Source organism: Kluyvera chengduensis, assembly GCF_044197065.1.
GTDB lineage: Bacteria > Pseudomonadota > Gammaproteobacteria > Enterobacterales > Enterobacteriaceae > Kluyvera > Kluyvera ascorbata_C.
Genome location: NZ_JBIQOI010000002.1, coordinates 963,710 through 1,020,993, shown reverse-complemented (window position 1 = coordinate 1,020,993; position 57,284 = coordinate 963,710). Strand labels below are relative to the sequence as shown.

The following is a 57,284-nucleotide window of genomic DNA, read 5'->3' as shown; positions in this document are numbered from 1 at the left end:
AAAAGGCGCAAGCATTGCAATAAATATGGGGATGGCAGCAGGAAATACAAGGCCCGTCAGGAGAGACGGGCCAGGGAGATTAAGGCTGGTAAATCCCGACGCCCGCGTCGCTCTCTTTGCGCGTACGCGCAATCACCGACTCTGGTGATTCAACGATGCGCAGGCCCATTTCGTCCTCGGTGCGCACCAGTTTGCCGCGCAGTGAGTTGGTGTAGACATCCACGATCTCGACATCGACGAATTTGCCGACCATATCCGGCGTACCTTCGAAGTTGACCACGCGGTTGTTCTCGGTGCGCCCGGTCAGCTCCATAATGCTCTTACGGGAAGTGCCTTCCACCAGGATACGCTGCACGGTACCCAGCATACGGCGGCTCCAGGCCATCGCCTGCTGGTTGATGCGCTCTTGCAGAATATAGAGGCGCTGTTTTTTCACCTCTTCCGGTACGTCGTCGATCATATCGGCCGCTGGCGTACCCGGACGCGCGGAGAAGATAAAGCTAAAGCTGACATCAAAGTTTACGTCGCCAATCAGCTTCATGGTCTGCTCGAAGTCCTGGTCGGTTTCGCCAGGGAAGCCGACGATAAAGTCGGAGCTAATCTGAATATCCGGGCGCGCTTCGCGCAGCTTACGGATGGTGGATTTGTACTCCAGCGCCGTATGGGTACGCCCCATCATGTTCAGTACGCGGTCAGCGCCGCTCTGAATCGGCAGATGCAGGAAGCTCACCAGCTCCGGCGTATCGCGATACACGTCGATAATATCATCGGTAAATTCGATAGGGTGGCTGGTGGTGAAACGGATACGGTCGATGCCATCAATCGCCGCCACCAGACGCAGCAGGTCGGCAAAGCTGCCGGTAGTGCCGTCGTAGTTTTCACCGCGCCAGGCGTTGACGTTCTGCCCCAGCAGGTTGACTTCACGTACGCCCTGAGCGGCCAGTTGGGCAATCTCAAACAGAATATCGTCGCACGGACGGCTGACTTCTTCACCGCGGGTATATGGCACCACGCAGTAGGTGCAGTATTTGTTGCAGCCTTCCATGATAGAGACAAACGCGGTCGGGCCGTCGGCGCGCGGTTCTGGCAGACGGTCAAATTTCTCGATTTCCGGGAAACTGACGTCAACTACCGGGCGGCGGTTATTACGGACGGCATCGATCATTTCTGGCAGACGGTGCAGTGTCTGTGGGCCAAAAACGATATCCACGTAGTGCGCGCGCTGGCGGATAAGTTTGCCTTCCTGTGAGGCGACGCAGCCGCCGACACCAATAATCAGCTTAGGATTTTTTGCTTTAAGTAATTTCCAGCGGCCTAAAAGGTGGAAGACTTTCTCCTGGGCTTTCTCACGGATTGAGCAGGTATTCAGCAGCAGGACGTCGGCTTCTGCTGCGTTTTCAGTCAATTGATACCCATGAGTGGCATCCAGCAGATCGGCCATCTTTGATGAATCGTATTCGTTCATCTGACAGCCCCAGGTTTTAATATGGAGTTTTTTTGTCATCGACTTGCTCTTGCTCAATTATGAATAGCCCACATTGCAGGGCGCGTATTGTAATGCTTTGGTGCGGTTGTGACCAGCTTGACGGTTATTGGCCTCAGAGGGCGAAAGTCCGGTAAACTGAAGGTAATCGGCTTTAAGGATAATAAATGATGACAATTCTACACAAAGACGTTGCGGTGGTTGGCGGCGGGATGGTCGGTGGTGCGCTGGCGTTAGGGTTGGCGCAGCAGGGGTTCTCCGTCGCGGTGCTGGAAAAGAGTCCGCCAGCGGACTTTGATCCGACCTCGCAGCCTGATGTCCGGATTTCAGCCATCAGCGCCTCGTCGGTGCAGCTTTTGCGTGACCTGGGCGTCTGGGATACCGTACTGGCGATGCGAGCGCACCCCTGGCGTCGTCTGGAAACCTGGGAATGGCAAACGGCACACGTTGTTTTTGATGCCAGCGAGCTGAAGCTGCCTAATCTTGGCTATATGGTGGAGAACAATGTTCTGCAACTGGCGCTCTGGCAGGCGCTTGAGGCGCATCCGCAGGTCGTGCTATTGCACGGTACCTCGCTGCAGGACATGCAGGACATGCAGGTCGAAGGCGATAGCCATGTTTTACATCTGGACGACGATCGCAAGATAGCCGCTCGACTGGTGGTGGGTGCCGACGGCGCGTTCTCACAGGTGCGTCAGCAGGCGGGAATTGGCACAAACGGTTGGCAGTATCCGCAGTCCTGCATGTTAATAACCGTCCAGTGCGACAATGAACCCGGCGACAGCACCTGGCAGCAGTTTTCGCCAACCGGGCCGCGCGCTTTCCTGCCGCTGTTTGGTCACTGGGCCTCGCTGGTGTGGTATGACACGCCGGCGCGGATTCGCCAATTGCAATCGCTACCGATGCCGCAGCTACAGCGAGAAATCGCAAGTCATTTTCCGGAGCGTTTGGGAACCGTTACGCCAGTGGCGGCCGGGGCGTTTCCGTTAACCCGCCGTCATGCCCAGCAGTATGTACAGCCTGGGCTGGCGCTGATTGGCGATGCTGCGCACACGATTCATCCGCTGGCGGGGCAGGGGGTTAACCTTGGCTATCGCGACGTTGACGCGCTGCTGGATGTGCTGGCGAATGCGCGCAGCATTGGCGAAAACTGGGCCAGTCTGTCGGTGTTACAGCGTTATCAGGCGCGCCGTCGGGTAGACAACCTGCTGATGCAGAGTGGGATGGATCTGTTCTACGCTGGGTTCAGTAACGATCTCGGCCCGCTGCGCGTGTTACGCAATGTGGGATTAATGGCGGCGCAGCGCGCGGGCGTGTTGAAACGTCAGGCGCTGAAGTACGCGCTGGGGCTGTAATTCTGATGTAGGCCGGATAAGGCAGCACCGCCATCCGGCATTTTGTATCGCTGTGCCTGATGGCGCTTCGCTTATCAGGCCTACGATATTCAGAAAGGGACAAAAACAAAAAAAGCTCGCCGAAGCGAGCTTTTTGAAAATGGCTGGGGTACGAGGATTCGAACCTCGGAATGCTGGTATCAGAAACCAGAGCCTTACCGCTTGGCGATACCCCAACGGGTGCGTCCACAAAAGTGAACGACTTTTTGAAAATGGCTGGGGTACGAGGATTCGAACCTCGGAATGCTGGTATCAGAAACCAGAGCCTTACCGCTTGGCGATACCCCAACAATTTTTTTTCGAATTTATCGATAACTCGATAGATTCTGAATTTGGTGGCTACGACGGGATTCGAACCTGTGACCCCATCATTATGAGTGATGTGCTCTAACCAACTGAGCTACGTAGCCGATACTAACATATTCTTCGATGGCTGGGGTACCTGGATTCGAACCAGGGAATGCCGGTATCAAAAACCGGTGCCTTACCGCTTGGCGATACCCCAATACCGTCGCGGCTATCCGCAAATATCGAAGAAAATATGGCTGGGGTACCTGGATTCGAACCAGGGAATGCCGGTATCAAAAACCGGTGCCTTACCGCTTGGCGATACCCCATCCGTGCAACGCTTATTGGTGAATGGTGCGGGAGGCGAGACTTGAACTCGCACACCTTGCGGCGCCAGAACCTAAATCTGGTGCGTCTACCAATTTCGCCACTCCCGCAAAAAAAGATGGTGGCTACGACGGGATTCGAACCTGTGACCCCATCATTATGAGTGATGTGCTCTAACCAACTGAGCTACGTAGCCATCTTTTTTTTCGCGTTACCTTATCGGCGTTGCGGGGCGCATTATGCGTATTGAGCCCAATACCGTCAACACCTTTTTCAATGAAATTCACCGGAATGTGACTGTTTGGTTGGGTTGTGAACAGCCTGGCGCATTATTCGGCAATTATTGGTTATTTCGCGTTAAATCATGCGCTCAATACATCCGGATTCATTGCAAGGTTATCGCGTTAATACGCTAACAAGTGAAACCACCGGGCCACCCACAGTACGCTTAAGCGCGCCGAAAGCCAGCGTTTTTAATAAATGACTGGCACCCACGCGCAGGGTGTTCTCGATGTAGCTTTTATCTTTCTGGCTGCTAAGCCATTGCGCCTGTTCCAGCTCATTGAGCAGAGTTGAGGCAGAAATACGCGCGGGATCGAAGCTTACTGCCACGGAACCGGCATATAAACGGTGGATCACCTCTTTAATACCGTCGCGGGCGCGCAGTTGCTCAATAAGCTTTTCAACTTCGTGCGGATGGCGCTGGATCCAGCTTGAGCGGATACGGATGCGATTGGGAGTCTGGTGCAGGTAAGGAGTCATAGCCGCCTCATTTTTACTTATATAGTGGTAATGAGAGTAATTTATATTTGCATTCCACCCATGTCCAGCCTTCACCGCACGCAGCGCAAAAAAGAATCGCACGCTCCCTTTTGACGCATCGCAAGAGAAGGGCGATTAGTGCTATCTGGCGTTTTCTATCTGTGATTTCATTTATACCACCTATAAATATCAGGGTATTAAATGATATGCCTGCCGAATCCTTGGGCGACTTACTGACTTTGCGCCGCTTTGTTGAAGTGGCACACCATATCCCCGGGCGCTTACGCCTGCGGTTTTCCAACAAGCTTGTAGCCAGCCTTAGCCAGGGGAAGCTAAAACAGCTTGATGCTTATTGCTCTCCTGATGGGTACCTCCGGCGTTATCAGATCAATAGTGATACCGGCTCTATCGTCCTTGAGTACGATGCCGCCGCGATTCGCCCGCACATCCTCAATCAGCTGTTTGGTCAGGATGGTGAGCAGGCCCAGCAGGCGCTGGAGCAGCTGGCCGCCATTCTTAGCCCCTCTCACTAAATGAAAAAGGACCGTCATCATGAGCACCAATGACAACAACGCACAGCAAGTTCCACCGGCCGGTTACTATCCGCCATACGGCTATCCTTGGTATCCGTACCCGCCAATGCCGCAGGGAATGGCGTGGCCGCAGAATGGGCAGGTTCCTCCTCAGCCACAAATGCCTCCTCAGCCGCAAATGCAGATGCCACCGCAAATGGCGATGGGTTTCCCGCCTATGGGCTTCCCGCCAGCACCTCAGGGCGCGGTACCACCGCAGTTTGCTCACCCGCATCATCACCATCATCACGCTGCGGCACCCCAGGGTGTGGACTGGAGCCAGTATGCGCAGCACGTGGTTGATGGCGCGATGGGTGACCAGGCCGGCCTGCTGAAAAATATTATCAGCACCGTTGGCATGGACGACAAAGAGTTCTGGAAAGGGGCGATGGTTGGTGCGGCGGTGACGCTGCTGCTGACCAACGATTCCGTGCGCGGCATGCTGATGCAAACGTTGGCGGGCGCAGGCGACATGCTCAAAGCCGGTTCCAGCAAAGTCAAAGACGGCGTGAAGAATGGCTCTGAGGCCATCAAAGATACGGCAACCTCCAGCGCGGCTATCTTTCGCGACACCATGAAAGCGGGTAAAGAGGGCTTTCAGGAGTCCGTAGAGCGCCATCGCCAACCGGGTGCAATGCCGTTTGATGATGAGGGCGTAGCGGATGAACAACAGCCGTGACAGACAAAACCGAGTAGGCCGCGCCGCCATTGCCGGCGCGCTTGTCGGGGGAAGCGCCGCCTGCGCACGTGAGTGGCAGCGCTATCAGCAAAATGAACAAACGCTGAATGAAGCGGCTTGTACGGTGATGAAGGCGACGGCGAAGGCCAGCCTTATCAGCGGAACGGTGATGGCGATAGCGGATGCCAATAAGACCCGTCCGCTCCAGTCCGTGCTGACCCTTATTGGGGTGGGCGCCGCTTCTCTTTATCTTATGGATGCGATAGCTAAGCGAGGAAACGATGAATCAGCCTGAATATTTGTACAACCCGTGGACCGGCGCGTGGGAGCGTAATCCGGCAGCAATGCCGGTGCAGGTGCCAACGGCAAGCAACAGCCGTACCCACCTGTTAACCGGGCTGGTGGCTGGTGCAGCAATTACCTACCTTCTGACCAACCGAAACGTACAGCAGGGGATCACCAATACGGCGAGTAAAGCCTGGGGTACCGTGCGCGGCGAAATGGAAGAGATGAAAGAGCGCATTGCCGACCTGCAGGCGGAACTGGACTACTATCGTAGCCAGAATAAGGATGAGATCGAGTGAGTGCGGTAGGCGAACGGGTTACCGTCGTTCACCAGATCCCCGGACGTGTGCGCCTGCGTATCGCGGCGCTCGGTGACTATCCGAATGCCGCCGGATGGCTAAAACAGCAGGTCCTGACGCTTCCCGGCGTAAGCGGCGTGCGCATTCGTCCTTCGGCGCGCAGCGCGGTGATCCAATGGGATCGCACCCGAACTTCACTTGCCGCCATTATGGCAGCGGTAGACGCGCTGGACTGGCAAACGGCAGAAGACAGCGAATTTGAAACCGAATACTGCGGCGGCGATAACCTCCTCAACCTCGCAGGGTTGGCGCTAACGCAGGTGCTGCCGCCTCGTTGGGCGCGTCTGCCGGCGGCGCTATTGACGGCTCCGACTATCCTGGAAGGGGCGCATACCCTCAGCCAGGGGCAGTTGAAGGTCGAAGTGCTGGATGCGCTGGCGCTGAGTCTGTCGATGCTGCGCGGAGATAGCCGTACCGCCATGCTGACGCAGTCGCTGCTGACGCTCGGTGAATATATGGAGCAGGAGACCAGTCGTCACTCCGATGCGCTGTTGGCCGATCTGATGCAGCCGCGTGAGCACCCGGTATGGATTGAGCGCGACGGCGAAAGCGTGGAGATCAACAGCGGCGAGCTGGTGGCGGGTGACGTGATGCTGCTCGGTCCGGGGGATAATATCCCTGCCGATGGCACGGTGCTGCGCGGCATTGCTCAGGTCAACCAGGCGTCGATGACCGGGGAAAGCGTGCCGGTGCGTCGTGAACCGGGCTCCTGGGTTTATGCGGGCACGCAGATCCAGGACGGCAACGTGGCGATTACCGCTGAGCAGGTTGGGGAGTCTTCCTCGACGGCGCATATTCGCCGCTTTATCCGTGACTCGCTGACCCAGCGCAGTGAAACCCAGCAGGTCACTCAGGCCATGGCCGACCGTCGTGTTGGCATCACGCTTGGGGTGGGCGCGGCGGTGTTTGCCATGACCCGTAGCTGGCAGCGTCTGGCCTCTGTCTTCCTTGTCGACTACTCCTGCGCGCTGAAGCTCAGTACGCCAATCGCCTTTAAATCGATTATGTACCGGGCGGCGCAGAACGGCCTGCTACTAAAAGGCGGGCGAGCGATTGAGAAGCTGGCGGACGTCGATACGGTGGTGTTCGATAAAACCGGCACCCTGACTCACGACGAGATGCAGGTGACGGATGTCATCAGTTTCAATGATCAACTGGTACAGGCCAAACGTCTGCTGGCGATTGCGGCTTCGGTGGAAGAGCACAGTAACCACCCGCTGGCCCATGCGGTCGTGGCGGCGGCAGAACACCACGAGCTACCGCATATTGCCCACGGCGAGGTGGAGTATGTCATCGCTCACGGTCTGCTTTGCGCGCTGGAAGAGCATCAACTGGTGATTGGCAGCCGCCACTTCCTGGATTGTCACTACGACATCGATTTCACGCCGTATGAAGCGGAGATTAATGAACTGGCGGCGCAGGGACGGCATCTGCTGTTTATCGGCTTTGATAATCAACTGGTGGGGATGATAGGCCTACAGGATCATCTGCGCGATGAAGCGTCTGAGGTGATTGAGCAGCTTAAAGCATCCGGCATTCGTCAGGTGGTCTTGCTGACCGGCGATCGCGCTGAGAAAGCGTGCCAGCTTGCGGAGCGCGTAGGCATTGACCGCTACGTTGCCGAAGCCACGCCGGAGAGTAAAGTCGAGGTGGTGAAAGCGTTGCAGGAGGCGGGGCATAAGGTGATGTTCGTGGGTGATGGTATCAACGATGCGCCGGTGCTGACGCAGGCGGACGTTGGCCTCGCCATGAACCAGAGTACCGAACTGGCGCAGCAGGCGGCGGATGCCGTGCTGTTGCAGGACAGCTTGTATGGCGTTATCACTGCGCGTCAACTCTCGCTGGAGGCGATGAAGCTGGTGAACAGCAATATCAAGCTGACCGAGTGGGTGAACAGCGCCATTATGCTGGCGGCGGCGCTGGGGTGGTTGACGCCGGGGGCGAGTGCCATGTTGCATAATGGGACGACGCTGGGCGTGCTGCTGCGATCGCTGGCGGCGAAGAAGGGGCGTGGGGAGTAGTTTTCCCCTCACCCTAACCCTCTCCCAGAGGGAGAGGGGACCGCTGGTTTTCTCCCTCGCCCCTTTGGGGAGAGGGCCGGGGTGAGGGGAACCATCCGCACCGAGCCAAAACAAAAAGCCCCCGATGTCACTATCAGGGGCTTTTTTCTATCTCACGACCACACTTACTTGTAAGCAGACTGGTGCACGCCTACTGCACGGCCAGACGGGTCGTCCATGGTTTTGAACGCTTCATCCCACTCAATCGCTTTCGCGGAAGAGCATGCAACGGACGGGCCGCCAGGGACGCATTCCGCAGCGCTTGGCACCGGGAACAGCTCTTCAAAGATTTCACGGTACAGATAGCCTTCTTTAGACGTTGGCGTGTTGTACGGGAAGCGGAAGTGCGCGGTTTCCAGTTGCTGACTGGTCACCTGTTTTGCCGCCACTTCTTTCAGCGTATCAATCCAGCTATAGCCTACGCCGTCGGAGAACTGCTCTTTCTGGCGCCATGCTACGCTTGCTGGCAGGTAAGATTCGAAGCACTCACGCAGCACGTGTTTTTCCATCTTGCCGTTGCCGCACATTTTGTCCTGCGGGTTGATGCGCATCGCCACGTCGAGGAATTTTTTATCCAGGAACGGTACACGCGCTTCCACGCCCCAGGCGGACATCGCTTTGTTGGCACGGGCGCAGTCGTACATGTGCAGCGCCTGCAGTTTACGCACGGTCTCTTCGTGCAGCTCTTTGGCGTTTGGCGCTTTGTGGAAGTACAGGTAGCCGCCAAACACTTCATCAGAACCTTCACCGGATAAGACCATTTTGATGCCCATCGCTTTGATTTTACGCGACATCAGGTACATCGGCGTAGAGGCGCGAATGGTGGTCACATCGTAGGTTTCGATGTGATAAATCACGTCGCGAATCGCATCCAGACCTTCCTGCACGGTGAAGTGAATTTCATGGTGCACGGTACCCAGGTGGTTTGCTACTTCCTGCGCGGCTTTCAGGTCAGGAGAACCTTCCAGGCCAACGGCGAAGGAGTGCAGCTGTGGCCACCAGGCTTCTGAGCGTTCCTGATCTTCAACGCGGCGTGCGGCGAATTTCTTGGTGATAGCTGAGATAACCGACGAATCCAGACCGCCGGAGAGCAGCACGCCGTAAGGTACGTCAGACATCAGGTGGCTTTTTACCGACTCTTCCAGGGCCTGGCGCAGTTCGTTCTTGTCGGTCACGTTGTCTTTAACCGCATCATAGTCGAACCAATCACGCTGATAGTACTGGCGGATTTCACCGTCTTTGCTCCACAGGTAGCTCCCGGCTGGGAATTCCTGAATGGTGCGGCAAACCGGGGTCAGCGCCTTCATTTCGGAGGCAACGTAGAAGTTGCCGAATTCGTCATGGCCCATGTACAGCGGGATAATACCGATATGGTCACGGCCAATCAGGTAGGCGTCTTTTTCGCTGTCGTACAGCGCGAAGGCGAACATGCCCTGCAGGTCGTCGAGGAATTCAGGACCTTTTTCCTGATACAGCGCGAGGATAACTTCGCAGTCAGAACCGGTCTGGAATTGGTAGCGGTCGCCGTATTCTGCGCGCAGCGCCTGATGGTTATAGATTTCACCGTTGACGGCCAGAGCGTGCGTTTTCTTTTCGTTATACAGCGGCTGAGCACCGGCGTTGACGTCAACAATCGACAAGCGTTCATGCGCGAGAATCGCTTTATCGCTGGCGTAGATCCCAGACCAGTCTGGGCCACGGTGGCGCATCAGGCGGGAGAGCTCAAGCGCCTTTTTACGCAGCTCGACCGCATCAGTTTTAATATCCAGTACACCGAAAATAGAACACATAGACTTCTCCGTTAACCCTGTTGTGCTGTGAAATAGTGCGGCGCTGTGCTGTCGCAGCGTCTTTGCATGACTAAAAAAATGCCGCAAAGGGCGAGCGGGCGCAAGGCTTTTTCAGCCTCTGAAAGAAATAATGCAACAGGAGTTAGTGAATACTAAAAAATACGTATGTGTATTCTTCTATTATTGATGAATCGTCATTTTTAAGCGTTATTTTTTGAAGATTCTATTTTATAACTGGCCGGGTGATGTTGCATCTGCGCAGATCGCCCGGCGAGGTTAGCGGTCAGGCAACGCCAAACGGCCAGATGTCCTGTACCGTTTTGTAGAGAATTTGCTGGTGGTCCTGTGGCGATAGCCACGTCATATGGTCGCGGTACAGCGCCACCGCCTCGGCATAGCTCAGTTTATCCAGACAGATAGGCCAGTCGGTCCCCCACATCAGCCGCTGCGGGCCAAAGGCATCGAACACCTGTTTCACCTGCTGCGCGGCGTCTGGATACGGGTACGCCTGCTGAGAAAGCGACCACATGTGTGAAATTTTCACGTACACGTGCGGATAACGCGCCAGCGCCAGCAGTTTATTCAGTTCTTCCGGCTGATGAAGCGGCGAGTCGGCCATATGATCGATAACGACGATAAGATCGGGGTTCTGCTCGATCCACGGGATCAGATCCGGCATGCGGCTGGGCGGTGCCAGAATGGTCATCGGAACCTTAAGGTCAGCCGCCTGACGCCACAATGGCTTCATCAACGGCCCGCGAATCCAGTCGCCGTCGCCTTTCCCCGAGGGACTCAAACGCACCCCGCGAAAGCCGTCTTCGTGCGTTAAACGGGCCAGATGCTCCGGCGCCGCCGGGTCTTCCGGATTAACCCGGCAGATACCCTGGAATTTATCTGGATACTGCCGTAGAACGTCGGCCAGATAGCGGTTATCCCAACGGTAGTGAATGACCTGTACGATCACCGTACGAGCGACGCCGTTCGCGGCCATCAGCGAGAGCAACATTTCGGCGGTGAAATCTTGAGGCGGCGCTTTACGGTCTTTCGCGTAAGGGTAGCGCGGGTCGGTTTTCCAGACGTGCACGTGGGAGTCGATCATGTACGGTGAGGGCAGAGCGGCAAACGCCGGGCGCAGCGCGCAGGCAAGCGGTAGCGCGGCGCTGGCGGTAAGAAATTGACGACGGCTAAGCATGGGTTCTCCTTGCATCAGCCGTTGGTAGCCCTGAGAGCGTCAGAGAAGGTTGTGATAAAGGGTGAACGGACGGATGCGTGAACTGACGAGATACTATAAAACGCGCATCGGCAGGGCGACTCAGGCTAATGCCCAGGAAAGGTTGTGCGATATTGGTGCTGCGAACAAGGTACTGTGATCTCTCCCGGCAAAATGCATTTCGTATTTGTTTCGAGAAGGGGTATTACATAATGATGCTTCCGGCGGGCAGCATTATTGCCGGAAGCATGTCTCTCTCTCTTTAGAAGTGGTAATACACGCCGACACGCACTCGATTCTCGTCATCGCCGTTACTGGCTTTATCGAGATACGCGACATCAATATAAGGCGTGAAATGGTCGTCAATTTTATAGCTCAGCGCGACGGTGTGCTCATAGTTTTCTGTGGAGCCGTTGCCGTAGCGGTAGTCCTCGTCGCGTTTGTGATAGGTAAAGTTGTACTCCATCCAGATACGATCGGTGACGTTCAGGTCGGCCCAGATATTCACTTCCTGGTTGGAATCTTCCGTGTAGTCGCCGTTATAGTCAAAGCTTTGATAGTTGTTCTGGTTATAGCGATAGCCCGCGATCAGCATAAAATTATCGGTAACCTGTACGCCAAGCTTCACATAGGGGTCAAAAGCACTGCCGTTTGATCCCCAGTTAAAGACAAAGCCCGGCCAGAAGAAGAGCCTTGAAGCGAGGGGGATTTTGTAATTACTTTCAATCTCGTTGTAGCGGTTATTAAACTCGTCAAAATACTTACCCTGCCCGGAGGTATTCTGGATACTGAAATAGAGATCGTTATCCAGCTTCATGCCGTATTCCATTTTTGTTTGAAACTGTTCGCTGCCCGACATATAGGCTTCACGGAAGTTTACCCAGGAGTCTGTAATCGTCATTGCCGAGACGGACGTGCTGACAAGGGCTAAGCCCATGGCTGCTGATAACCAGGAGATTTTATTCATTTGATTCATCCATTATTAATTTGAATTATATTTCCGATACGGCTTAATTCGGGTAAGAAGCGTTATTGTTATTTCTCAGGCCATAGTTTTTCGTGTGGAACGCCGGTTAATGTGTGGAGCACGGATTTTGTTTCGGGATCCGTCTCGGCTAATGAGCCTCCATTTTTCAGTCGAGCAATTTCGTTTTTGACAATCTGATGGTTTTCTTTCGAGAGCTTAAAGCGGAAGGCAATGATCGTACTGAGCAATAGCAGGATGACGTTGCCAAAGAAGAATAGACAGGTAATCCCCTGAATAGTGGTGGCTGACTGGGTTGTGCTGGCGGCATCAAAATGCACGAACTGTAAAACGATCCCAATCAACATACCGGCGAGCGCAGAGGTACTTTTGCGGGCGAGCGTCATCACGCCGGCAAAGACGCCTTCACGGCGCTGGCGAGTCACCAGTTCATCGACATCGGGAATAAACGGATAAATATTCCAGATGATATAGACGTAGCCGCCCTTAAAGAATTGATAGACCAGCGAGGTGGCGTACATGATGGGCAGCATCAGCAGCGGCTTCCAGAAATAGAACCCGGCGAACACAAAGAAGCACAGCATGCTGATGGTCAGGCAGATCCTCAGGCACCATGTCTGCCCATAGCGGATCACCATCCACGCCATCAGCGCGTTGCTCCAGCCGGTCAGGAAAATGCCTACCGCGAGCAGGTTTGAGGCCATGACGGCGGTGCTGTTAAGCGAGTAGATAATGAAGTAGATAAAGACGGTGTAAAACAGATCGAGCGAGGTAAACGACAGCACGTACATCGTCAGGTGCTGGCGGAAACAACGGACGCGCAGCGTGGAAGCCATATCGGTGAAGATATGCTTGATGTTGAACCCGCGCCGTTTGGGGGCTTCCTCTACGGTTTCCTGCTTACGCTCCCAGGTTGTGGACCAGGTGACCAGCAGCGCGACCATAAAGATAATGGAGAATATGACGCCATTGATGAAGAAGACCTTGCTGTCGGAAGTGCCGAAATGGGCAAACAGCCTGCCGGGGAGGAAGGTAGCAAGCCAGGTGCTAAAACCGCCGTAAAACAGACGCATTGCGGAGAGAATGCTGCGCTGCTTGTAATCGTCGGTCATCTCTGAGGCCAGCGTTTCCCAGGGGATGATGACCAGGGCTGCGACGATTTCTACGGAAATATAGACGACTAGATAGTAGAAATAGGGCATCCCGGGGATCCACAGCAGAGAATAGATGTAGACCAGCACGGCGCCTAATAATAAAAACAGGCGGCGACGGCCAAACTTGCGGCCAAGTCGGGTATTGCCAATATTATCGGTCAGGTAGCCTACGCAGGGGCTGACAAAGGTATCAATAATTTTGGCAATAAAAAGGATCGACCCCGCTTCAATTGGCGTAAGTCCCGAGAAGTTGGTAAAAAAATACATTAACCAGGCGGCAATAATGGCAAATGCACCGCTGGAAAAAAGATCGGTCATACCATAACCGATATAGGTTCTAAGTTTAATAGGTATAGGGGTGCTCATAGGGTATCTCCAGAAATACACCATATCAGTGAGGTAATCAGAAAACTGGCGAGCAAATGAACGCCAGTTTTGTTTTTTATTGGTTAGGGGTAAATGTTTCTGTTACGAGAATCCTTAATTCCTGATTTACGGTAAAAGTAGGTATTCACCTGGTCTCGCCAGGCTTCGGCATTATTAAGCTGTTTGCTAAGACGGATTTTTACTTCATCGAAAAGACATTTGGGAATATGGCTGTCTACCGCTAACGCATCCCACTGCTGGATAAAATCCTGGACCTGATTAACGCCGTTAAAATGGCTATCGTAAATATGCTGGATAACGGTCTTACCTGAAGGCAGCACGTGACGATATTTCAGGTGATGGAAAAACAGCAGCAGCTCCTGAGGGCAGCGGTTGGGGTTGTTGTACATCTGGCAATTGAGAGGGTGATACTGCTTAACGTAACCCGTACCGCTGCCCTGAGTGCGGTCAACGCCCAGGCCGAAGCGGTTGGCATAGTGGTAAGTTCCCCAACTGTCATATTCGTAGCCATCGATTGACGGACCGTAGTGATGATGAGGCTGTACCATCCAGCCGACGCCGAGCGGGGCGGTATAGTTTTCATAAACCTGCCAACTGCTGAGCAGCATCTGGCTAACCGTGGCAACGGTTTTGGGGTCAGTGGAAAGCGTCAATTTGCACCACTCTTCGGCAAGCTCGCGTTCATCAACTTCAGGGTCCCACAGCAGGCGTCCATAACCGTATAAATTTGCCTGTGCCAGCGGGTGCCCGGTCCAGAAGGGGTGGTCGCCGACGTTCACCACGGCGGTTACCCCGCTATGACGCATCCGGTGATGTTGACAGTGTCCGGCGAGAATATCGCGGATAAGCGCGTCGTGGCTTCCGGGCTGAGTGTCAAAGTTCAGAATGGCTTTCCACTGCGGCACCAGCCAGCAGAGGTCTATCTGCTGACCGGTGTACTCTTGCGTTATCTGTAGCTCCATCACCTTATTGGTGCCAGGCATAGCTCCAAGCAGCGGCGATACCGGCTCCCGCACCTGAAAATCCATCGGCCCGTTTTTAATCTGCAGGATCACATTGTCGTCAAACTGTCCATCAAGCGCAGAGAAGTGGTCCCAGGCCGCTTTTGCCCGATCGGTGCTACGGTCGTACCATTTCTGCTGGCAGTTATAGACAAAACAGCGCCAGTACAGCAGCCCGCCATGTTTTTTCAACGCGCGAGCCAGCATATTGGCACCATCGGCGTGCGTACGCTGATAGGTAAACGGGCCGGGACGGTGTTCCGAATCCGCTTTGACCACGAAGCCGCCAAAATCAGGAATATGTTGATAAATTGACGCCGCCCGTTGCTCCCACCAGGTGATAACTTCCGGGTCGAAGGGGTCGGCGGTGGTTAAATCGCCGGTTTCTATCGGCGCGGCAAAATTAACGCTCAGAAAAAGCTGGATGGCATACTGGCGGAAAATAGCCGCAAGATGAGTGACTTCTGGCAGAAGGTTATCGTCTATCAATGCTGTTTCGTGATGATGCACGTTGACGTTATTGATGGTGAGCGCATTAATGCCCACGCTCGCCAGCAGTCGTGCGTACCGGTGTATCCGCGCGGCATCATAAGAAATTTTATTATCGGCAAAGAACAGTGAACGCCCAGCGTAGCCCCGTTCAATAGAGCCGTCCATATTATCCCAGTGGTTAATCATGCGGATAGCAAAGGCTGGCTTTTGTTTTTTCGCCGTAATAACATTTTCAGGAAGAGCGCTATTTCGTAACAACTCAAACCAGGCGTAGAGGAATCCCTGCCAATCACAGGCAGTAATAGTGATGGAATGGCTGTCCTGAGCAATAAAATATTCCCCATTAACGGAATCATTATTCGACAAAGGCAGAAGGGTAAATCGTAAAGAGGCATTTTCTGCAGATGTTATTGTCAAGGGGGAATCAGCTAATTGCTTGATCTCACTTAGCAATGTTTCGCGGATAACATTGTCTTCTTGTGGAATATGGACCGCGCGTAAATAGCGTATAAGCCAGGTTCCATTGAGGCTGGAAGGTAACCAACAATCTGCAACATGACCGGATGTATTTCCGTTAAAACTGGCGTTCATTATTGACCCTTATTAGTACCATACAAGTATTGAAAGTGAGGGTAATTAGCGCCAGACAATAAATCTATTATAAAAATAGACAGTGGGTTTACGAGAATTCCTTTTTACTCGGTGGATCACATTTTTAACCGCTGCTGGGTGAATGAATTGCGGCCAATGGTATATAAGGCGTGTGGGCGAAGTGAGGAAGGGGGGGGAAGATAAATAGTTTCGAAGTTACTAATTGAAGGGGTGAATGAATATAGCAAAGGGCGACATTCATTCACCTTTGGTGAACATGATATTTAGATAATGTCGATTTCCGCAACGGACGGGTAAATCCACGATGGACGGAACGGCATATTATCGATGTCATCAACGGTAGAGACGCCAGAGAGAACCAGAATCGTCTCCAGACCTGCCTGGAAGCCGGCCAGAATATCGGTGCGAAGATTATCGCCGACGATTACCGTCTGCTCTGAGTGTGCCTGCATTTTGTTAAGGGCGGCGCGGATGATCCACGGGCTTGGCTTGCCAACGACAAACGGCTTACGGCCAGAGATCTTTTCGATACCGGCACACAGCGCGCCACAGGCTGGGTAATAGCCGCGGCCATGGGTGTCTGGGTTCGTGGCGATGAAACGTGCGCCATTGGCCACGAAGAATGCCGCCTTGTGCATCATTTCCCAGTTAAAGGAGCGCGTTTCACCCACGATAACGAAGTCCGGGTTGACGTCGGTAATGGTGAATCCGGCTTTATAGAGTTCGTGGATCAATGCCCCTTCGCCGACTACGTACGCTTTTTTCCCTTCCTGGCGGCGTAGGAAATCGGCGGTGGCCATGGCGGAGGTATAAAACACGCTGTCAGGCACGTCGATGCCTGCGGTGGCGAAGCGGTTCGCCAAATCCTGACCCGTCTGTGAAGGGTAGTTGGTCAGACAGAGAAACGGCATACCTTTATCCAGTACGCGTGCGACGAATTCTGCCGCGCCTGGCACGGCAACGTTGTCGTGCATCAGCACGCCGTCAATATCACAGATTACATTCTGAATGGTCATGGACTACCTGGCGTTTGTTTTTAAAGAGGCGTAATTATACACGTTATCCCCGGCGTTGCCTCTCAGGACTAACCTTCCAACAAATGTTGTAGCAGGATACCGTTGAGCATCGCGCGCTTGACCAGCGCAAATGCGCCAATCGCGGAGCGGTGGTCGAGGGTCGAACGTACCACCGGTAAATTCTTGCGAAAAGCCTTTAAAACCTGCGTGTTGATGCAACCTTCAATGGCGGGCAACAGGACGCGGTCGGCCTCGATGATTTCGCCAGCAATCACCACTTTCTGCGGGTTAAACAGGTTAATGGCAATAGCGATGGTTTTACCGAGATGACGGCCTACATGCTCAATCACTTCGGTTGCCAGCGCGTCACCTTTGTTGGCAGCTTTGCAGATGGTTTTGATGTGGCAATCGTCGAGCGTCACGCGGCTTTGGTAGCCCTGCTCCAGCAGATGGCGTACGCGTTGCTCAATGGCGGCATTGGCGGCCACGGTTTCCAGACAGCCAAAGTTACCGCAGTGGCAGCGCTCGCCGAGCGGATCAACCTGAATATGACCAATCTCACCGACGTTGCCGTTGCGGCCAATAAAAATGCGTCCGTTGGAGATAATGCCTGCGCCGGTGCCGCGATGCACACGCACCAGAATAGAGTCTTCACAGTCCTGGCTTGCACCAAAGTAGTGCTCGGCCAGCGCCAGGCTGCGGATATCGTGACCCACAAAACAGGTCACTTTAAAGCGTTTTTCCAGCGCTTCAACCAGACGCCAGTTTTCCACCGGGATGTGCGGCATATAGCGAATAACGCCGCTTTCAGGGTCAACCAGTCCAGGCAGAATCACTGAAATAGCAATCAACTCACGAATTTTACGCTGGCACGATTCAATAAAAGTGCCGATGGTGTTGAGCAGGGCATGTTCCAGCGTTTCCTGGGTGCGCTCAGGCAGCGGATAGTGCTCTTCAGCAACTGCTTTACTGCTCAGATCGTACAGCGTGAGGGTCGTGTCGTGACGGCCAAGGCGAACGCCAATGGCGTGGAAATTGCGGGTTTCAGTGATGATAGAGATAGCGCGGCGGCCCCCGGTGGAGGCCTGCTGATCGACTTCTTTGATCAATCCGCGCTCAATAAGCTGACGCGTGATTTTGGTCACGCTGGCGGGAGCAAGCTGGCTCTGCTCGGCAATTTGAATACGCGAGATTGGCCCGTGCTGGTCAATCAGGCGGTAAACGGCCGCGCTGTTAAGCTGTTTTACGAGGTCAACATTACCAATTTGAGCTTGTCCGCCTGATGTCATACTTTCTCTTACTCAGTAACGACCTCGTTGCCATTAACGATGGTCTTGATGATTTTAAAGTCGTGCGTGAATGCGGTCAGGTTCGCGACCTTGCCCGGTGCAATGCTGCCAAGACGTTTTTCAACGCCAATGGCGCGAGCAGGGTAGAGCGTTGCCATGCGCAGCACTTCGTCCAGCGCAATATTGGCATGTTCCACCAGATTGCGAACGCCTTCGATCATGGTCAGCGAGGAACCGCTCAATGTACCGTTTTCATCAACACAGAGTCCATTGCGGTAGTATATTGTTTTACCAGCAAAAATGAACTGATCAATATCGGCACCTGCCGGTGCGGTGGCATCGGTTACCAGGCACAGCTTATCGCCTTTCAGGCGCTTGGCGTTACGAATATTGATGTAGTCCACGTGCAGGCCATCAGCAATGATGCCGCAGTAGATTTCGTTTGCATCGAGGATAGCACCGGTCAGGCCCGGCTCACGACCAGACATATAAGGCATCGCGTTAAACAGGTGTGTCGCGAAGGTGATACCTGCGCGGAAACCGACGCGTGCTTCTTGCGCGGTGGCGTTGGAGTGGCCCGCAGAAACAACGATGCCTGCGTTTGCCAGCGCGGTGATGACTTCCGGTGCGACCATCTCTGGAGCCAGGGTCACTTTGGTGATGACGTCCGCATTATCGCAGAGGAACTTCACCAGTTCAGCGTCGGGTTTACGCACGAAGCCTGGGTTGTGAGTGCCTTTTTTCACCAGATTCAGCCATGGGCCTTCAAGGTGCAGACCCAGCGCCTGGTTAGGGTGCTTAGCCAGATATTCACGCATCACGCGGATACCCTGTTTCATCAGGTCGTCGCTGGTGGTGATGAGCGTAGGCAGATAGTTGGTGCAGCCCGATTTCTCGTTGGCTTTCTGCATGATTTCCAGCGTTTCAACGGTGACCGCTTCGGCGGTGTCGTTGAACTGTACGCCGCCGCAGCCGTTAAGCTGAACGTCGATAAAACCAGGGGCGAGAATGGCGCCATTAACGGAACGCTGTTCGACGTTCGCTGGTACATCGGCCAGTGGGCAAATACGTTCAATAAGGCCATTGGCGACGATAATCGCATGGTCATCCAGAATTTCGTGGCCGGTATAAATTCGGCCATGGGTTAATGCATACATTACGACCCCCGGTGTTCTAAAAATTTGTCCCGCAGTAGGCCACGGGACGGTAAGACATTACAGACCTTTGATATTTTCAGCTTCTAATTCGTTGAAATATTTCAGGGTCTTAACCTTCAACTCCATGGTGGAAGGTTCGTCGCAGACGATCAGCGATTTCGGGTGCAGTTGCAGACAGGTGATGGTCCACATATGGTTTACGTTGCCTTCAACCGCTTGCTGCAGCGCCAGCGCTTTTGTCGCGCCTTGTACCAGAATCATCACTTCTTCAGCGTCCAGCAGCGTACCTACGCCCACGGTCAGCGCGTATTTTGGTACCAGCGCCACGTCGCCGTCAAAGAAACGGGAGTTGGCGACGCGGGTTTCATGCGTCAACGTTTTGATACGGGTACGGGAAGAAAGAGAAGAAGCCGGTTCGTTGAACGCGATGTGACCATCGTTACCCACGCCACCCATAAACAGGTGAATTTTGCCGTAAGAACGAATTTTTTCTTCATAACGACGACATTCTGCGTCAACATCCGGCGCGTTGCCGTTCAGCAGGTTGATATTTTCTTCTGGGATATCAATGTGGTCGAAGAAGTTGCGGTGCATAAAGCTGTAATAGCTTTCCGGATGCTCTTTTGGCAGCCCAACGTATTCGTCCATGTTGAAGGTGACGACGTGCTTAAAGCTCACCTGGCCCGCTTTATGCATTTCAACTAATACTTTATAGGTCGCCAGCGGGGTACCGCCGGTTGGCAAGCCGAGGACGAATGGACGGTCCGCGGTAGGTTTGAAAGCATTGATACGGTTAACGATGTGGCGGGCAGCCCATTTGCCGACTTGTTCAGCGTTAACGAGAGGAATCAGTCTCATTCTTCACCTCAAAATGTAAAATGTAAGAAGTTGGCGGATGGCATCTCCGTACACGCTTTAAGCGTCACCTGTTTGCATCGTCAGGGAGCAATCCGTTTTGATTTTTTGAATGATAAAATAAGTTTTCATGGTTAGCCAGTGAAAGGGAGTGGCGATAACAATATTTGGTGACTATAGTCACAAAAAACACGTGTTTAATTTGCGATACGAATTAAACTTCCACACACTCATAAGCCTCAGAGTTGTGATTGCAGTTTACAAGACATCGCAGTGTCATGCTTTTTTGCACAATAAAAAAATGGCTTAAATGAGCCGTATCGGGGTCTCGTAGGGGGAATAAGATGAATATTTTAGGGTTTTTCCAGCGACTAGGTAGGGCGTTACAGCTCCCTATCGCCGTGCTGCCGGTGGCGGCGCTGTTGCTGCGATTTGGTCAGCCAGACTTACTTAACGTGCCGTTCATCGCGCAAGCGGGCGGATCTATTTTTGATAACCTGGCGCTGATTTTTGCCATCGGTGTGGCATCCAGCTGGTCTAAAGACAGCGCGGGTGCGGCAGCACTGGCAGGCGCGGTCGGTTATTTCGTACTGACTAAAGCAATGGTCACCATCAACCCAGCCATTAACATGGGTGTCCTGGCGGGTATCATTACCGGTCTGGTCGGTGGTGCTGTTTATAACCGTTGGGCGGGTATCAAACTCCCTGACTTCCTGAGCTTCTTCGGCGGCAAACGCTTCGTGCCAATCGCCACTGGCTTCTTCTGTCTGGTGCTGGCAGCCATCTTTGGCTACGTGTGGCCACCGGTGCAGAACGCCATCCACGCAGGTGGTGAGTGGATCGTTGGCGCAGGCGCGCTGGGCTCCGGTATCTTTGGTTTCATCAACCGTCTGCTGATCCCAACCGGTCTGCATCAGGTACTGAACACCATCGCCTGGTTCCAGATTGGTGAGTTCACCAACGCAGCCGGTGCGGTCTTCCACGGTGACATCAACCGCTTCTATGCGGGTGACGGCACTGCGGGTATGTTCATGTCCGGCTTCTTCCCAATCATGATGTTTGGTCTGCCGGGCGCGGCGCTGGCGATGTACTTCGCCGCACCGAAAGCGCGTCGTCCAATGGTTGGCGGTATGCTGCTGTCCGTCGCGATCACCGCATTCCTGACCGGTGTTACCGAGCCGCTGGAATTCCTGTTCATGTTCCTGGCGCCGTTACTGTACCTCCTGCACGCGATTCTGACCGGTGTGAGCCTGTTTATCGCAACGCTGCTGGGTATCCACGCGGGCTTCTCCTTCTCCGCAGGTGCTATCGACTACGTGTTGATGTACAGCCTGCCGGCAGCAAGTAAGAACGTCTGGATGCTGGTGGTCATGGGTCTGGTCTTCTTCGTTATCTACTTCGTCCTGTTCAGCGTCGTTATCCGCATGTTCAACCTGAAAACACCAGGTCGTGAAGATAAAGACGACAACGTAGTGACTGAAGAAGCGAACAGCAACACCGAAGAAGGTCTGAATCAGTTGGCAACTAACTACATTGCCGCGGTTGGTGGTACTGACAACCTGAAAGCGATTGATGCCTGTATTACCCGTCTGCGTCTGACCGTAGGCGACTCCGCGAAGGTGAGCGACGCGATGTGTAAACGTCTGGGCGCTTCCGGTGTGGTGAAACTGAACAAACAAACCATCCAGGTTATCGTGGGTGCGAAAGCTGAGTCTATCGGCGACGCGATGAAGAAAGTGGTTGCTCGTGGCCCGGTTGCCGCCGCAGCAGCGGAAAGCGCAGCGCCAGCAGCACCAGCGGCGGCAAAACCGCAGGCTGTGGCTAACGCCGCGACCGTAGAAACCCTGGTTTCTCCGATTACCGGTGATGTGGTTGCGCTGGAGCAGGTTCCTGATGAAGCCTTCGCCAGCAAAGCGGTCGGTGACGGCGTGGCGGTGAAACCAACGGATAAAACCGTAGTTTCCCCAGCAGCGGGCACCATTGTGAAAATCTTCAACACCAACCACGCGTTCTGCCTGGAAACTGACAAAGGCGCGGAAATCGTTGTCCACATGGGTATCGATACCGTGGCGTTGGAAGGTAAAGGCTTCAAACGTCTGGTTGAAGAGGGTGCAGAAGTGAAAGCGGGTGAGCCGATCCTGGAAATGGACCTGGATTTCCTGAACGCTAATGCGCGCTCGATGATTAGTCCGGTAGTTTGCAGCAACAGCGACGATTTCGGCGGTCTGGTGATTAAAGCTGAAGGTCATGTGGTTGCCGGTCAAACGCCACTGTATGAGATTAAAGGTAAATAACTGCTCCTGAGTAAAGTGAGTTAAGTGCCTTAAGCGGCGGGGGAGATCCTCCGCCGCTTTTTTTTGCAGCAAATACCCCCATATTCGGTATTCCACCGCCTTTTTTGTGCAACTAATAGTTGTCTCCGGGCGCGGCTTATAAGATCATGTGCCGTTATACGTTGTTTACGCTTTGAGGAATCCACGATGAGTGAGGCTGAAGCCCGCCCGACTAACTTTATTCGTCAGATCATTGATGAAGATCTGGCTACCGGTAAGCACAACACGGTGCATACTCGTTTTCCGCCAGAGCCGAATGGCTATCTGCACATCGGCCATGCGAAATCTATCTGCCTGAACTTTGGCATTGCGCAAGATTATCAAGGCCAGTGCAACCTGCGTTTCGATGACACCAACCCGGTTAAAGAAGACATCGAATACGTTGAGTCCATCAAAAACGACGTCGAGTGGTTAGGTTTTCACTGGTCTGGCAACGTCCGTTACTCTTCTGATTACTTCGATCAGCTGCATGCCTACGCGGTCGAACTGATCAACAAAGGCCTGGCGTACGTTGATGAACTGACGCCCGAGCAGATCCGCGAATACCGCGGCTCGCTGACCGCACCGGGCAAAAACAGCCCGTACCGCGATCGCAGCGTTGAAGAGAACCTGGCGCTGTTCGAAAAAATGCGTACCGGCGGTTTTGCCGAAGGTACCGCCTGTCTGCGCGCTAAAATCGATATGGCTTCACCGTTTATCGTCATGCGCGACCCGGTGCTGTATCGCATTAAGTTTGCCGATCACCACCAGACTGGCACCAAGTGGTGCATCTACCCGATGTACGACTTCACCCACTGCATCAGCGATGCGCTGGAAGGCATTACGCACTCTCTGTGTACGCTGGAGTTCCAGGACAACCGTCGTCTGTACGACTGGGTGCTGGACAACATCACCATCCCGGTTCACCCGCGCCAGTACGAATTCTCGCGCCTGAATCTGGAATACACCGTGATGTCCAAACGTAAGTTGAACCAGTTGGTGATGGAAAAACACGTAGAAGGCTGGGATGACCCACGTATGCCGACCATTTCGGGTCTGCGTCGTCGTGGTTATACCGCGGCATCTATTCGTGAATTCTGTAAGCGCATCGGCGTGACCAAGCAGGACAACACCATTGAGATGGCTTCGCTGGAATCCTGCATTCGTGAAGATCTCAACGAGAACGCGCCGCGCGCGATGGCGGTTATCGACCCGGTTAAACTGGTTATCGAAAACTACCCGCAGGGCGAAAGCGAGCTGGTTTCTATGCCTAACCATCCGAATAAGCCGGAAATGGGTAGCCGTGAAGTGCCGTTTAGCGCTGAGATCTGGATCGACCGTGCAGACTTCCGTGAAGAAGCCAACAAGCAGTACAAGCGTCTGGTGATGGGTAAAGAAGTTCGTTTGCGTAACGCCTATGTGGTGAAAGCAGAGCGCGTAGAGAAAGATGCGGAAGGCAATATCACCACTATCTTCTGTACCTACGATGCCGATACCCTGAGCAAAGACCCAGCAGATGGCCGTAAAGTGAAGGGCGTAATTCACTGGGTTAGCGCGGCGCATGCGCTGCCGGTTGAAATTCGCCTGTACGACCGTCTCTTCAGCGTGCCAAACCCTGGTGCCGCAGAAGACTTCCTGTCGGTGATGAACCCAGAGTCATTGGTTATCAAGCAGGGCTACGCTGAGCCGTCTCTGCAGGCCGCTGAGGCCGGTAAAGCGTTCCAGTTCGAGCGTGAGGGTTACTTCTGCCTCGACAGCCGCTACACCACCGCGGAGAAGCTGGTCTTTAACCGTACCGTTGGTTTACGAGACACTTGGGTGGGGTAATTAACGCCCAATAATAAAAACGCCGCGCTTGCGGCGTTTTTTTTTGCCTCGTTTTTAACGAAATCTTTCGTTGGAATAACGGTGTCCTTTCGGATGAAAAAATACGTCCTCTCATAGTTTCGCGTAGCGAATTAATGCAAATCTTCTAAGCCTAAGCGCTTATGTTTTTTTTCTCCTCGCTGTTACAAAAACATTATGTAAACGCTCTCATTCACATTTCATCCAGAGCCCGCAAGGCCTGAGGTGAAAATGTTTCAATAACGCACGGTGTTACAAACAGAAACCAAATATGTGCGCTTTGTCATAATCCTGCACTCTCATTGCGGAAAAGGATTGATAATTCGCGTCGCGAAAAATAGTCTATCGGTGTAGCGAAACACCTTTTTTAAGAAGTTCATTTTTTTTAAAGTTTTTATTTTTTGCTTCTGCTTTGCAGCGGCATTTTTAAAAGTCAAAGAGGATATAACTATGCGTACGTTTAGTGGCAAACGTAGTACGCTGGCGCTGGCTATCGCCGGTGTAACAGCAATGTCAGGCTTTATGATGACTCCAGAAGCAAAAGCGGAAGGCTTCATCGACGATTCCACACTGACTGGCGGCATCTATTACTGGCAGCGTGAGCGTGACCGTAAAGATGTCACTGATAATGACAAATACAAAACCAACCTTTCTCACTCCACCTGGAACGCCAACCTCGACTTCCAGTCCGGCTATGCTGCCGATATGTTCGGTATTGATATTGCTGCGTTCACCGCGATTGAAATGGCGGAAAGTGCTGAAAGCGGTCACCCGAACGAAATTGCGTTCTCCTCTAAGAACAAAGGCTACAGCGAAGATTACAGCGGCGATAAGAGCGGTATCAGCCTGTACAAAGCGGCAGCTAAATTTAAATTAGGGCCAGCATGGGCTCGCGCAGGTTACATCCAGCCAACCGGTCAGACGCTGCTGGCGCCGCACTGGAGCTTCATGCCTGGTACTTATCAGGGTGCTGAAGCCGGGGCCAATTTCGACTACGGTGATGCTGGCGCGCTGAGCTTCTCCTATATGTGGACTAACAACTACAAGGCGCCTTGGCACCTTGAAATGGACAACTTCTATCAGAACGATCAGAAGACCAAAGTTGATTACCTGCACTCTATCGGTGCGAAATACGATTTCAAAAATGACCTGGTGCTGGAAGCCGCATTTGGTCAGGCAGAAGGCTATATCGATCAGTACTTCGCCAAAGGTAGCTACAAATTTGATATCCCTGGCGGCCCGCTGACCACCAGCTACCAGTTCTACGGCACCCGTGACAAGGTGAGCGATCATGGTGTTAACGATATCTATGACGGCACAGCATGGCTGCAGGCGTTAACCTTCGGCTACAAGCTGCAAGAAGTGTTCGACTTCCGCCTGGAAGGGACCTGGGTTAAAGCAGAAGGTCAGCAGGGTTACTTCCTGCAGCGTATGACGCCAACCTACGCCTCCTCTAACGGTCGTCTGGATATCTGGTGGGATAACCGCTCTGACTTCAACGCCAACGGCGAAAAAGCGGTCTTCTTCGGCACCATGTATGACCTGAAGAACTGGGATCTGCCGGGTTGGGCAGTGGGTGCTTCTTACGTTTATGCATGGGATGCTAAGCCAGCGAGCTGGCAGTTGAACCCGGATGCGTACTACGACAAGAACAACAAGATTAAAGAGTCTGCCTACAGCCTCGATGTGGCTTACACCGTACAGGATGGTCGTGCGAAGGGTACGCTGTTCAAACTGCACTTCACCCAGTACGACAACCACTCCGATATCCCAAGCTGGGGCGGTGGTTACGGCAACATCTTCCAGGATGAGCGTGACGTGAAATTCATGGTTATCGCACCATTCACCATTTTCTGATGCTAATGCGGCAGGGGGAGACCTCTGCCGCTGCTAAGAGGCTCATCGTATGAAAAAACTAATTATTGTTGCGCTGATGGCCGCCGGGTTAACCGCCTGTGCGCAATCTCCTGCGCCGAAGGAAGATAGCAAGCTGAAGGATGCCTACAGCGCCTGTATTAACACCGCAGAAGGCAATCCGGATAAAATTCAGGCCTGCCAGAGCGTACTGAACGTGCTGAAGCAAGAGAAAGCGCACGAGCAGTTCGCTAACCAGGAAAGCGTGCGCGTCATTGACTACCAGAAATGCATTAACGCCAGAAAAATGGGCAATGATGAAGCGGTAGCGAAAAACTGCGACAAGATCTGGCAAGAAATTCGCAGCAACAACACGCCACAGAAATAAGCTTACGCTGATAATAAAAAACCGCTGCACTTTTTTGCAGCGGTTTTTTTGTGGGCGCAGTAAACGCAGGGCATAAAAAAACCAGCGCATAGGCTGGCTTTTCGAGAGGCCGTACGCTTATTTTGCGACAGCGTCGTGCGCGTGTTCATCTTCACGGCAGTCGCCTTCAGCGCAGTGACCGTAGAGATAAAGACTGTGGTTAGTTAAGCGGATACCATGCTTCGACGCGATTTCACGCTGACGAGCTTCGATGGAATCATCGCTGAACTCGATCACTTTGCCGCAGTCGAGGCAAATCAGGTGATCGTGGTGATGCTGCTGGGTCAGTTCGAAAACGGATTTACCGCCTTCAAAGTTATGACGAGTCACGATGCCGGCGTCATCAAACTGGTTCAGTACGCGGTAAACCGTCGCTAAACCAATCTCTTCACCCATGTCGATCAGGCGTTTGTATAAGTCTTCCGCGCTGACATGGTGGTTATCGGGTTCCTGGAGGACTTCCAGAATCTTTAACCGTGGAAGTGTGACTTTCAGGCCAGCCTTCTTTAATGCGGTATTGTTGTCAGTCATGCGGAATCTGTCCTGTTGCTAAACGATCAACTTCCATCAGCGAAAGTATCACAGAGAATGCACCCGAATTAATGCGTCTCATTATAGAATGACCCTATTGAAATGAAAACAGCAAGAGCCGGGTAAACTAAGCTATCAAAAACGAGGCTTCACCGACAAAGTTACGATGAGACCGCGCTAAATCAGAAGATATTGTACAGGTATGCGCTAAAAAGTTAAAAAATTGTAGCTATTATTTTAATTGCTTTTACCTATTAATGAGGCGTAGTTTCATCACTAAGCCTCATTATTTTGCATCAGGCGTTTTTGATGTCTTCCAGGTGCAGCTCTTCTGCAACCTGCTTAACCCATTTTTCAACGCGTTCAGCGGTCAGCTCAGGCTGACGGTCTTCGTCGATGGCCAGACCCACGAAGTGGTTGTCATCGGCCAGGCCTTTAGACGCTTCGAAATGGTAACCAGCTGTTGGCCAGTGACCGACGATGGCCGCACCGCGTGGTTCAATGATGTCGCGAATGGTGCCCAGCGCATCACAGAAATATTCGGCGTAGTCTTCCTGGTCGCCGCAACCAAACAGCGCGACCAGCTTGCCGTTGAAGTCCACTTCTTCCAGCGTAGGGAAGAAGTCATCCCAATCGCACTGCGCTTCGCCGTAGTACCAGGTTGGGATACCCAGCAGCAGAATATCGAATGCTTCCAGATCTTCTTTGCTGCTCTTGGCAATGTCGTGAACGTCAGCGACATCTTTACCAAGCTGTTTTTGAATCATTTTTGCGATATTTTCGGTGTTCCCGGTATCGCTACCGAAAAAGATGCCAACGATTGCCATGAGTAAAATAACCTCTTGAAACTTAATGATATGGTGGTGGCTTATTGCCCACAGATAAGGGCAATCATAGCAGAACTGAGAAGCGTGCGGAAACCGCTATCGTGCCGTACTGCACACTCTGCTACATGAAAGTGTGTTTTGGGGGGATTTTTCAGACTTTCCCCTGTCCGTGTAGCTGGGCCAGCTGGTTCATCAACATCTCTTCGATGAGTTCGCTCCGGCTCATATCACGGGCAGTCGCCAGCTCGTTGAGCGCATCAACGGCTTCGTTATTCAGCTTCAGCTCCACGCGCTTCAGACCGCGCACTTTGTCGCGTTTTAACTGATTACGCTTATTAATGCGCAGCTGTTCGTCACGCGAAAGCGGATTGGTTTTTGGTCTTCCCGGCCGACGCTCATTTGCGAACAAATCTAAGGTCGTACGGTCCGTTTGTTCTTTTGCCATGGTTCTGAGTGACTTCGGGGAAACAAGCTACCGGGCGGTGCCCGGTGCAGACAGCGCGCAATCATACATCAGTGAGACCCACACGCCAACGACCACGGCCATTCTGGCGCGCGGTCGATGCATTTTTAATCACTCGCTGAGATAACGACGGATAGCCCGCAGTACCGCATCCGGTTTTTCGGCGTGAACCCAGTGGCCCGCACCGGCGATGACGTGTGCTTTTGCCTGGGGGAATTGAGCCAGCAGCTCGCTGCGGTAGGCTTCGGTGACGTACGGTGAATTGCCGCCAGGAATAAACAGAGCAGGGTGGTCCCAGGCGGGAATGGTTTCCCAGCCGACGATGTGCGGGTATTGCTCCCACAGCACCGGCACGTTAAAGCGCCAGGCACCGTCAACAAAGGATTTCAGCAGGAACTGAATCACGCCTTCTTCTTTTAAATACTCGCGCATCACCGTCGCGGCCTGTTGGCGGGTTGCCACCCCGGCGCTGGTCACGGCGTTGATGGCCGCAAAAATCTCATCATGACGACGAACGTGATAATCCACCGGTGCGATATCAATCGCCACCAGACGGTCGATGCGTTCAGGGGCTAGTGCCGTCAGCGCCATCACCGCTTTACCGCCCATTGAGTGGCCAATCACCGTCGCTTTTTCAATACCGTTATCGTCAAGCGTGTCGAGCAGATCCTGTGCCATGGCGGGATAGGTCATCTCATCGGCGCGCGGCGACAAACCGTGGTTACGCATATCAACCTGAAGGATATCGTGATCGACAACCAGGTCACGGGCGAGGATCCCGAGATTATCGAGGCTGCCGAACAGGCCGTGGACGAGAACGATGGGAGAATTATTGTGCAGGTTTTGTGCAGATTGCGCTCGGACATTCAATTTCATAGCAAAGTTCTTTTTTTCGCATTGTCGGGTTAGGGTATCATGTTGGACATTCTAACGCTCAGGGGCAAGAAAGGAACTCATCCGAATTTTGCCGTCTTCCTGGTTTGGCGCTACCCGCTGTTGGGTTTTGACTTTATAATCCCAATGAATTGTATTCAGAAAAATTATCGCACCGGATTAAGATGAAAACGATCGAAGTTGATGACGAGCTCTATCGCTATATTGCGGCTCACACTCTGCACATTGGCGAGAGCGCGTCCGACATTTTACGGCGTATGCTGAAATTCTCCGCCGCTTCCCAGCCCGTGGCTGCTGCCGCTGCGCCGGTCGTCAAAGCAGAACCGGCTCCCGCTCCGGCCCCGGCTGCTGCTCCCGTTGCTGACGTAAAAACGGTGAAAACCGCTAAAGATAAAGTCCGTGCTATGCGCGAGCTGCTGCTCTCCGACGAATATGCTGAGCAGAAGAAAGCGGTTAACCGCTTCATGCTGATTCTGACCACGCTGTACGCTCTGGACAATAAAGCGTTTGCAGAAGCAACCGAATCCCTCCACGGACGTACCCGTGTCTATTTTGCGGCTGATGAGCAAACGCTGCTCAAAAACGGCAATCAGACAAAACCAAAACAGGTTCCGGATACGCCATACTGGGTCATTACCAATACCAATACAGGCCGTAAATGCAGCATGGTCGAACACATCATGCAATCAATGCAATTCCCGGCGGAATTGATTGAGAAGGTTTGCGGTACTATCTAATACTGACAATCTAACCCTTGCATAAGAAGGACCAGGCAATGGCAAACCATACCCGTGCAGGACAACCTGCACAGCAGAGTGATTTGATCAACGTCGCCCAACTGACGGCGCAGTACTACGTGCTGCAGCCTGATGTGAGCAACCCGGAACATGCGGTGAAGTTCGGTACGTCCGGCCACCGTGGGAGCGCAGGTCGTCACAGCTTCAACGAAAAGCATATTCTGGCCATTGCTCAGGCGATTGCTGAAGAGCGCGCGAAAAATGGAATTACGGGCCCATGCTATGTCGGGAAAGATACTCACGCGCTCTCTGAGCCGGCGTTTATCTCCGTTCTCGAAGTGCTGGCAGCAAACGGGGTGGATGTCATTGTTCAGGAAGACAATGGCTTTACGCCAACGCCAGCGGTATCTAACGCTATCCTGGTACACAACAAAAAAGGCGGCAAGCTGGCCGATGGGATCGTGATTACGCCATCCCACAACCCACCGGAAGATGGCGGCATCAAGTACAACCCACCAAACGGTGGCCCGGCTGATACCAACGTCACCAAAGTGGTTGAAGACCGCGCGAATGCGCTGCTGGCTGCCAATCTGGAAGGCGTGAAGCGTATCGCGTACGACGCGGCGCTGGCTTCCGGCCACGTCAAAGAAGTCGATCTGGTGCAGCCGTTCATTGAAGGGCTGGCGGATATCGTCGATATGGCGGCTATCCAGAAAGCCGGGCTGACCCTGGGCGTTGACCCGCTGGGCGGTTCCGGTATCGAATACTGGAAGCGTATCGCTAAGCACTACAACCTGAACCTGACCATTGTTAACGATCACGTTGACCAGACTTTCCGCTTTATGCACCTCGATAAAGACGGCGCAATCCGTATGGACTGCTCCTCCGAGTGCGCGATGGCGGGCCTGTTGGCGCTGCGTGATAAGTTCGACCTGGCATTTGCTAACGACCCTGATTATGACCGTCACGGTATCGTCACCCCGGCAGGCCTGATGAACCCGAACCACTATCTGGCGGTGGCGATCAACTATCTGTTCCAGCACCGCCCACAGTGGGGCAAAGACGTTGCCGTGGGTAAAACCCTGGTCTCTTCTGCGATGATTGACCGCGTAGTGAACGACCTGGGCCGTAAGCTGGTAGAAGTACCGGTTGGCTTCAAATGGTTCGTTGATGGTCTGTTCGACGGGAGCTTCGGCTTCGGCGGCGAAGAGAGCGCGGGCGCTTCCTTCCTGCGTTTCGACGGTACGCCGTGGTCTACCGATAAAGACGGGATCATCATGTGCCTGCTGGCGGCGGAAATCACCGCTGTCACCGGTAAGAATCCGCAGGAGCATTACAACGAGCTGGCGGCTCGTTTCGGCGCGCCAAGCTACAACCGTCTGCAGGCCAGCGCAACGTCCGCACAGAAAGCGGTGCTGTCTAAGCTCTCTCCAGAAATGGTGAGTGCCAGCACGCTGGCGGGTGACCCGATTACCGCACGCCTGACGGCGGCACCGGGTAACGGCGCTTCTATCGGCGGTCTGAAAGTAATGACCGACAACGGCTGGTTCGCGGCGCGTCCATCCGGCACCGAAGATGCCTACAAGATTTACTGCGAAAGCTTCCTCGGTGCTGAACACCGTAAGCAGATTGAGAAAGAAGCGGTAGAGATTGTCAGCGAAGTGCTGAAAAACGCCTGAGTGATTGGGGAAGAAAAAGGGAGCCGAATGGCTCCCTTTTTTATGGGCTTTATGCTGCCCCGGGGTCGGCATAAATGCCTCGCCCGGGCTACACGCAATCCATCATTGTGGTCGTTGTAGGCCGGATAAGCGAAGCGCCATCCGGCAACACCAGCACAGACTTAACTGTGCTTATTCTTCAATTCAAACCGTGGTGAGACCAGACCGTACAGCGTCCAACCGAGGAACGTCACGATGGAACCGTACAGCATCGCTTCTTCGCCGGAAGAGTAGAGCGCATAGAAGCTATACATCGCCCCAACGAATGCCACGAAGTTCGCCACGCGCGCTTTGTTTACCGGCACATTCGCCATCCGCTGAATGATGACCAGTGCAGCCATCGACAGGATGTACGGAATAATGTTGGTCACCACCGCCAGGTTCACCAGCACGTTGAACTGGTTGTTCAGCGACGGGCTAATGGTCATCAGCGACAGTCCGGACTGGATAACTACGATAACCAGCATCCCCTGTACCGGCGCATCGGCATTGCTGACGCGGGAGAAGACTTTCGGGAAGTAACCTTCATCCGCGGAGGATTTGAACACCTGAGCAATAGTGAACTGCCAGCCGAGCAGCGAGCCGCAGCAGGACATCACCATCAGCGCCATGATCACTTTCCCGACTGCCGGGGTGAACATCTGCGCGAAGGCCAGACCGAACGGCGCGGTGGAGTTGGCCAGATCCATGTTTGGCACAATACCGGCAATCACGTTGGTCGAGATGATGTAAATCACCGCTGCCCCGAGCGTCCCGCCGAGTACGGCGATCGGCACGTTACGTTCTGGGTTTTCCACCACTTCGGCGTTGGCACAGGCAGATTCCAGACCGAGGAACGCCCACAGCGTCATCGCAATCGAGGAACCAACGGCGCTAAAGAACGGCACGTGGTGCGGGTTCCAGGATTCGGCGTACATTGTCGGGCTGAACCAGTACCAGCCAATAATGCATAGACCGACCACCGGAATAATCACGCCCCATACCGTGATGCTACTGATCTGCCCGGTAATGCGCGCACCGCCGAAGTTAGCAACGGTACAGATCCACAGTACACCGATCGTGGCGAGCCCGATCTGCACCGGGCTCAGTGCGGCACCGAAAAGCTCGGTGCCGTAACCCACCGCCGAAATCGCGATAGCGACGTTGGCAATCAGCAGTGAAACCCCGTAGGTATAGTTGGCCATAAAGTTGCCCGACTTACCAAAGGCATACTCGGCATAGCCGCCCATGCCACCGGGTTTCTTACTGAACATCCCGCATTTTGCAAACGCCCAGGCCAACGCCATCGAACCGACGGCGGTCACCAGCCAGGAGATAATGGAGATGGTGCCGACTTCAGCGAGTTTGGTGGGCAGCATGATAATCCCGGAGCCCATCATGTTCACCATCGTCAGGATGGTGAGCTGAACAACACCCATCTTATTGTTGGCTTTGCTCATAATTTCTCCCCTTTCAGCAGGGCAGGCTGCGGCTGCTGAGTCTCAATCACGTTGCACCACACTTCTTTGCGGCCGTCATGTTCCTGGATATAAACCCCTTGCAGCTCTGGCGCGAAGCCCGGCAGCAGGTTGATGCCTTCTTCCAGCGCTTTGAAATAGCGCAGAACGGAGTCACCCCAGATTTCCCCTGGTACGACGCACAGCACGCCTGGAGGATACGGCAGGGCACCTTCAGCGGCGATTTTGCCTTCCGCCATCGACAGCGGTACCAGCTCAACCTGACCACGAAGGTAGGCGTAGTTGGCATCTTGAGGATTCATGCTGACACGTGGGAAGTGTGATTTACGGAACATCTCTTTTTGCAGCTGTTTCACGTTATGACGGGCATACAGGTCATGCATTTCCTGACACAGCTGGCGCAGGGTGTAACCGGCATAGCGGTCTTTATGCTGACCGTAGAGCGATGGCAGAACCTCTTGCAGCGGCGCATCGGCTTCCAGCAGCGTTTCGAAACGTACCAGCAGCGCGACAAGCTGTTGCAGTTTGGCCATATCTTCTGCTGGCGTCAGCAGGAACAGGATGGAGTTGAGGTCACATTTTTCCGGTACCACGCCGTGTTCACGCAGATAGTTCGCCAGAATGGTCGCTGGCACGCCAAAGGTGTCATATTCACCTTCACCGTTGATGCCCGGCGTGGTCAGCAGCAGTTTGCAGGGGTCGACAAAGTACTGATGTTCGGCGTAGCCTTCAAAACCGTGCCAGCGCTCGCCTGGTACAAAGTGGAAGAAACGCAGGTCGTTAGCAATAGTCTCGGTCGGCCAGGACTGCCATGGTTTACCGTCAATGTCGGCAGGCACGAACGGGCGAATATGGTGGCAGTTATCGAGGATCAGCTTACGTGCTTCGATACCGTTGGCAACGCAGTCCATCCACATATTGCGGCCTGCCTGACCTTCATGCATGCGGGCGTTAACGTCCAGCGCGGCAAACAGCGGGTAGAACGGGCTGGTGGAGGCGTGCATCATAAAGGCGTTATTGAGGCGTTTATGCGGAACATAACGCTGCTGGCCTTTGATATGGCTATCTTTCTTGTGGATCTGCGAGGTCTGAGAGAAGCCCGCCTGCTGTTTGTGAACGGATTGCGTGACCAGAATCCCAGGATCGTTTTCGTTGAGCTCAAGCAGCAGCGGCGAGCAGTCGGCCATCATCGGAATAAACTGTTCATAGCCGACCCACGCGGAGTCGAACAGGATGTAGTCGCAAAGATGACCAATTTTATCCACCACCTGACGGGCGTTATAGATGGTGCCGTCGTAGGTGCCTAGCTGAATCACCGCCAGGCGGAACGGACGCTGATTGCGCGCGCGGTTTGGTGCCACTTCGGCAATCAGTTCACGCAGATAGCTCTCTTCAAAGCAGTGGGCATCGATACCGCCGATAAAGCCGTACGGGTTACGTGCGGTTTCCAGATAAATCGGCGTGGCCCCGGCCTGTAACAGCGCGCCGTGGTGGTTGGATTTGTGGTTGTTACGGTCAAACAGCACCAGATCACCCGGGGTGAGCAGGGCGTTCAGCACCACTTTGTTAGAAGATGAGGTACCGTTCAGGACGAAGTAGGTTTTATCAGCGTTAAATACTTTGGCCGCGTGCTGCTGCGCAATGCACGGCGCACCTTCGTGGATTAACAGGTCGCCCATTGCCACGTCGGCGTTGCAAAGGTCAGAGCGGAACAGGGTTTCGCCAAAGTATTCAACAAACTGGTTGCCGGAAGGATGGCGGCGGAAGAATTCACCCCCCTGATGCCCCGGGCAGTCAAACGCGCTGTTACCCTGCGCCACGTAATCAACCAGTGCGCTAAAGAACGGTGGGCGCAGGTTGACTTCATACTTGTGCGCCGCCGATTCCAGCTGGCGACCATAGAAGTCATTGCGGGTTTCGTCATGCTCAAATACCCCTTGAATACGTGAGAGATATTCGGCGGGAACAATCTGGTCTTTATTAATAGCAATAAATACTGGCAGGTTATAACCCGTAGCGTCTATTTCATCGAGTTTACCGCACTCAACGTCTTCAATAGATAATACGGCAGCCGCAACATCAATAAAGTGAGTGTCGCAGGTATTGATAATACTACGCTGGGTAGTAAAACAGTCCGGGCAAGTACGACTTACGGCAATTTTTAATTCAGACATTTTTCATCTCTTTATTTTAGGTAATAGCAGTCCCTCAATTTCCCGAATGAGAAATTGATATCGCCGGAAAAAAAGCAAAACGACCTCGCTGACAATAACGTCAGGGCGTGAGCTTTTTTGGAATGTGGCAAACCCAGCCGGTCCGGTGGCCGGAAGCTTTATACCCTAGGGTATAGGTTTGTCAGAGCGAGCGCTGGCTACAGGCGTAAGCCCGTATTAGCAGGGAATAACTGCGAGGCGCCCGAAGTCGGGAGACTTATCGGGCGTTAAAGAAGTGAAAATCGAAACTATTGCGATGGGCAAACATCATAATATGTGTTGTCCGTCGAATATGAGGCATCAATCGGTTATTGTTTTCCATTTCGTAGACCTCCGATGAATATCTTAAAGCGGAGTCATTTTATCTCTGAATGGTCTTAAAACTGTGAGGATGATCAATATAACAAGATCAATAATAAAATTATCCATTATTGGTGGGGGTGATGCCAGGATTAAATGCTGTTTTGTTTAAATGTTGTAAATAAACTGTTTAATAATTAGTTTAAATAAGAGTGGTGACGCCGCGGTAATATTTTGCGGCTTATGGTTGATCTTGTGGTGAAATAATAAATAAAGATGTGTGGGGATTATGAATAAGTATTCATAACATAAACCGATAGCCAATTCCGGTTTCAGTTAATAAATGCTGTGGGCGCGCGGGATCTATTTCCAGCTTCTGGCGAAGGTGGCCCATATAAATGCGCAAATAGTGACTATGTTCTACGGCGTTGGGTCCCCAGACCTGGTTAAGCAGTTGGCGTTGGGTGAGCACTTTTCCCGCGTTGTTGAGTAGCACCGCCAATAGACGGAATTCAATTGGGGTGAGATGAATCTCGTCACCGCCGCGAGTGATACGACGCGCGGCGAGGTCGACGGTGGTATCTGAAAAGGTCACAACCGGGTCGTTCTGCTGACTGCCCGCATGGCGGCGCAGCGCAACGCGCAGGCGAGCCTGAAGTTCGCCAATGCCGAAAGGCTTGCTGAGATAATCATCCGCCCCCGCGTCGAGCGCGGCAATTTTATCGCTCTCTTCGCTGCGAGCCGACAGCACAATAATCGGCACCGGGCTCCACTGACGAATATCGCGAATAAAATCCAGCCCGTCGCCATCGGGCAGGCCGAGGTCGAGGATGATCAGATCAGGCTTGCGCGTGGCGGCTTCCAGCAGGCCTCGCTGGAGCGTGGGAGCGTCAAAAACGCGCAGGTCTTCTGCCTCCAGCGCGGTGCGCAGAAAGCGGCGGATGGCTTGTTCATCTTCAACAATTAAAACGCTGGTCACAGGCCGTCGTGTCCCTCATCAAGTTCTGGCGGTTGTTCTAACGTAAGTGTAACACGAAAACAGGCGCCGCCTTCCGGGCGGTTGCTGGCGGTGAGCGTACCGCCGTGAATATCGATAATCGCCTGGCAGATAGCGAGCCCCAAGCCAACGCCGGGGGTCGCAGACTCTTTATGCCCACGGGTAAACTTGGCAAAAAGATGTTCTTCCTGCCCGCCAGGAATACCCGGGCCGCTGTCCCAGACGTCGAGCAGCAGATGGTCATCTTTGGTGGCGGCGGTGATACCGATCTCCGCTTCGCTACCCGCGTATTTCACGGCGTTTTCCAGCAGGTTAATCAGCACGCGCTCAAACAGCGGGCCGTCGATGTGGACCAGCATCAGCGGGTCGGGCAGAGAAAGGGTGATATGCCGACCGTTAAGGCTCGGCTCCAGCATCCGCAGCGCGCTGCCGACCACTTCCTCGAGCGTCAGCCACTCTTTATTCAAATTGAAGCCGCCGGACTGGAGGCGCGCCATATCCAGCAGATTGTTCACCAGCCGGGTGGTGTTGAGCACGTGCTGGCGAATTTCGTTAGCCTGAGGCGCGTACGGCGAGCCGCTGCTGGCGAGGTCGAGCGTCAGGATCTCCGCCTGGCCGAACAGCACGGTCAGCGGTGTTCGCAGATCGTGGGACAGCGCTGCCAGCAGCGAGTTGCGCAGGCTCTCGCGGGCGCTGATAAGCCGCGACTGCGCTTCGCTTTCGGTTAGCGCCAGGCGTTCCAGCGCGCTGGCAACCAGCAGGGTGAAGGTTTCCAGCAGCCGCTGCTGTTCGGGGATCATCAGTTGGCGCAGGTTATTGGGCTCAACCACGATAAGCCCGTGGGTTTTATCAGCGCTGCGCAGCGGCAGGAGCTGGTAGGGCACGCCGGGCAGGGTATCGGTTCCCGCGCCCGCCGGTAGCCCTTTATCAAAGCTCCAGTGGGCGATGGCCTCATCCCACGGGGTCATGCCTTCCTGGTCGGTCAGCGATGTCAGTTTGCCGTGTTCATCCGGCATCAGTACCTGGCTGCGAGCGTGGAAGGTGGTGCGAATATACTGTTCACAGGTGTGGGCGATATCGTGGGCGTTGCGGCCCACGGCAAGCGCTTTGGACATCTCATAAAGATGACGGGTGCGCTGCTCACGATAGCGGGCAACGCGCGCCTGGTAACGTACGCCAGCGGTAAGATTACCGATAACCAACCCCACGGTGAGCATCACGCCGAAGGTGAGCAGGTACTGCACATCGGAGACGGCAAGCGTCCCGCGCGGGGCGATGAAAAAGAGGTCGAAGCTGACCACGTTAATTACCGTGGCGAGCACTGACGGCCAGCGGCCGTAGAATAGCGCGACGATCACCACGCCCAACAGATAAAGCATCACCAGGTTGGCGGCCTCAAAGGCCATCAGCCATTGGTTGGCAATCAGCGTAATACCGGCGCACAGCCCCAGCGCCACCAGACAGCCGCGAATCTGCACCCGCCACTTATCTATAAATGGACGCTGATCGCGCGCGCGCTCCGGCAAAGGAAGCGGCGATTCTTCGACGCCGACAACCAGCAGATCGAGCTCTGGCGCATGGCGGGCGAGCCGCTCGCCAAAGCGTTCCCCTCGCCACCAGTGGCGCTTTTTCTGGCGGCCAATCACGATTTTGCCGAGGTTGTGCTCGCGCGCGTAGCGGATCACCGCCGCCTCTTCCGACGGCTCAGAAAGCGTAGCCGTTTCGGCACCTAACTCCTGCGCCAGACGCAGGGCGTTGAGAATAGCCCGGCGCTGCGGTTCGGGCAGACGGTGCAGGGTAGGGGTTTCGACATACACGGCATGCCAGGTGCTGCCAAGGCGAGCCGCCAGGCGTGCGGCGGAACGCACCAGCTTTTCGCTGCCGCTGTGGTGGCCGATACACAGCAAGATGGCATCGCGGGTGTGCCAGACCTTTTCTTGCCCCTGTCCATCGCGCCAGGCGCGCATTTGATCGTCCACGCGGTCGGCGGTGCGGCGCAGCGCCAGCTCGCGCAGGGCAATCAGGTTACCTTTGCGGAAAAAGTTCTCGATGGCACGTTCGGCCTGCCCGGCAAGATAGACCTTACCTTCGTTCAGGCGCTGACGCAGATCGTCCGGGGGAAGGTCGACCAGCACCACCTCGTCGGCGGCGTCAAAGAAGGGGTCGGGCACCGTTTCGCGCACCTGAATACCGGTGACGCCGCTGACGACATCGTTGAGGCTTTCCAGATGCTGAACGTTAACGGTGGTGAAAACATCGATGCCCGCCTCCAGCAGTTCATCGATATCCTGCCAGCGCTTCGGATGGCGCGAGCCGGGCGCATTGCTGTGCGCCAGCTCATCCATCAATACTAGCGCCGGACGACGGGCGAGGGCGGCATCGAGGTCGAACTCATAAACGTAGCGCCCTCGATAGGCGCTGCGCTTTGGCGGCAGGAAGGTGAGGCCGCTGAGCATTGAGGCCGTCTCTTTACGCCCGTGCGTCTCCACCACCCCCGCCAGAATATCAAGCCCTTGCGACCGCAGACGCTGTGCCTCGGCCAGCATCGCCCAGGTTTTCCCCACCCCGGCACAGGCGCCGAAGAAAATCTTCAGCTTGCCACGGTGCGCTTCGGCGGTTTGTTCCAGCAGGCGGTCCGGGTTGGGACGCAGCGGCTCGTCGGTCATCATCAGTTATCCTTGTGGGCATCCAGCGCCATATTCAGCTTAGTAATATTTACCACAGGTTGTCCGAGAAAGCCGAGCAGCGGAGAATGCGTTGCGGCTTCTACCTCTTTACGCAGCCACTCTGCCGGGACGTTACGCGCTTTGGCGATACGCGGTATCTGCCACAGTGCGGCGGCTGGTGTCAGGTTGGGGTCCAGCCCGCTGGCGGAGGCGGTAACCAGTTCAACCGGGACTTCATGGCTGGCGTCCGGGTTAGCGGCACGCAGGGCGGCGATACGGTCAGTGAATAGTTTATCCAGCGCCGGGTTGCTGCCCGCCAGGTTGCTACCGCCGGACGCCATCGGGTTATCCGGGGTGTCCGAGGTGGCAGAAGGACGGCCCTGGAAATAGCGGGGATCGGTAAAGTTCTGGCCGATCAGGTACGATCCGCGAATCTCATGGTTTTCGATGATTAACGACCCTCCCGACTGTGCCGGGAAGAACCACTGCCCCAACGCGGTAGTCAGCAGCGGGTAGAGCCCTCCGGTGATAAGCGCCAGGAACAGAAAAATCACGATAGCAGGACGTAATGCAGACATGGCTATTTCCTCAGACCAGACCCAGCAGGGTCAGCAGTAAATCGATAACTTTGATGCCAATAAACGGCACAACCAGACCACCGGCACCGTAGATCCACAGGTTACGGCGCAGCATGGCCGAGGCGGAGAGCGGACGGTAGCTCACCCCTTTCAGCGCCAGCGGCAGCAGGAAGACGATGATCAGGGCGTTAAAAATCACCGCACTCAGGATGGCTGAATTTGGCGAGTGGAGGTGCATGATGTTGAGCACGCCAAGCTGCGGCCAGCTTGCCGCGAACGCCGCCGGAATGATGGCGAAGTACTTGGCGACGTCGTTGGCAATACTAAAGGTGGTCAGGGAACCACGGGTCATCAGCATCTGTTTACCGATATGCACTACTTCAATCAGCTTGGTGGGGTTCGAGTCCAGATCCACCATGTTGCCAGCCTCTTTCGCCGCCTGGGTCCCGGAGTTCATCGCCACCGCCACGTCGGCCTGCGCCAGCGCCGGGGCATCGTTGGTGCCGTCGCCGGTCATCGCCACCATGCGACCTTCGGATTGATACTGGCGAATCAGCGCCAGTTTGGCCTCCGGCGTGGCTTCAGCGAGGAAATCATCCACGCCCGCTTCGGCAGCGATGGCCGCCGCGGTGAGGCGGTTGTCACCGGTGATCATCACCGTTTTGATACCCATTTTGCGCAGCTGAGCGAAGCGCTCTTTAATGCCGCCTTTAACGATATCTTTCAGTGAGATAACGCCAAGCACTCGCGCGCCTTCGGCGACCACCAGCGGCGTGGCGCCCAGACGGGCAACGCTTTCGACTTTTTGCTCCACGTCCTGCGGGAAGCGGCCGCCGTTGCTCTCGATATGGCGGCGAATGGCATCGACGGAGCCTTTACGGATCAGGCGGTTGTCGATGTTGATCCCGCTCATGCGGCTTTGGGCGGTAAACGGCACAAAGGTGGCATGCAGCGTTTGCAGATCCCGCTCGCGCAGATTAAAGCGCTGTTTCGCCAGCACCACGATGCTGCGGCCTTCTGGCGTTTCATCCGCCAGCGATGAAAGCTGCGCGGCATCGGCCAGCGTTTTCTCGTCCACGCCATCGGCTGGCAGAAACTGGGAAGCCTGACGGTTGCCGAGGGTGATGGTGCCGGTTTTATCCAGCAGCAGCACGTCCACGTCGCCCGCCGCTTCTACCGCACGGCCGCTGGTGGCAATCACGTTGGCGCCCAGCATCCGGCTCATCCCGGCCACGCCGATGGCGGAGAGTAAGCCGCCGATGGTGGTGGGGATCAGGCACACCAGCAGGGCGACCAGCACCGTGACGCTAATCGGCGTGCCGCTCCAGGCCGAGAACGGCCAGATGGTGGCGGTCGCCAGCAGGAACACGATAGTCAGCGCAACTAACAGAATGGTCAGGGCAATTTCATTAGGCGTTTTACGACGCTGCGCACCTTCAACCATAGCGATCATCCGGTCAAGGAAGGTTTCGCCAGGGTTGACGCTACAGCGCACTACTAGCCAGTCGGAGAGAATGCGCGTCCCGCCGGTCACCGACGCAAAGTCGCCGCCGGACTCGCGGATAACCGGTGCCGATTCCCCGGTTATCGCGCTTTCGTCCACCGACGCGCCACCCTCAATGACCTCGCCGTCGCAGGGAATGATATCCCCGGCTTCGACCAGCACCACATCGCCTTTACGCAGCTCGTCTGCCGGGACATGATCCATCTCGGCACCATAGCGGGCTTCGCGCAGTTTGCGGGCGAACGACGTTTTCTTGACCCCTTTCAAGCTGTTGGCCTGCGCTTTGCTGCGGCCTTCCGCCATCGCTTCGGCAAAGTTAGCGAACAGTACGGTAAACCACAGCCACAGCGCGATAGCGCCGCTAAACCAGGCGTTACCCGGCAGGGTTCCCAGCGCCATGGCGAGGGCCAGCCCGCTGGTGAGTACGCTGCCTATCCAGACGATAAACATCACCGGGTTACGCCACTGAATGGTCGGGCTCAGTTTCTTCACGGCATCGATCAACGCCTGGCGAACCAGTGAGGGTTCGAACAGGGCCAGTTGTTTACGACTCATAACCAATAGCTCCGCATCACTCAAAACAGGGAAAGATGTTCCGCAACAGGGCCAATCGCCAGCGCGGGAATAAAGGTCAGGGCGCCGACCAGCAGCACGGTCCCCATCAGCAGGCCGATAAACAGCGCGTCATGGGTGGCAAGCGTACCTGGGGTAGCGGGCTGGATTTTTTTGCTGACCAGCGATCCGGCAATCGCCATGACCGGCACGATGACGCCGAAGCGGCCGACGAACATGCAGAACGCCAGCAGGCAGTTCCAGAACGGTGAATTGGCGCTAAGACCGGCAAAAGCGCTACCGTTGTTGTTCGCCGCAGACGACACGGCGTACAGCACTTCGCTAAAGCCGTGTGAGCCGGGGTTAGCCATCGCACTACGGCCTGCGTCGGTCATCATTGCCAGCGCGGTGCCCAGTAGCACTAACGTCGGGGTGACCAGAATCGCCAGCGCGGTCATTTTCATCTCCGGCACGTCGATTTTTTTACCAAGATATTCCGGGGTGCGGCCAATCATCAGACCGGCAATAAACACCGCCAGCATCACGAACAGCAGCATGCCGTAGAGGCCAGAACCTACGCCGCCGAACACCACTTCACCAATCTGCATCAGCCACAGCGGGATCATGCCGCCAAGCGCAGTAAAGGAATCATGCATCGCGTTGACCGCACCGCAGGAGGCGGCGGTGGTCACCACGGCGTACAGGCTGCTGGCAAGAATGCCAAAGCGGCTCTCTTTACCTTCCATATTGATGCTGCTGTCGGCACCGAAGGCCAGCAGGTGCGGGTTACCGCGGGTTTCAGCCCACATCACCACCGCCACGCAGATAACGAAGATAAGCGTCATGGCCCACAGAATGGCGCGGCCCTGGCGGTTATCGCCCACCGCTTCTCCAAAGGCAAAGCACAGTGCGGCAGGGATGAGGAAAATCGCCAGCATCTGCACAAAATTGGTCAGCGCTGTCGGGTTCTCAAACGGATGTGAGGAGTTGGCGTTAAAGAAGCCGCCGCCGTTGGTGCCGAGCATCTTAATGGCTTCCTGCGAGGCAACCGGCCCCATTGGCAGCAACTGATGCGCGCCCTCAAGGGTGGTAAACGGCTGGTAGGACAGGAAGTTCTGCAACGCCCCTTGCTGGATGAAGAACAGCGCCAGCAGCAAAGAAATGGGCAGCAGCAGCCACAGCGTGATGCGGGTGATATCGACCCACGCGTTGCCCAGCGTGTTCACGCTGTGGCGGGCAAACGCACGCACCAGCGCAAACAGCACGGCAATTCCGGTAGCGGCAGAGAGGAAGTTTTGCACCGTCAGGCCCGCCATCTGGCTGAAATAGCTCAGGGTGGTTTCACCACTATAGGACTGCCAGTTGGTGTTGCTGACAAAGCTGACGGCGGTATTGAGCGCCAGGTGCCATGACAGCCCCGGAAGGTTTTGTGGGTTCAGCGGCAGCACGCCCTGTAGCATCAGCATGGCGAACAGCACCAGCAGCCCGACCAGGTTCAGCAGCAAGATGGCAACGGTATAGTGCCCCCAGCTCATCTCCTGGCTGGAAATGCCCATAACGCGCCAGAGCCCGCTTTCACAGCGGGCAAGCCCCGGCAGCGGCGTGTTGTTGATCATCCCGGCCAGCACTTTGCCAAGCGGGCGGGCGAGCAAAAACAGTACCAGCAGGAAGCTGGCAACGAGTAAAAATCCTTGAGCAGCCATTTACAGCGCCTCCGCCTTGAAAAGGGCATAAACCAGATACGCCAGTAACAGGAACACCAGCACCGTGCCGGCTATTACGCCTGTAGTCACAATCCACCTCCGGATGGTTGAGTTATTGCGCTAAGCGTAGGTTTTTAGGTGCAAAAATTTCGCAAAAATAGAATGGCGGGGTGTAAAAAAAGTATAAAAATGACCGTAACCCACAATTTAACTAATGGTTAGTATTAATTTAACAATCATGTAACTCAATTACGGCGTGAATGTAAATAAACACTAAATACATAAAATTTAGTGGTCGGATGAGTAGTAAAATTACACAAATAACGGTACTCTTTTAGTCAGATTACTGAGCTTCATTTTCCGGCGTGCGTTGCCGGCCAACTTAGGGGAGAGAATATGGACCTGTATAGAAAATATCCTGCACACATCGTATTGTTACGTCGTACTTTCGCCGTGGTGGCGGGGATCGTCGCATTACCGGTGATGCTGTTCTGGAAAGATCGCGCCCGCTTCTACAGCTATCTGCACCGCGTCTGGTCGAAAACCAGCGATAAGCCGGTATGGATGGCACAGGCTGAAGAGGCCGCCTGCGACTTCTATTGATATTGTCGTGGTAAATGAATAAACGGAACCGCTCCTGCAAAGGGGCGGTTTTTTGTTTTGTAGGCCTGATAAGCGCAGCGCCATCAGGCAGCCGAGCCGCACATTGCCGGATGGCAGCGTAAACGCTTTATCCGGCCTACCAACCGCAGTGCCGAATAATTGTGTAATATGAATGTATTAGATGAATACATTCAGGATATTTATGTCTACCCATCTGGTCTGGTTTCGCGCCGATCTCCGACTGCACGACAATTTTGCCCTTGCTGCCGCCTGCCGCGACCCCGATGCGCAGGTGCTGGCGCTGTTTATCGCCACCCCCGAACAGTGGAAAGCGCACCATATGGCGCCGCGCCAGGCGGCCTATATCGCCGCGCAGGTGAACGCGCTGCGCCAGACGCTGGCAGAGAAAAATATCCCGCTGATTTTTCATGAGGTGGCTGACTTTGCCGCCAGCATTGAGGTGGTAAAAACCGTTTGCCAGCAGCACGAGGTGACGCAGCTTTTTTATAACTACCAGTATGAATTCAACGAGCGCCAGCGCGATGCCGCCGTGGAGCGGGCGTTGACGGACACGGTGTGTCAGGGCTTTGATGATAGCGTGATCCTACCGCCCGGCGCGGTGATGACCGGCAACCACGAAATGTATAAGGTCTTCACGCCGTATAAAAATGCCTGGCTGCGGCGCTTGAAAGAGCATATGCCCGAATGCGTGCGTGCTCCTGAAACGCGGACGGCTCCGGCGGTGGCCGACGCCGCCACTATTCATTTTCAGTATCCCCAGCAGCCGTTTGACCCGGCGCTTTTCCCGCCCGACGAAAAGGCGGCTATCGGCCAGCTTCGCCGTTTTTGTCAGGAGGGGGCGGGTGAATATGAGGCTCAGCGCGATTTCCCGTCGATTGAAGGCACCAGCCGCCTGTCGGCCTGCCTGGCCGTTGGTGTGCTTTCACCTCGCCAGTGCCTGTATCGGCTGCTGGCGGAACAGCCCGAAGCACTGGACGGCGGCACGGGTAGCGTCTGGCTGAATGAGCTTATCTGGCGCGAGTTTTACCGCCATTTGATGACCTACTTCCCTCGGCTTTGCAAACATCGCCCGTTTATTGACTGGACCGATCGCGTGCGCTGGCACGAGCCGTCTGACGCGCTTACTGCCTGGCAAGAAGGGCGTACCGGCTACCCGATAGTGGATGCGGCGATGCGGCAGCTTAATGCCACCGGCTGGATGCATAATCGGTTGCGGATGATAGTCGCCAGCTTCCTGGTCAAAGATTTGCTGATCGACTGGCGGCAGGGTGAACAGTATTTTATGTCGCAACTGGTGGACGGCTGCCTGGCGGCTAACAACGGCGGCTGGCAGTGGGCGGCCTCAACGGGAACGGACGCGGCGCCTTATTTTCGCATCTTTAACCCGACGACACAGGGCGAGCGCTTTGATAAAGGTGGGGCGTTTATCCGCGAGTGGCTGCCTGAGCTTGCCGACGTGCCGGATAAGGCAATTCACCAGCCGTGGGCGTGGGCAGATAAGCAGGGCGTTGAGATTCACTATCCGCGACCGATTGTCGATCACGCTGAGGCGAGGGTGGCGACGCTTGCTGCCTATGAAGCGGCGAAAAAGAACGAGGTGTGATACGGGAGGAAATCCCGGAGTCGGCGCTGGCGCGCCTCGTCCGGGCTACGGGATGAGGTTACGCTTCGGCGGCAAGGCGGCGGGAGCGCACTTTCACCGAATGGTACAGCCAGATAACCAACACCACGGCGACGCAGGCCAGCGCGCCCCAGGTTATCTGATCGAACACATCAATATAGGCGTGGATGGAGTAATCCACCGCGCCCGCAGAGTCGAACGAACCCTGAGAGGTCTGGTCGGCAATAATCCCCGCCACGTAGTTTGCCACCGCGCCGGAGAGCAGCATATAGATGCCGGTCAGCACGCCGGTGACGCCCGGGATTTGGATACGGGTGATTTGCGACATCGCCACCGGGTCGATAAACAGCTCGGCAAAGCCCATCACCGACAGCCCCAGCAGCATCAGCGGCATGGAGGAGTGACCGTAGCTTGCGGACAACCGCGCGCTTAGGGTCAGAATGCAGAAGCCTGCGCTCATCAGACCCAGGCCTAACGCGTATTTGCCCCACAGGCGCAGATCGCGGTTGTTGGTCACTTTCTCTTTAATCAGCCAGGCCAGCACGATCCCGCACAGCATTACGGCAAAGGCATTCACCGACTGGAACATCGCGGTTGGCACTTCATAGCCCAGCACGTTACGGTTAACGAAACGGTCGATATAGAGGCTGATGGAGCTGCCGCCCTGCTGAGCAAACGCCCAGAACAGCAGGCTAAAGAAGGTCAGTACGACAATCAAACGCAGGTCTTTACGCTGTTCGGCGGTTTCGGCGCGGCGATAAATTTTTGCCAGCACCACCAGACCAATAATCGACGCCACGATCAGCGCATACACCGACCACTCTTTCCAGAACAGCACGGTAATAAACAGCGGCGCAACCACCAGCAGCACCAGCAGCCAGCCCCAGTTTGGTAGCAGGAACTTCTTCGCGCACAGCACTTCTTTGTTCACACCGGCGGTGTGGGCAAAGTGACGACGACCGCTGATAAAGATAACCAGACCCGCCAGCATACCTACTGCCGCCAGGGTGAAGCCCATGGCCCAGCTATACTGTTCCTGGGCGAAACCACAGGCGATAGGCGCGACAATAGAACCGACGTTACCTGCCGCATAAAGCAGCGAGAAGCCGCCGTCACGACGTGGATCGGTCGGTTCGTACAGTTCACCCAGCAGGCAGCTGATGTTGGATTTAAATAGCCCGTAGCCGCAGACGATAATCGCCAGCGACAGGTAGAGGAACATTGGTGCCACTTCGCTGGCTCCGAGCACCATATGGCCGATGACCATCAGCAGGGCGCCCAGCATCACCGCCATTCGGTTACCGAGCACTTTATCCGCCAGATAGCCGCCAAGAATTGGCGTGACATAAACCAGTGAACAGTAGGCGCTGAACAGCTCGTAAGCGTGGGTATCGTTGTATTTCAGTTGGTTGGTGAGATACAGGATCAGCAGTGCGCGCATGCCGTAGAAACTAAAGTATTCCCAAATTTGCAGCGCGACAACGTAGTAAATTGCCTTAGGCTGCGAATGTGATTTATTCATTACCAATTAGACCTCGAAACCCGGCAACATCACGCTACGCAAGGCTTTGTTTCATTTATGTAATAATACGACGATAATCGTATTATCTTTGTAATATGCGGTATGGTTGCATAAATATACATGATTTTGGCGATACAAAAACAGACAAATTGTGTTGTTTAAGCACTTATTGCGCGTAATTAAGCGGCCCTGGAAAGAGGTTAACGAATTGTGTATCGACGCAACGCGCTGGGGACGCTATTTTATCCTGTAGTAGAGCATCACTTTTGAAGAGAGCGACGATGAAAAATACCGAACTAGAACAATTGATTAATGAAAAACTCAATAGCGCCGCCTTCAGCGATTACGCCCCTAACGGCCTACAGGTTGAAGGGCGTGAAGCGGTGCAGAAAATTGTGACTGGCGTGACTGCCAGCCAGGCGCTGATTGATGAAGCTGTGCGTCAGCAGGCGGATGCGGTGATCGTGCATCACGGTTACTTCTGGAAAGGCGAGTCGCCGGTGATTCGCGGTATGAAACGTAACCGACTGAAAGCGCTGCTGGAAAACGACATTAACCTCTATGGCTGGCATCTGCCGCTGGACGCGCATCCTGAATTGGGCAACAACGTCCAGTTGGCACAGCTTCTTGGTATCAACGTGATGGGGGAAATCGAATCGCTGGTGCCGTGGGGTGAACTGTCAATGCCGGTGTCGGGTCTGGAGCTGGCGTCGTGGATTGAAGCCCGTTTGGGGCGTAAACCGCTGTGGAGCGGGGATACCGGGCCGGATAAAGTCTCCCGCGTGGCGTGGTGCACGGGCGGCGGTCAGGGCTTTATTGACAGCGCGGCTCGGTTTGGCGTTGATGCGTTTATTACCGGTGAAGTTTCAGAACAGACCATTCATTCCGCCCGTGAGCAGGGGCTACACTTTTATGCAGCGGGCCACCATGCCACGGAGCGCGGCGGTATTCGCGCCCTGAGCGAGTGGCTCACTGAAACGACCGATCTGGATGTTACCTTCGTGGACATCCCCAATCCGGCCTGATGATGAGGGAATAAAGTGCAGCGAGCGCGTTGTTATCTGTTAGGTGAGACGGCTGTCGTACTGGAGCTGGAGCCGCCGGTGACGCTGGCGGCGCAGAAACGAGTCTGGCGTTTGGCACAGCGAGCGGCAACGTTGCCGGACGTGGTGGACGTCATTCCGGGCATGAACAATATCACGGTGACGCTACGCGACCCGCATCGCCTGGCGCTGGATGCGATTGAGCGTCTTCAGCGCTGGTGGGAAGAGAGCGAAGCTCTGGAGCCTGAATTCCGGGCCATCGATATTCCCGTGATTTATGGCGGCGAGCAGGGGCCTGATCTTCCTGATGTGGCCCGCATCAGCGGCCTGACGCCACGGCAGGTGGTTGAGCTGCACGCATCGGTTGACTACGTGGTGTGGTTCCTCGGTTTCCAGCCGGGTTTTCCTTATCTCGGTGGGCTGCCGGAACCCTTGAGAATGCCACGCCGCGCCGAGCCGCGGTTAAAGGTGCCCGCGGGTTCCGTAGGTATAGGTGGTCAGCAGACCGGGATTTATCCTCTGGCCACGCCGGGCGGCTGGCAGCTGATTGGCCGCACTTCTCTGCCGCTGTTCTCGCCCAATCGTGAGGAACCGATTTTACTGCGCCCGGGTGATACGGTGCGCTTCGTGCCGCAAAAGGAGGGCATATGCTGAAGGTGATTCGTGCAGGCATGTATACCTCGGTGCAGGATGCGGGGCGCGAAGGATTACGGCAGTTCGGCGTAAGCCGCTGCGGGGCGTTGGATAAACCGGCGCTGATGACGGCGAACCTGCTGGTCGGCAATGATGCCAACGCCGCGGCGCTGGAGATAACTCTGGGGATGGCAACCTTTACCTTTTCTCGTGAAGGCTGGTTTGCCCTGACCGGAGCAGGCTGCGAAGCGACGCTTGACGGTGAGGTGGTCTGGAGCGGCTGGCGGCACTGGGCGAAAGCCGGGCAGACGCTCAAGCTCAATCGCCCACAGCACGGTATTCGCAGCTATCTGGCGTTGGCAGGCGGCATAGATGTACCTGCTGTGATGGGCTCGCGCAGTACCGATCTGAACGTTGGTATCGGCGGCTTTGAAGGCCGTCGTTTGCAGGATGGAGATGTACTTCCGCTGGGGAAACCTGTGCGCACGTTCCGTGAACCGCGCGGCGTCAAGCCGCTTATCGCCAGCAACCGTATTCGTGCGCTGCCGGGGCCAGAGTATCAGGAGTTTAGCGCCATATCTCAGGAAACCTTCTGGCGTTCTCCGTGGCAGTTAAGCCCGCAAAGCAATCGCATGGGCTATCGTCTGAAAGGGCAGCCGCTGGTGCGTGACAACGTGCGCGAGCTGGTGTCTCACGGTCTGGTGCCTGGCGTGGTTCAAGTGCCACACAATGGCCAGCCTATTGTGTTGATGAACGATGCGCAGACCACCGGCGGGTACCCGCGTATCGCCTGCATTATTGAGGCAGACATGTTCCAACTGGCGCAAATCCCGCTGGGACAGCCAATTCACTTTATCCAATGCTCATTGGAAGAGGCGCTAAAAGCGCGGCACGATCAACTGCGCTATCTGGAACAACTAGCCTGGCGACTGAATGATGAGGATTGATTTTAACGCGGACCTCGGTGAAGGTGCGGCTAGCGATGCAGAATTGCTCACGCTGGTGTCATCGGCCAATATCGCCTGCGGTTTTCATGCCGGGGATGCCAGCACGATGCTGACCTGTGTACGTGCCGCGCTGAAAAATGGCGTGGCCGTGGGAGCGCACCCAAGCTTCCCCGACCGGGAAAATTTTGGCCGTACCGCGATGCAGCTACCGCCGGAGACGGTCTACGCGCAAACGTTGTACCAAATCGGCGCACTGTCGGCGATTGTCCAGGCTGAGGGCGGCGTGCTGCGCCACGTGAAGCCGCACGGCATGCTCTATAACCAGGCCGCAAAAGACCCCGCGTTAGCGGATGCTATCGCTAAGGCGGTGTTCGCGGTTAATCCGACGCTGATTCTGGTCGGCCTGGCGGGTAGTGAACTGATCCACGCCGGAACGCGTCACGGACTCGCCACGCGCCAGGAAGTGTTTGCCGACCGCGGCTATCAGTCTGACGGTGCTCTGGTACCGCGCAGCCAGCCCGGTGCGCTGATTACCGATGAAGACCAGGCGTTGGCGCAAACGCTGGAAATGGTGCAGCGTGGGCGGGTGAGAAGCGTGGACGGAAAGTGGGCCAACGTGACGGCGGAAACGGTTTGCCTGCACGGTGACGGCGCGCATGCACTGGCGTTTGCTCGCCGTCTGCGGCGCGAATTTACCGCGCAGGGGATTCAGATAACGGCATAATGTTATTGAAGGAGTACCGACAAACCCGCCGGTATTTAGGAATTCATCAAGGCTGAAATGGATAGGTATTGCAGTACACTTTCGTCGGGTGCTTGAGGCTATTTGTCTCAGGCATTAGCCGAAAGGCAGATAGAGAAAAGCCCCAGATAACCTTCAACGTCTTAGCGGACGTTAAACATTAATCTGAGGCCAAATCTAATGCCACACACATTAAGATTAGCCTCTTACCGTCCTTCGGGTCAAGGAGTAGCAGGCTATGAAGCAGCAAAAGGCGATGGTTATCGCCCTGATTGTTATCTGTATCACTTTCATTCTGGTGGTGCTGGTTACAAGAGAAGATCTCTGCGAGGTTCGGCTCCGAACCGGCCACGCGGAGCTCGCTGTCTTCACAGCTTACGAATCTGTTAAGTAAGAGCGCCGGCGGGGAGTTATCCCCGCCACTTTGCGGTGTGGTTACTTTCCTCATGCACCCGTTCTTTTTTTCTTCGACGCGCCGTGTGCGAGCCAAACGTATTATTGATAATATTGCTCCCTTGACGATCGAAAGGGAGTAATCACTATGCCTGAAGGTCCAGAGATCCGCCGGGCGGCGGACAGCCTGGAAAAGGCCATTCAGGGTAAGCCGTTGACCGAAGTCTGGTTTGCGTACCCCGAATTATCCTCTTATGCCCCCACCCTGATCGGCCAGCACGTCACCCACGTTGAAACCCGCGGTAAAGCCTTGCTGACTCATTTTTCCGGTGGCCTGACGCTCTATAGCCACAATCAGCTTTACGGCGTGTGGCGAGTGGTTAACGCCGGGGAGATGCCGGACACCACGCGGGTACTACGGGTCAAATTACAAACGGCGGATAAAGCCATTCTGCTCTACAGCGCTTCCGATATTGAGATGCTCACGCCAGAGCAGGTGAAAACGCACCCATTTTTACTGCGCGTCGGGCCCGATGTACTTGATATGACCTTAACGCCGGAAACGGTTAAAGCGCGGCTGTTGTCGGCAACATTCCGCAACCGCCAGTTCTCTGGCCTGTTACTGGACCAGGCGTTTCTCGCGGGGCTCGGTAATTATCTGCGGGTTGAGATCCTCTGGCAGGTGGGGTTAACCGGGAACCATAAAGCGTCACAGCTCGATGAACAGCAGCTCGAAGCACTGTCGCATGCGCTGCTCGATATTCCTCGACTCTCCTACAACACGCGCGGGCAGGTGGATGATAACAAGCACCACGGCGCGCTGTTCCGCTTTAAGGTGTTTCATCGCGATGGCGAAACGTGTGAACGCTGCGGCGGGGTGATTGAGAAGACAATGCTGTCCTCAAGGCCATTTTATTGGTGTCCGGGGTGCCAGCGTTAAGTAGGCCGGATAAGGCGTAGCCGCCATCCGGCAACGCGCGCTGATATTGCCTGATGGCGCTTTGCTTATCAGGCCTACGGGATGGGCAAGCGGCTGCGGAGTTACTGCCATAAAAAAAGCGCCCGAAGGCGCTTTTTTACACTCAAACCCTCGATTACTTCTTGAGGTCTGATTTGAAATCACGCTGCTCGTAGCCGGTGTACAGCTGACGAGGACGCGCAATTTTCATGCCGTCGGTGTGCATTTCGTTCCAGTGAGCAATCCAGCCAATGGTACGCGCCATCGCGAAGATAACGGTAAACATGGACGATGGGATACCCATCGCTTTCAGGATGATGCCGGAGTAGAAATCAACGTTCGGGTACAGTTTCTTCTCGATGAAGTACGGGTCGTTCAGCGCAATGTGCTCAAGCTCCATTGCCACTTCCAGCAGATCGTCTTTGGTGCCCAGTTCTTTCAGCACTTCGTGGCAGGTTTCACGCATTACGGTGGCGCGCGGGTCGTAGTTCTTGTACACGCGGTGACCGAAGCCCATCAGGCGGAAAGAGTCATTCTTATCTTTCGCACGACGTACGAACTCAGGGATGTGCTCAACGGAGCTAATTTCCTCGAGCATCTTCAGTGCCGCTTCGTTGGCGCCGCCGTGTGCTGGCCCCCACAGAGAAGCAATACCGGCCGCGATACACGCGAACGGGTTCGCACCAGAAGAACCGGCGGTACGGACGGTAGAGGTGGACGCGTTCTGCTCATGGTCAGCGTGCAGGATCAGAATACGATCCATCGCGCGTTCCAGAACCGGGTTCACTTCGTAATCTTCGCATGGGGTCGCGAACATCATACGCAGGAAGTTACCGGCGTAGGAGAGGTCGTTGCGTGGATAAATAAACGGCTGACCGATGGAATATTTGTAGCACATTGCGGCCATGGTCGGCATTTTCGACAGCAGACGGAATGCGGCAATTTCGCGGTGACGCGGGTTATTCACATCCAGAGAGTCGTGATAGAACGCCGCCAGCGCACCGGTAATCCCGCACATCACCGCCATCGGGTGAGAGTCGCGACGGAACGCATGGAATAAACGGGTGATCTGCTCGTGGATCATGGTGTGGCGAGTCACGGTCGTGGTGAACTCGTCAAATTCAGCCTGGGACGGTTTTTCACCGTACAGCAGGATGTAGCACACTTCGAGATAGTTAGATTCTGTGGCTAACTGATCGATAGGGAAGCCGCGGTGCAGCAAGATCCCTTCGTCGCCATCAATAAAAGTAATCTTAGACTCGCAAGATGCGGTAGAGGTAAAACCAGGGTCAAAGGTAAAAATGCCTTTCGAACCCAGACTACGGATATCAAGAACATCCTGACCGAGCGTGCCTTTTAGCACATCCAGTTCAATAGCAGTATCACCTGGTATAGTGATTTTTGCCTTCGTATCAGCCATTTACGGTCTCCTTAGCGCCTTTTTGCTTAAGACTGCTGGATGCCGGATTTGCAATTCAAAACATATTTCGACGTTGCCAGTTTGTTATTTGGCTCACGGCTCTGCTGTAGAGATAAAGCGAGGGTACAGAGCAAGGGCGCTTGACGGTGCACGTCTAATCTACAGTGAAACAACAGCAAATCAGGGTCTTAGCAATCCGATGATTCAAACCTGTACAACACTAATAACTGTCCTGATTAATTCGGTCAATACCGTCACACTGTTACATAACTTATTATCAGGTGAAAGAGTGACCCCATAACTTTTGAGCATTATATGCTTTTACAGGTGATGGTTGTAACAATAATGTTTAATATTTGTCAAATCACGTGATTAATTTTTAAAAAATTGTTTTAATCGTGAGCATGATCACTGTTCTGCATAAAACCGGACAAACTATATGTAGGTTAATTGTAATGATTTTGTGAACGGCCTATACTGCCGCCAGGTCTCCGGAATACCCTGCAATCCCGAGCCACCCAGCGTTTTAACGTGTCGATTTAGCATCTGTGAGCAGATTTAACCATGACGCGAAGTTATAGAAAGGACGCTGCTTGACCCGCCTGCGGACCGGAGGAAGGAAATAATAAGAACAGCATGTGGGCGTTATTCATGATAAGAAATGTGAAAAAACAAAGACCTGTCAATCTGGATTTGACAACAATCCGGTTCCCAATAACAGCGATAGCGTCCATTCTCCATCGCGTATCCGGTGTGATCACGTTTGTGGCGGTCGGTATTCTGCTATGGCTGCTGGGCACCAGTCTCTCCTCCCCGGAAGGCTTCCTGACCGCTTCCTCTATTATGAGCAGCTTCTTCGTTAAATTCATTATGTGGGGCATCCTCACTGCGCTGGCGTATCACGCCGTCGTGGGTATTCGTCACGTGTTAATGGATTTCGGCTATATCGAAGAAACCCTCGAAGCCGGTCAGCGCTCTGCGAAAATTTCTTTTGTTATTACTGTCGTGCTTTCAATTCTTGCAGGAGTCCTCGTATGGTAAGCAACGCCTCAGCATTAGGACGCAACGGCGTACATGACTTCATCCTCGTTCGCGCCACCGCTATTGTCCTGACTTTGTACATCATCTACATGGTGGGCTTTTTTGCGATTCACGGTGAAGTCACCTGGGAAATCTGGAGCGGTTTCTTTGCCTCTGCGTTCACAAAAGTGTTCACCCTGCTGGCTCTGTTTTCAATCTTGATTCATGCCTGGATCGGCATGTGGCAGGTGTTGACCGACTACGTTAAACCACTGGCCCTGCGCCTGACGCTGCAACTGCTTATTGTTGTAGCCCTGCTGGTTTACGTTATCTATGGATTTGTTGTGGTGTGGGGTGTGTGATGAAACTGCCAGTCAGAGAATTTGATGCTGTTGTGATTGGTGCCGGTGGCGCAGGTATGCGCGCGGCGCTGCAAATTTCCCAAAGCGGCCAGACCTGTGCGCTGCTGTCCAAAGTGTTCCCGACCCGTTCCCATACCGTATCTGCGCAGGGTGGTATCACCGTTGCGCTCGGTAATACCCATGAAGATAACTGGGAATGGCACATGTACGACACCGTAAAAGGGTCGGACTATATCGGTGACCAGGACGCCATTGAATACATGTGTAAGACCGGTCCGGAAGCGATTCTGGAACTGGATCACATGGGGCTGCCATTCTCCCGTCTGGAGAATGGGACCATCTATCAACGTCCGTTTGGCGGCCAGTCGAAAAACTTCGGCGGCGAGCAGGCGGCACGTACTGCAGCAGCAGCTGACCGTACCGGTCACGCACTGCTGCACACGCTTTATCAACAGAATTTGAAAAACCACACCACTATTTTCTCCGAGTGGTATGCGCTGGACCTGGTGAAAAACGCCGATGGCGCAGTAGTAGGTTGTACTGCACTGTGTATCGAAACCGGTGAAGTGGTTTACTTCAAAGCCCGTGCAACCGTGCTGGCAACCGGCGGGGCAGGGCGTATTTATCAGTCCACCACTAACGCCCACATCAATACCGGTGACGGCGTGGGTATGGCTATCCGTGCCGGTGTTCCGGTGCAGGATATGGAAATGTGGCAGTTCCACCCAACCGGTATCGCCGGCGCGGGCGTTCTGGTCACCGAAGGCTGCCGTGGTGAAGGTGGTTACCTGCTGAACAAACACGGCGAGCGCTTCATGGAGCGTTATGCGCCGAACGCGAAAGACCTGGCGGGTCGTGACGTGGTGGCGCGTTCCATCATGATCGAAATCCGTGAAGGTCGCGGCTGTGATGGCCCGTGGGGCCCACACGCCAAGCTGAAGCTGGATCACCTGGGTAAAGAAGTGCTGGAATCCCGTCTGCCGGGTATCCTGGAACTGTCTCGTACCTTCGCCCACGTTGACCCGGTTAAAGAACCAATCCCGGTTATCCCAACCTGCCACTACATGATGGGCGGTATTCCGACCAAAGTAAGCGGCCAGGCGCTGACCGTGAACGAGCAGGGCGAAGACGTCGTGATTCCTGGTCTGTTTGCAGTAGGTGAAATTGCCTGCGTATCCGTTCACGGTGCGAACCGTCTGGGCGGTAACTCGCTGCTTGACCTGGTGGTCTTTGGCCGTGCGGTTGGCCTGCATCTGCAGGAATCTATCGCTGAGCAGGGCGTACTGCGTGACGCGACCGAAGAAGAAATCGACGCGTCTCTGGAACGTCTGAATCGCTGGAACGGCAACCGTGACGGTGAAGACCCGGTTGAAATTCGCAAAGCGCTGCAGGAATGTATGCAGCATAACTTCTCGGTATTCCGTGAAGGCGATGCGATGGCCAAAGGTCTTGAGCAACTGAAAGCGATTCGCGAGCGTCTGAAAAATGCCCGTCTGGATGATACTTCCAGCGAATTCAACACCCAGCGCGTTGAGTGTCTGGAGTTGGATAACCTGATGGAAACTGCATACGCCACCGCGGTGTCTGCAAACTTCCGTACCGAAAGCCGTGGCGCGCATAGCCGCTTCGACTTCCCGGATCGTGATGATGAAAACTGGCTGTGCCATTCCCTGTATCTGCCAGAGTCGGAATCCATGACGCGTCGTAGCGTCAATATGGAACCGAAACTGCGTCCGGCATTCCCGCCGAAGATTCGTACTTATTAATGCGGAGACAGGATTATGAAACTCGAGTTTTCAGTTTATCGTTATAACCCGGACGTTGACGATGCTCCGCGCATGCAGGATTACACCCTGGAAGCGGAAGAAGGTCGCGACATGATGCTGCTCGATGCGTTGATGCAGCTGAAAGAAAAAGATCCAAGCCTGTCGTTCCGCCGCTCCTGCCGTGAAGGGGTTTGTGGTTCTGATGGCCTGAACATGAACGGGAAAAACGGTCTGGCGTGCATCACGCCGATCTCCGCGCTGAATCAGCCGGGCAAGAAAATTGTTATCCGTCCATTGCCTGGTCTGCCGGTTATCCGCGATTTGGTGGTAGACATGGGGCAATTCTACGCACAGTATGAGAAGATTAAGCCTTACTTGTTGAATAATGGGCAAAATCCTCCGGCTCGTGAGCATCTGCAGATGCCAGAGCAGCGTGAGAAACTCGATGGTCTGTACGAGTGTATTCTCTGCGCATGCTGTTCGACCTCTTGCCCGTCG

At 54.6% G+C, this 57,284-nt stretch carries 51 protein-coding genes and 7 tRNA genes (1 of these 58 cut by a window edge); 24 read left to right on the top strand and 34 right to left on the bottom strand.

The genetic code is table 11. The annotated features are described in order from the left end of the window. Window positions 1-79 precede the first annotated feature (79 nt). A complete protein-coding gene (gene miaB, locus ACH1XZ_RS10450) occupies window positions 80-1,504 on the bottom strand; it encodes a tRNA (N6-isopentenyl adenosine(37)-C2)-methylthiotransferase MiaB (protein WP_395595466.1) in 1,425 nt (474 codons plus the stop codon). Window positions 1,505-1,653: 149 nt separating this feature from the next. Between miaB and ubiF the strand changes: the two genes are divergently transcribed. Continuing rightward, a complete protein-coding gene (gene ubiF / locus ACH1XZ_RS10445; RefSeq protein WP_395595590.1) occupies window positions 1,654-2,838 on the top strand; it encodes a 3-demethoxyubiquinol 3-hydroxylase in 1,185 nt (394 codons plus the stop codon). 140 nt (window positions 2,839-2,978) lie between these two features. Here ubiF and ACH1XZ_RS10440 read toward each other — a convergent pair. The 8 genes from ACH1XZ_RS10440 to ACH1XZ_RS10405 all read right to left on the bottom strand — a co-directional run bounded on the left by ACH1XZ_RS10440 (window position 2,979) and on the right by ACH1XZ_RS10405 (window position 4,254). Continuing rightward, a tRNA-Gln gene (locus ACH1XZ_RS10440) sits at window positions 2,979-3,053 on the bottom strand. A 37-nt stretch (window positions 3,054-3,090) separates the two neighbouring features. Beyond that, window positions 3,091-3,165: transfer RNA gene (locus tag ACH1XZ_RS10435), tRNA-Gln, on the bottom strand. Window positions 3,166-3,210: 45 nt separating this feature from the next. Beyond that, a tRNA-Met gene (locus ACH1XZ_RS10430) sits at window positions 3,211-3,287 on the bottom strand. 20 nt (window positions 3,288-3,307) lie between these two features. Beyond that, window positions 3,308-3,382 (bottom strand) — tRNA-Gln (locus tag ACH1XZ_RS10425). A gap of 37 nt (window positions 3,383-3,419) precedes the next feature. After that, window positions 3,420-3,494 (bottom strand) — tRNA-Gln (locus tag ACH1XZ_RS10420). A 23-nt stretch (window positions 3,495-3,517) separates the two neighbouring features. After that, window positions 3,518-3,602, bottom strand: a tRNA-Leu gene (locus ACH1XZ_RS10415). Window positions 3,603-3,611: 9 nt separating this feature from the next. Then, window positions 3,612-3,688, bottom strand: a tRNA-Met gene (locus ACH1XZ_RS10410). 200 nt (window positions 3,689-3,888) lie between these two features. Further along, window positions 3,889-4,254, bottom strand: a complete 366-nt coding sequence (locus tag ACH1XZ_RS10405) for a hypothetical protein (protein ID WP_035892675.1) — start codon at window positions 4,252-4,254, stop codon at window positions 3,889-3,891. 206 nt (window positions 4,255-4,460) lie between these two features. Between ACH1XZ_RS10405 and ACH1XZ_RS10400 the strand changes: the two genes are divergently transcribed. Genes ACH1XZ_RS10400 through ACH1XZ_RS10380 form a run of 5 tightly spaced genes read left to right on the top strand, consistent with a single transcriptional unit; the run spans window position 4,461 to window position 8,170 of the window. After that, on the top strand, window positions 4,461-4,787 hold the full coding sequence (locus tag ACH1XZ_RS10400; RefSeq protein ID WP_395595465.1) for an HMA2 domain-containing protein: 327 nt from the start codon (window positions 4,461-4,463) through the stop codon (window positions 4,785-4,787). Window positions 4,788-4,806: 19 nt separating this feature from the next. Further along, window positions 4,807-5,505, top strand: coding sequence for a hypothetical protein (locus ACH1XZ_RS10395; RefSeq protein WP_395595464.1), 699 nt, complete (start codon window positions 4,807-4,809; stop codon window positions 5,503-5,505). Then, window positions 5,489-5,800 carry a hypothetical protein gene (locus ACH1XZ_RS10390; RefSeq protein WP_123650119.1) on the top strand — a complete coding sequence of 104 codons (312 nt, stop codon included), beginning with the start codon at window positions 5,489-5,491 and terminating at the stop codon, window positions 5,798-5,800. The genes ACH1XZ_RS10395 and ACH1XZ_RS10390 overlap by 17 nt, the downstream gene beginning before the upstream one ends. Beyond that, the gene (locus ACH1XZ_RS10385; RefSeq protein ID WP_395595463.1) at window positions 5,787-6,089 is read left to right on the top strand and encodes a YtxH domain-containing protein; all 303 of its coding nucleotides are present in this window, start codon (window positions 5,787-5,789) and stop codon (window positions 6,087-6,089) included. The genes ACH1XZ_RS10390 and ACH1XZ_RS10385 overlap by 14 nt, the downstream gene beginning before the upstream one ends. Beyond that, a complete protein-coding gene (locus ACH1XZ_RS10380) occupies window positions 6,086-8,170 on the top strand; it encodes a heavy metal translocating P-type ATPase (protein WP_395595462.1) in 2,085 nt (694 codons plus the stop codon). The genes ACH1XZ_RS10385 and ACH1XZ_RS10380 overlap by 4 nt, the downstream gene beginning before the upstream one ends. A gap of 164 nt (window positions 8,171-8,334) precedes the next feature. Here ACH1XZ_RS10380 and asnB read toward each other — a convergent pair whose 3' ends face one another. The 9 genes from asnB to nagB all read right to left on the bottom strand — a co-directional run bounded on the left by asnB (window position 8,335) and on the right by nagB (window position 20,160). Next, window positions 8,335-9,999, bottom strand: a complete 1,665-nt coding sequence (gene asnB, locus ACH1XZ_RS10375) for an asparagine synthase B (RefSeq protein ID WP_395595461.1) — start codon at window positions 9,997-9,999, stop codon at window positions 8,335-8,337. Window positions 10,000-10,282: 283 nt separating this feature from the next. After that, window positions 10,283-11,191, bottom strand: a complete 909-nt coding sequence (locus ACH1XZ_RS10370; protein ID WP_395595460.1) for an amidohydrolase family protein — start codon at window positions 11,189-11,191, stop codon at window positions 10,283-10,285. A gap of 280 nt (window positions 11,192-11,471) precedes the next feature. Beyond that, window positions 11,472-12,176 (bottom strand): oligogalacturonate-specific porin KdgM family protein, encoded by a 705-nt coding sequence (locus tag ACH1XZ_RS10365; RefSeq protein ID WP_395595459.1) that lies wholly within the window; start codon window positions 12,174-12,176, stop codon window positions 11,472-11,474. Between the two features lie 68 nt (window positions 12,177-12,244). Next, the gene (locus ACH1XZ_RS10360; RefSeq protein WP_395595458.1) at window positions 12,245-13,714 is read right to left on the bottom strand and encodes an MFS transporter; all 1,470 of its coding nucleotides are present in this window, start codon (window positions 13,712-13,714) and stop codon (window positions 12,245-12,247) included. Window positions 13,715-13,797: 83 nt separating this feature from the next. Beyond that, window positions 13,798-15,486, bottom strand: coding sequence for an alpha-glucuronidase (locus tag ACH1XZ_RS10355; RefSeq protein ID WP_395595457.1), 1,689 nt, complete (start codon window positions 15,484-15,486; stop codon window positions 13,798-13,800). A gap of 617 nt (window positions 15,487-16,103) precedes the next feature. After that, a complete protein-coding gene (locus ACH1XZ_RS10350; RefSeq protein WP_106924677.1) occupies window positions 16,104-16,856 on the bottom strand; it encodes an HAD-IIA family hydrolase in 753 nt (250 codons plus the stop codon). Between the two features lie 68 nt (window positions 16,857-16,924). Further along, window positions 16,925-18,145, bottom strand: coding sequence for a DNA-binding transcriptional regulator NagC (nagC, locus tag ACH1XZ_RS10345; protein WP_035892684.1), 1,221 nt, complete (start codon window positions 18,143-18,145; stop codon window positions 16,925-16,927). A gap of 8 nt (window positions 18,146-18,153) precedes the next feature. After that, a complete protein-coding gene (gene nagA / locus ACH1XZ_RS10340) occupies window positions 18,154-19,302 on the bottom strand; it encodes an N-acetylglucosamine-6-phosphate deacetylase (RefSeq protein ID WP_395595456.1) in 1,149 nt (382 codons plus the stop codon). A gap of 57 nt (window positions 19,303-19,359) precedes the next feature. Further along, window positions 19,360-20,160: a glucosamine-6-phosphate deaminase gene (gene nagB / locus ACH1XZ_RS10335; protein ID WP_185669358.1), complete on the bottom strand. Its 801-nt coding sequence runs from the start codon at window positions 20,158-20,160 to the stop codon at window positions 19,360-19,362. Between the two features lie 341 nt (window positions 20,161-20,501). Here nagB and nagE point away from each other — a divergent pair, with 341 nt between their 5' ends. The 4 genes from nagE to ACH1XZ_RS10315 all read left to right on the top strand — a co-directional run bounded on the left by nagE (window position 20,502) and on the right by ACH1XZ_RS10315 (window position 26,556). Further along, window positions 20,502-22,451: a PTS N-acetyl glucosamine transporter subunit IIABC gene (gene nagE, locus ACH1XZ_RS10330; protein ID WP_333495028.1), complete on the top strand. Its 1,950-nt coding sequence runs from the start codon at window positions 20,502-20,504 to the stop codon at window positions 22,449-22,451. A 186-nt stretch (window positions 22,452-22,637) separates the two neighbouring features. Continuing rightward, on the top strand, window positions 22,638-24,296 hold the full coding sequence (gene glnS, locus ACH1XZ_RS10325) for a glutamine--tRNA ligase (RefSeq protein WP_270501505.1): 1,659 nt from the start codon (window positions 22,638-22,640) through the stop codon (window positions 24,294-24,296). A gap of 468 nt (window positions 24,297-24,764) precedes the next feature. Beyond that, complete coding sequence (chiP, locus tag ACH1XZ_RS10320; RefSeq protein WP_395595455.1) at window positions 24,765-26,171, top strand: chitoporin ChiP; 1,407 nt, start codon at window positions 24,765-24,767, stop codon at window positions 26,169-26,171. Window positions 26,172-26,220: 49 nt separating this feature from the next. Then, window positions 26,221-26,556 carry a ChiQ/YbfN family lipoprotein gene (locus ACH1XZ_RS10315; protein WP_035892691.1) on the top strand — a complete coding sequence of 112 codons (336 nt, stop codon included), beginning with the start codon at window positions 26,221-26,223 and terminating at the stop codon, window positions 26,554-26,556. 117 nt (window positions 26,557-26,673) lie between these two features. Here the strand turns inward: ACH1XZ_RS10315 and fur are convergent, their stop codons facing one another. The 4 genes from fur to ybfF form a co-directional block, all read right to left on the bottom strand. Beyond that, complete coding sequence (gene fur, locus ACH1XZ_RS10310) at window positions 26,674-27,126, bottom strand: ferric iron uptake transcriptional regulator (RefSeq protein ID WP_035892692.1); 453 nt, start codon at window positions 27,124-27,126, stop codon at window positions 26,674-26,676. A gap of 296 nt (window positions 27,127-27,422) precedes the next feature. Beyond that, entirely contained in the window at window positions 27,423-27,953 is a 531-nt protein-coding gene (gene fldA, locus ACH1XZ_RS10305) for a flavodoxin FldA (protein WP_395595454.1), read from the bottom strand. A 151-nt stretch (window positions 27,954-28,104) separates the two neighbouring features. Continuing rightward, window positions 28,105-28,398: a LexA regulated protein gene (gene ybfE / locus ACH1XZ_RS10300; RefSeq protein ID WP_395595453.1), complete on the bottom strand. Its 294-nt coding sequence runs from the start codon at window positions 28,396-28,398 to the stop codon at window positions 28,105-28,107. 129 nt (window positions 28,399-28,527) lie between these two features. Beyond that, complete coding sequence (gene ybfF / locus ACH1XZ_RS10295; protein ID WP_395595452.1) at window positions 28,528-29,292, bottom strand: esterase; 765 nt, start codon at window positions 29,290-29,292, stop codon at window positions 28,528-28,530. 182 nt (window positions 29,293-29,474) lie between these two features. On the opposite strand from ybfF, the gene seqA reads away from it, so the two are divergent. Both seqA and pgm read left to right on the top strand, forming a co-directional pair. Next, window positions 29,475-30,047 carry a replication initiation negative regulator SeqA gene (seqA, locus tag ACH1XZ_RS10290; RefSeq protein ID WP_395595451.1) on the top strand — a complete coding sequence of 191 codons (573 nt, stop codon included), beginning with the start codon at window positions 29,475-29,477 and terminating at the stop codon, window positions 30,045-30,047. A 38-nt stretch (window positions 30,048-30,085) separates the two neighbouring features. After that, window positions 30,086-31,726 (top strand): phosphoglucomutase (alpha-D-glucose-1,6-bisphosphate-dependent), encoded by a 1,641-nt coding sequence (pgm, locus tag ACH1XZ_RS10285; RefSeq protein WP_395595450.1) that lies wholly within the window; start codon window positions 30,086-30,088, stop codon window positions 31,724-31,726. Window positions 31,727-31,887: 161 nt separating this feature from the next. On the opposite strand, the gene potE is transcribed toward pgm, so the two are convergent. The 9 genes from potE to kdpF form a co-directional block, all read right to left on the bottom strand. Beyond that, window positions 31,888-33,204 carry a putrescine-ornithine antiporter gene (gene potE / locus ACH1XZ_RS10280; RefSeq protein ID WP_395595449.1) on the bottom strand — a complete coding sequence of 439 codons (1,317 nt, stop codon included), beginning with the start codon at window positions 33,202-33,204 and terminating at the stop codon, window positions 31,888-31,890. Then, a complete protein-coding gene (gene speF, locus ACH1XZ_RS10275; RefSeq protein ID WP_395595448.1) occupies window positions 33,201-35,396 on the bottom strand; it encodes an ornithine decarboxylase SpeF in 2,196 nt (731 codons plus the stop codon). The genes potE and speF overlap by 4 nt, the downstream gene beginning before the upstream one ends. 256 nt (window positions 35,397-35,652) lie before the next feature. Beyond that, entirely contained in the window at window positions 35,653-35,757 is a 105-nt protein-coding gene (gene speFL / locus ACH1XZ_RS10270) for a leader peptide SpeFL (protein WP_106875989.1), read from the bottom strand. Between the two features lie 279 nt (window positions 35,758-36,036). Next, window positions 36,037-36,714 carry a two-component system response regulator KdpE gene (kdpE, locus tag ACH1XZ_RS10265; protein ID WP_395595447.1) on the bottom strand — a complete coding sequence of 226 codons (678 nt, stop codon included), beginning with the start codon at window positions 36,712-36,714 and terminating at the stop codon, window positions 36,037-36,039. Then, the gene (gene kdpD / locus ACH1XZ_RS10260; protein ID WP_395595589.1) at window positions 36,711-39,398 is read right to left on the bottom strand and encodes a two-component system sensor histidine kinase KdpD; all 2,688 of its coding nucleotides are present in this window, start codon (window positions 39,396-39,398) and stop codon (window positions 36,711-36,713) included. The genes kdpE and kdpD overlap by 4 nt, the downstream gene beginning before the upstream one ends. A gap of 2 nt (window positions 39,399-39,400) precedes the next feature. Further along, a complete protein-coding gene (kdpC, locus tag ACH1XZ_RS10255) occupies window positions 39,401-39,976 on the bottom strand; it encodes a potassium-transporting ATPase subunit KdpC (RefSeq protein ID WP_395595446.1) in 576 nt (191 codons plus the stop codon). Between the two features lie 10 nt (window positions 39,977-39,986). After that, a complete protein-coding gene (kdpB, locus tag ACH1XZ_RS10250; protein WP_395595445.1) occupies window positions 39,987-42,035 on the bottom strand; it encodes a potassium-transporting ATPase subunit KdpB in 2,049 nt (682 codons plus the stop codon). Between the two features lie 20 nt (window positions 42,036-42,055). After that, on the bottom strand, window positions 42,056-43,735 hold the full coding sequence (gene kdpA / locus ACH1XZ_RS10245; RefSeq protein ID WP_395595444.1) for a potassium-transporting ATPase subunit KdpA: 1,680 nt from the start codon (window positions 43,733-43,735) through the stop codon (window positions 42,056-42,058). Then, entirely contained in the window at window positions 43,736-43,825 is a 90-nt protein-coding gene (kdpF, locus tag ACH1XZ_RS10240; protein ID WP_035892707.1) for a K(+)-transporting ATPase subunit F, read from the bottom strand. It lies immediately after the preceding gene. 306 nt (window positions 43,826-44,131) lie between these two features. Here kdpF and ACH1XZ_RS10235 point away from each other — a divergent pair, with 306 nt between their 5' ends. Both ACH1XZ_RS10235 and phrB read left to right on the top strand, forming a co-directional pair. Then, window positions 44,132-44,338 carry a YbfA family protein gene (locus tag ACH1XZ_RS10235; protein ID WP_035892708.1) on the top strand — a complete coding sequence of 69 codons (207 nt, stop codon included), beginning with the start codon at window positions 44,132-44,134 and terminating at the stop codon, window positions 44,336-44,338. 202 nt (window positions 44,339-44,540) lie between these two features. Then, complete coding sequence (gene phrB / locus ACH1XZ_RS10230; protein ID WP_395595443.1) at window positions 44,541-45,962, top strand: deoxyribodipyrimidine photo-lyase; 1,422 nt, start codon at window positions 44,541-44,543, stop codon at window positions 45,960-45,962. A 58-nt stretch (window positions 45,963-46,020) separates the two neighbouring features. On the opposite strand, the gene dtpD is transcribed toward phrB, so the two are convergent. Continuing rightward, window positions 46,021-47,502: a dipeptide permease DtpD gene (dtpD, locus tag ACH1XZ_RS10225; protein WP_395595442.1), complete on the bottom strand. Its 1,482-nt coding sequence runs from the start codon at window positions 47,500-47,502 to the stop codon at window positions 46,021-46,023. A gap of 281 nt (window positions 47,503-47,783) precedes the next feature. On the opposite strand from dtpD, the gene ACH1XZ_RS10220 reads away from it, so the two are divergent. From ACH1XZ_RS10220 to nei, 6 genes are all read left to right on the top strand, one after another. Further along, window positions 47,784-48,527 (top strand): type 2 GTP cyclohydrolase I, encoded by a 744-nt coding sequence (locus ACH1XZ_RS10220; protein ID WP_395595441.1) that lies wholly within the window; start codon window positions 47,784-47,786, stop codon window positions 48,525-48,527. A 15-nt stretch (window positions 48,528-48,542) separates the two neighbouring features. Beyond that, the gene (pxpB, locus tag ACH1XZ_RS10215) at window positions 48,543-49,199 is read left to right on the top strand and encodes a 5-oxoprolinase subunit PxpB (RefSeq protein ID WP_395595440.1); all 657 of its coding nucleotides are present in this window, start codon (window positions 48,543-48,545) and stop codon (window positions 49,197-49,199) included. Continuing rightward, window positions 49,193-50,125: a 5-oxoprolinase subunit PxpC gene (gene pxpC / locus ACH1XZ_RS10210; RefSeq protein ID WP_395595439.1), complete on the top strand. Its 933-nt coding sequence runs from the start codon at window positions 49,193-49,195 to the stop codon at window positions 50,123-50,125. Before pxpB ends, pxpC begins: the two co-directional genes overlap by 7 nt. Next, window positions 50,115-50,849 carry a 5-oxoprolinase subunit PxpA gene (gene pxpA / locus ACH1XZ_RS10205; RefSeq protein WP_395595588.1) on the top strand — a complete coding sequence of 245 codons (735 nt, stop codon included), beginning with the start codon at window positions 50,115-50,117 and terminating at the stop codon, window positions 50,847-50,849. The genes pxpC and pxpA overlap by 11 nt, the downstream gene beginning before the upstream one ends. 256 nt (window positions 50,850-51,105) lie before the next feature. Beyond that, window positions 51,106-51,261: a Hok/Gef family protein gene (locus ACH1XZ_RS10200; protein ID WP_395595438.1), complete on the top strand. Its 156-nt coding sequence runs from the start codon at window positions 51,106-51,108 to the stop codon at window positions 51,259-51,261. 147 nt (window positions 51,262-51,408) lie between these two features. Continuing rightward, window positions 51,409-52,200 carry an endonuclease VIII gene (gene nei, locus ACH1XZ_RS10195; RefSeq protein WP_395595437.1) on the top strand — a complete coding sequence of 264 codons (792 nt, stop codon included), beginning with the start codon at window positions 51,409-51,411 and terminating at the stop codon, window positions 52,198-52,200. A 154-nt stretch (window positions 52,201-52,354) separates the two neighbouring features. Here the strand turns inward: nei and gltA are convergent, their stop codons facing one another. After that, window positions 52,355-53,638: a citrate synthase gene (gene gltA / locus ACH1XZ_RS10190; protein WP_395595436.1), complete on the bottom strand. Its 1,284-nt coding sequence runs from the start codon at window positions 53,636-53,638 to the stop codon at window positions 52,355-52,357. Window positions 53,639-53,842: 204 nt separating this feature from the next. Further along, window positions 53,843-53,950, bottom strand: a complete 108-nt coding sequence (locus ACH1XZ_RS23360) for a hypothetical protein (RefSeq protein ID WP_438268729.1) — start codon at window positions 53,948-53,950, stop codon at window positions 53,843-53,845. A 324-nt stretch (window positions 53,951-54,274) separates the two neighbouring features. Between ACH1XZ_RS23360 and sdhC the strand changes: the two genes are divergently transcribed. The 4 genes in view from sdhC to sdhB are tightly spaced (at most 15 nt apart) and all read left to right on the top strand, a layout consistent with a single transcriptional unit that may run on beyond the window. Next, the gene (gene sdhC / locus ACH1XZ_RS10185; protein WP_035892718.1) at window positions 54,275-54,679 is read left to right on the top strand and encodes a succinate dehydrogenase cytochrome b556 subunit; all 405 of its coding nucleotides are present in this window, start codon (window positions 54,275-54,277) and stop codon (window positions 54,677-54,679) included. Next, on the top strand, window positions 54,673-55,020 hold the full coding sequence (gene sdhD / locus ACH1XZ_RS10180) for a succinate dehydrogenase membrane anchor subunit (protein ID WP_395595435.1): 348 nt from the start codon (window positions 54,673-54,675) through the stop codon (window positions 55,018-55,020). Before sdhC ends, sdhD begins: the two co-directional genes overlap by 7 nt. Next, the gene (gene sdhA / locus ACH1XZ_RS10175) at window positions 55,020-56,786 is read left to right on the top strand and encodes a succinate dehydrogenase flavoprotein subunit (RefSeq protein WP_035892721.1); all 1,767 of its coding nucleotides are present in this window, start codon (window positions 55,020-55,022) and stop codon (window positions 56,784-56,786) included. Before sdhD ends, sdhA begins: the two co-directional genes overlap by 1 nt. 15 nt (window positions 56,787-56,801) lie before the next feature. After that, window positions 56,802-57,284 carry the 5' portion of a succinate dehydrogenase iron-sulfur subunit SdhB gene (sdhB, locus tag ACH1XZ_RS10170; protein ID WP_035892722.1) on the top strand. The gene runs 234 nt beyond the window's last position, so 483 of the gene's 717 nt are visible here — the first part of the coding sequence; the start codon lies at window positions 56,802-56,804; its stop codon lies beyond the right edge, outside the window.

Excerpts from the sequence above, each read along its gene's own strand:
- ACH1XZ_RS10370 (WP_395595460.1), bottom strand. The coding sequence starts at position 11,191 with ATGCTTAGCCGTCGTCAATTTCTTACCGCCAGCGCCGCGCTACCGCTT.
- ACH1XZ_RS10235 (WP_035892708.1), top strand. The coding sequence starts at position 44,132 with ATGGACCTGTATAGAAAATATCCTGCACACATCGTATTGTTACGTCGT.
- phrB (WP_395595443.1), top strand. The coding sequence starts at position 44,541 with ATGTCTACCCATCTGGTCTGGTTTCGCGCCGATCTCCGACTGCACGAC.
- ACH1XZ_RS10315 (WP_035892691.1), top strand. The coding sequence starts at position 26,221 with ATGAAAAAACTAATTATTGTTGCGCTGATGGCCGCCGGGTTAACCGCC.
- speFL (WP_106875989.1), bottom strand. The coding sequence starts at position 35,757 with ATGGAAAACAATAACCGATTGATGCCTCATATTCGACGGACAACACAT.
- ACH1XZ_RS10220 (WP_395595441.1), top strand. The coding sequence starts at position 47,784 with ATGAAAAATACCGAACTAGAACAATTGATTAATGAAAAACTCAATAGC.
- ACH1XZ_RS10405 (WP_035892675.1), bottom strand. The coding sequence starts at position 4,254 with ATGACTCCTTACCTGCACCAGACTCCCAATCGCATCCGTATCCGCTCA.
- ybfE (WP_395595453.1), bottom strand. The coding sequence starts at position 28,398 with ATGGCAAAAGAACAAACGGACCGTACGACCTTAGATTTGTTCGCAAAT.
- ACH1XZ_RS10200 (WP_395595438.1), top strand. The coding sequence starts at position 51,106 with ATGAAGCAGCAAAAGGCGATGGTTATCGCCCTGATTGTTATCTGTATC.
- fur (WP_035892692.1), bottom strand. The coding sequence starts at position 27,126 with ATGACTGACAACAATACCGCATTAAAGAAGGCTGGCCTGAAAGTCACA.
- seqA (WP_395595451.1), top strand. The coding sequence starts at position 29,475 with ATGAAAACGATCGAAGTTGATGACGAGCTCTATCGCTATATTGCGGCT.
- sdhD (WP_395595435.1), top strand. The coding sequence starts at position 54,673 with ATGGTAAGCAACGCCTCAGCATTAGGACGCAACGGCGTACATGACTTC.
- ACH1XZ_RS23360 (WP_438268729.1), bottom strand. The coding sequence starts at position 53,950 with ATGCTCAAAAGTTATGGGGTCACTCTTTCACCTGATAATAAGTTATGT.
- nagC (WP_035892684.1), bottom strand. The coding sequence starts at position 18,145 with ATGACATCAGGCGGACAAGCTCAAATTGGTAATGTTGACCTCGTAAAA.
- ybfF (WP_395595452.1), bottom strand. The coding sequence starts at position 29,292 with ATGAAATTGAATGTCCGAGCGCAATCTGCACAAAACCTGCACAATAAT.
- pgm (WP_395595450.1), top strand. The coding sequence starts at position 30,086 with ATGGCAAACCATACCCGTGCAGGACAACCTGCACAGCAGAGTGATTTG.
- ACH1XZ_RS10350 (WP_106924677.1), bottom strand. The coding sequence starts at position 16,856 with ATGACCATTCAGAATGTAATCTGTGATATTGACGGCGTGCTGATGCAC.
- ACH1XZ_RS10390 (WP_123650119.1), top strand. The coding sequence starts at position 5,489 with ATGAACAACAGCCGTGACAGACAAAACCGAGTAGGCCGCGCCGCCATT.
- ACH1XZ_RS10365 (WP_395595459.1), bottom strand. The coding sequence starts at position 12,176 with ATGAATAAAATCTCCTGGTTATCAGCAGCCATGGGCTTAGCCCTTGTC.
- nagE (WP_333495028.1), top strand. The coding sequence starts at position 20,502 with ATGAATATTTTAGGGTTTTTCCAGCGACTAGGTAGGGCGTTACAGCTC.
- ubiF (WP_395595590.1), top strand. The coding sequence starts at position 1,654 with ATGACAATTCTACACAAAGACGTTGCGGTGGTTGGCGGCGGGATGGTC.
- pxpC (WP_395595439.1), top strand. The coding sequence starts at position 49,193 with ATGCTGAAGGTGATTCGTGCAGGCATGTATACCTCGGTGCAGGATGCG.
- sdhA (WP_035892721.1), top strand. The coding sequence starts at position 55,020 with ATGAAACTGCCAGTCAGAGAATTTGATGCTGTTGTGATTGGTGCCGGT.
- nagA (WP_395595456.1), bottom strand. The coding sequence starts at position 19,302 with ATGTATGCATTAACCCATGGCCGAATTTATACCGGCCACGAAATTCTG.
- kdpC (WP_395595446.1), bottom strand. The coding sequence starts at position 39,976 with ATGTCTGCATTACGTCCTGCTATCGTGATTTTTCTGTTCCTGGCGCTT.
- gltA (WP_395595436.1), bottom strand. The coding sequence starts at position 53,638 with ATGGCTGATACGAAGGCAAAAATCACTATACCAGGTGATACTGCTATT.
- speF (WP_395595448.1), bottom strand. The coding sequence starts at position 35,396 with ATGTCTGAATTAAAAATTGCCGTAAGTCGTACTTGCCCGGACTGTTTT.
- potE (WP_395595449.1), bottom strand. The coding sequence starts at position 33,204 with ATGAGCAAAGCCAACAATAAGATGGGTGTTGTTCAGCTCACCATCCTG.
- kdpD (WP_395595589.1), bottom strand. The coding sequence starts at position 39,398 with ATGACCGACGAGCCGCTGCGTCCCAACCCGGACCGCCTGCTGGAACAA.
- kdpB (WP_395595445.1), bottom strand. The coding sequence starts at position 42,035 with ATGAGTCGTAAACAACTGGCCCTGTTCGAACCCTCACTGGTTCGCCAG.
- ACH1XZ_RS10400 (WP_395595465.1), top strand. The coding sequence starts at position 4,461 with ATGCCTGCCGAATCCTTGGGCGACTTACTGACTTTGCGCCGCTTTGTT.
- fldA (WP_395595454.1), bottom strand. The coding sequence starts at position 27,953 with ATGGCAATCGTTGGCATCTTTTTCGGTAGCGATACCGGGAACACCGAA.
- ACH1XZ_RS10385 (WP_395595463.1), top strand. The coding sequence starts at position 5,787 with ATGAATCAGCCTGAATATTTGTACAACCCGTGGACCGGCGCGTGGGAG.
- chiP (WP_395595455.1), top strand. The coding sequence starts at position 24,765 with ATGCGTACGTTTAGTGGCAAACGTAGTACGCTGGCGCTGGCTATCGCC.
- nagB (WP_185669358.1), bottom strand. The coding sequence starts at position 20,160 with ATGAGACTGATTCCTCTCGTTAACGCTGAACAAGTCGGCAAATGGGCT.
- pxpA (WP_395595588.1), top strand. The coding sequence starts at position 50,115 with ATGAGGATTGATTTTAACGCGGACCTCGGTGAAGGTGCGGCTAGCGAT.
- ACH1XZ_RS10395 (WP_395595464.1), top strand. The coding sequence starts at position 4,807 with ATGAGCACCAATGACAACAACGCACAGCAAGTTCCACCGGCCGGTTAC.
- sdhC (WP_035892718.1), top strand. The coding sequence starts at position 54,275 with ATGTGGGCGTTATTCATGATAAGAAATGTGAAAAAACAAAGACCTGTC.
- glnS (WP_270501505.1), top strand. The coding sequence starts at position 22,638 with ATGAGTGAGGCTGAAGCCCGCCCGACTAACTTTATTCGTCAGATCATT.
- kdpA (WP_395595444.1), bottom strand. The coding sequence starts at position 43,735 with ATGGCTGCTCAAGGATTTTTACTCGTTGCCAGCTTCCTGCTGGTACTG.
- miaB (WP_395595466.1), bottom strand. The coding sequence starts at position 1,504 with ATGACAAAAAAACTCCATATTAAAACCTGGGGCTGTCAGATGAACGAA.
- dtpD (WP_395595442.1), bottom strand. The coding sequence starts at position 47,502 with ATGAATAAATCACATTCGCAGCCTAAGGCAATTTACTACGTTGTCGCG.
- nei (WP_395595437.1), top strand. The coding sequence starts at position 51,409 with ATGCCTGAAGGTCCAGAGATCCGCCGGGCGGCGGACAGCCTGGAAAAG.
- ACH1XZ_RS10360 (WP_395595458.1), bottom strand. The coding sequence starts at position 13,714 with ATGAGCACCCCTATACCTATTAAACTTAGAACCTATATCGGTTATGGT.
- asnB (WP_395595461.1), bottom strand. The coding sequence starts at position 9,999 with ATGTGTTCTATTTTCGGTGTACTGGATATTAAAACTGATGCGGTCGAG.